General features: G+C 34.2%; 41 protein-coding genes, 2 tRNA genes and 1 pseudogene. 21 read left to right on the plus strand and 23 right to left on the minus strand.

Translation table 11 applies throughout. The annotated features are described in order from the left end of the window. A partial coding sequence (locus BOW55_RS11215; protein ID WP_164975026.1) for a hypothetical protein occupies nucleotides 1–345 on the plus strand: 345 nt, incomplete at its 5' end. Nucleotides 346–485: 140 nt separating this feature from the next. On the opposite strand, the gene BOW55_RS11220 is transcribed toward BOW55_RS11215, so the two are convergent. Next, on the minus strand, nucleotides 486–1,235 hold the full coding sequence (locus BOW55_RS11220) for a DeoR/GlpR family DNA-binding transcription regulator (RefSeq protein WP_129024185.1): 750 nt from the start codon (nucleotides 1,233–1,235) through the stop codon (nucleotides 486–488). Between the two features lie 220 nt (nucleotides 1,236–1,455). Here BOW55_RS11220 and BOW55_RS11225 point away from each other — a divergent pair, with 220 nt between their 5' ends. From BOW55_RS11225 to BOW55_RS11315, 19 genes are all read left to right on the plus strand, one after another. Next, nucleotides 1,456–4,518: a SusC/RagA family TonB-linked outer membrane protein gene (locus BOW55_RS11225; protein ID WP_129024186.1), complete on the plus strand. Its 3,063-nt coding sequence runs from the start codon at nucleotides 1,456–1,458 to the stop codon at nucleotides 4,516–4,518. 15 nt (nucleotides 4,519–4,533) lie between these two features. Then, nucleotides 4,534–5,811, plus strand: coding sequence for a RagB/SusD family nutrient uptake outer membrane protein (locus BOW55_RS11230; RefSeq protein WP_129024187.1), 1,278 nt, complete (start codon nucleotides 4,534–4,536; stop codon nucleotides 5,809–5,811). 248 nt (nucleotides 5,812–6,059) lie between these two features. Beyond that, complete coding sequence (locus tag BOW55_RS11235; RefSeq protein WP_129024188.1) at nucleotides 6,060–7,631, plus strand: glycoside hydrolase family 10 protein; 1,572 nt, start codon at nucleotides 6,060–6,062, stop codon at nucleotides 7,629–7,631. Further along, nucleotides 7,618–8,940 (plus strand): MFS transporter, encoded by a 1,323-nt coding sequence (locus BOW55_RS11240; RefSeq protein ID WP_129024189.1) that lies wholly within the window; start codon nucleotides 7,618–7,620, stop codon nucleotides 8,938–8,940. Before BOW55_RS11235 ends, BOW55_RS11240 begins: the two co-directional genes overlap by 14 nt. A gap of 21 nt (nucleotides 8,941–8,961) precedes the next feature. Beyond that, the gene (locus tag BOW55_RS11245; protein WP_129024190.1) at nucleotides 8,962–9,303 is read left to right on the plus strand and encodes a hypothetical protein; all 342 of its coding nucleotides are present in this window, start codon (nucleotides 8,962–8,964) and stop codon (nucleotides 9,301–9,303) included. Nucleotides 9,304–9,330: 27 nt separating this feature from the next. Then, nucleotides 9,331–9,780, plus strand: a complete 450-nt coding sequence (locus BOW55_RS11250) for a GNAT family N-acetyltransferase (RefSeq protein WP_129024191.1) — start codon at nucleotides 9,331–9,333, stop codon at nucleotides 9,778–9,780. Between the two features lie 2 nt (nucleotides 9,781–9,782). After that, nucleotides 9,783–11,396, plus strand: a complete 1,614-nt coding sequence (locus BOW55_RS11255; RefSeq protein WP_129024192.1) for a glycoside hydrolase family 3 protein — start codon at nucleotides 9,783–9,785, stop codon at nucleotides 11,394–11,396. A 123-nt stretch (nucleotides 11,397–11,519) separates the two neighbouring features. Continuing rightward, nucleotides 11,520–12,158 carry a peroxiredoxin gene (locus tag BOW55_RS11260; RefSeq protein WP_129024193.1) on the plus strand — a complete coding sequence of 213 codons (639 nt, stop codon included), beginning with the start codon at nucleotides 11,520–11,522 and terminating at the stop codon, nucleotides 12,156–12,158. 225 nt (nucleotides 12,159–12,383) lie between these two features. Then, entirely contained in the window at nucleotides 12,384–12,692 is a 309-nt protein-coding gene (locus BOW55_RS11265) for a co-chaperone YbbN (RefSeq protein ID WP_007805605.1), read from the plus strand. Between the two features lie 110 nt (nucleotides 12,693–12,802). Then, complete coding sequence (locus tag BOW55_RS11270; protein ID WP_129024194.1) at nucleotides 12,803–13,060, plus strand: hypothetical protein; 258 nt, start codon at nucleotides 12,803–12,805, stop codon at nucleotides 13,058–13,060. Between the two features lie 374 nt (nucleotides 13,061–13,434). Continuing rightward, complete coding sequence (gene tpx, locus BOW55_RS11275; RefSeq protein WP_089054576.1) at nucleotides 13,435–13,932, plus strand: thiol peroxidase; 498 nt, start codon at nucleotides 13,435–13,437, stop codon at nucleotides 13,930–13,932. Between the two features lie 13 nt (nucleotides 13,933–13,945). Next, nucleotides 13,946–14,320, plus strand: coding sequence for a diacylglycerol kinase (locus tag BOW55_RS11280; RefSeq protein WP_089054575.1), 375 nt, complete (start codon nucleotides 13,946–13,948; stop codon nucleotides 14,318–14,320). Nucleotides 14,321–14,335: 15 nt separating this feature from the next. Beyond that, nucleotides 14,336–16,786, plus strand: a complete 2,451-nt coding sequence (locus BOW55_RS11285; RefSeq protein ID WP_129024195.1) for a DNA translocase FtsK — start codon at nucleotides 14,336–14,338, stop codon at nucleotides 16,784–16,786. A 7-nt stretch (nucleotides 16,787–16,793) separates the two neighbouring features. Then, nucleotides 16,794–17,486 carry an outer membrane lipoprotein carrier protein LolA gene (locus BOW55_RS11290; RefSeq protein ID WP_129024196.1) on the plus strand — a complete coding sequence of 231 codons (693 nt, stop codon included), beginning with the start codon at nucleotides 16,794–16,796 and terminating at the stop codon, nucleotides 17,484–17,486. 8 nt (nucleotides 17,487–17,494) lie between these two features. After that, complete coding sequence (locus BOW55_RS11295; RefSeq protein WP_129024197.1) at nucleotides 17,495–18,955, plus strand: LptF/LptG family permease; 1,461 nt, start codon at nucleotides 17,495–17,497, stop codon at nucleotides 18,953–18,955. Nucleotides 18,956–18,957: 2 nt separating this feature from the next. Beyond that, nucleotides 18,958–20,088, plus strand: coding sequence for a 3,4-dihydroxy-2-butanone-4-phosphate synthase (gene ribB / locus BOW55_RS11300; protein WP_164975027.1), 1,131 nt, complete (start codon nucleotides 18,958–18,960; stop codon nucleotides 20,086–20,088). Between the two features lie 3 nt (nucleotides 20,089–20,091). Further along, nucleotides 20,092–20,490, plus strand: a complete 399-nt coding sequence (locus BOW55_RS11305) for an acyl-CoA thioesterase (protein WP_129024199.1) — start codon at nucleotides 20,092–20,094, stop codon at nucleotides 20,488–20,490. Between the two features lie 140 nt (nucleotides 20,491–20,630). Next, nucleotides 20,631–20,715 (plus strand) — tRNA-Ser (locus tag BOW55_RS11310). A 140-nt stretch (nucleotides 20,716–20,855) separates the two neighbouring features. Further along, nucleotides 20,856–20,940, plus strand: a tRNA-Ser gene (locus BOW55_RS11315). Between the two features lie 118 nt (nucleotides 20,941–21,058). Here the strand turns inward: BOW55_RS11315 and BOW55_RS11320 are convergent. From BOW55_RS11320 to BOW55_RS11425, 22 genes are all read right to left on the minus strand, one after another. Continuing rightward, nucleotides 21,059–22,972: a sialate O-acetylesterase gene (locus tag BOW55_RS11320; protein ID WP_129024200.1), complete on the minus strand. Its 1,914-nt coding sequence runs from the start codon at nucleotides 22,970–22,972 to the stop codon at nucleotides 21,059–21,061. Nucleotides 22,973–23,209: 237 nt separating this feature from the next. Beyond that, a complete protein-coding gene (locus BOW55_RS11325) occupies nucleotides 23,210–24,832 on the minus strand; it encodes a DUF5597 domain-containing protein (RefSeq protein ID WP_129024201.1) in 1,623 nt (540 codons plus the stop codon). Nucleotides 24,833–24,966: 134 nt separating this feature from the next. Beyond that, nucleotides 24,967–27,174, minus strand: a complete 2,208-nt coding sequence (locus BOW55_RS11330) for an endo-1,4-beta-xylanase (RefSeq protein ID WP_129024202.1) — start codon at nucleotides 27,172–27,174, stop codon at nucleotides 24,967–24,969. A 12-nt stretch (nucleotides 27,175–27,186) separates the two neighbouring features. Beyond that, nucleotides 27,187–28,557, minus strand: coding sequence for a glycan-binding surface protein (locus BOW55_RS11335; protein WP_129024203.1), 1,371 nt, complete (start codon nucleotides 28,555–28,557; stop codon nucleotides 27,187–27,189). Nucleotides 28,558–28,590: 33 nt separating this feature from the next. Then, complete coding sequence (locus BOW55_RS11340) at nucleotides 28,591–30,222, minus strand: RagB/SusD family nutrient uptake outer membrane protein (protein WP_129024204.1); 1,632 nt, start codon at nucleotides 30,220–30,222, stop codon at nucleotides 28,591–28,593. A gap of 10 nt (nucleotides 30,223–30,232) precedes the next feature. Beyond that, nucleotides 30,233–33,400: a TonB-dependent receptor gene (locus BOW55_RS11345; protein ID WP_129024205.1), complete on the minus strand. Its 3,168-nt coding sequence runs from the start codon at nucleotides 33,398–33,400 to the stop codon at nucleotides 30,233–30,235. A 577-nt stretch (nucleotides 33,401–33,977) separates the two neighbouring features. Then, nucleotides 33,978–34,634, minus strand: a complete 657-nt coding sequence (fsa, locus tag BOW55_RS11350) for a fructose-6-phosphate aldolase (RefSeq protein ID WP_129024206.1) — start codon at nucleotides 34,632–34,634, stop codon at nucleotides 33,978–33,980. A 412-nt stretch (nucleotides 34,635–35,046) separates the two neighbouring features. Then, nucleotides 35,047–36,372 carry a xylose isomerase gene (xylA, locus tag BOW55_RS11355; protein WP_129024207.1) on the minus strand — a complete coding sequence of 442 codons (1,326 nt, stop codon included), beginning with the start codon at nucleotides 36,370–36,372 and terminating at the stop codon, nucleotides 35,047–35,049. Between the two features lie 13 nt (nucleotides 36,373–36,385). Further along, nucleotides 36,386–37,867 (minus strand): xylulokinase, encoded by a 1,482-nt coding sequence (locus tag BOW55_RS11360; protein ID WP_129024208.1) that lies wholly within the window; start codon nucleotides 37,865–37,867, stop codon nucleotides 36,386–36,388. A 2-nt stretch (nucleotides 37,868–37,869) separates the two neighbouring features. Continuing rightward, entirely contained in the window at nucleotides 37,870–38,877 is a 1,008-nt protein-coding gene (locus BOW55_RS11365; protein ID WP_129024209.1) for a GntR family transcriptional regulator, read from the minus strand. A gap of 354 nt (nucleotides 38,878–39,231) precedes the next feature. Beyond that, a complete protein-coding gene (locus tag BOW55_RS11370; RefSeq protein ID WP_129024210.1) occupies nucleotides 39,232–40,968 on the minus strand; it encodes a glycoside hydrolase family 43 protein in 1,737 nt (578 codons plus the stop codon). Between the two features lie 25 nt (nucleotides 40,969–40,993). Further along, a complete protein-coding gene (locus BOW55_RS11375; protein WP_129024211.1) occupies nucleotides 40,994–42,028 on the minus strand; it encodes a glycoside hydrolase family 43 protein in 1,035 nt (344 codons plus the stop codon). Between the two features lie 21 nt (nucleotides 42,029–42,049). After that, nucleotides 42,050–43,483, minus strand: a complete 1,434-nt coding sequence (locus tag BOW55_RS11380; protein WP_129024221.1) for an MFS transporter — start codon at nucleotides 43,481–43,483, stop codon at nucleotides 42,050–42,052. Between the two features lie 271 nt (nucleotides 43,484–43,754). Then, entirely contained in the window at nucleotides 43,755–44,864 is a 1,110-nt protein-coding gene (locus BOW55_RS11385; protein WP_129024212.1) for an endo-1,4-beta-xylanase, read from the minus strand. A gap of 75 nt (nucleotides 44,865–44,939) precedes the next feature. After that, entirely contained in the window at nucleotides 44,940–47,546 is a 2,607-nt protein-coding gene (locus BOW55_RS11390) for a glycosyl hydrolase 115 family protein (protein WP_129024213.1), read from the minus strand. Nucleotides 47,547–47,685: 139 nt separating this feature from the next. Further along, complete coding sequence (gene uxuA, locus BOW55_RS11395; protein WP_129024222.1) at nucleotides 47,686–48,849, minus strand: mannonate dehydratase; 1,164 nt, start codon at nucleotides 48,847–48,849, stop codon at nucleotides 47,686–47,688. Between the two features lie 185 nt (nucleotides 48,850–49,034). Then, complete coding sequence (locus BOW55_RS11400; protein ID WP_129024214.1) at nucleotides 49,035–49,772, minus strand: SDR family NAD(P)-dependent oxidoreductase; 738 nt, start codon at nucleotides 49,770–49,772, stop codon at nucleotides 49,035–49,037. 156 nt (nucleotides 49,773–49,928) lie between these two features. Next, nucleotides 49,929–52,082 carry an alpha-glucuronidase family glycosyl hydrolase gene (locus tag BOW55_RS11405; RefSeq protein WP_129024215.1) on the minus strand — a complete coding sequence of 718 codons (2,154 nt, stop codon included), beginning with the start codon at nucleotides 52,080–52,082 and terminating at the stop codon, nucleotides 49,929–49,931. A 275-nt stretch (nucleotides 52,083–52,357) separates the two neighbouring features. Then, the gene (locus BOW55_RS11410; protein WP_129024216.1) at nucleotides 52,358–52,900 is read right to left on the minus strand and encodes a YbhB/YbcL family Raf kinase inhibitor-like protein; all 543 of its coding nucleotides are present in this window, start codon (nucleotides 52,898–52,900) and stop codon (nucleotides 52,358–52,360) included. 86 nt (nucleotides 52,901–52,986) lie between these two features. Continuing rightward, the gene (locus tag BOW55_RS11415; protein WP_129024217.1) at nucleotides 52,987–53,823 is read right to left on the minus strand and encodes an AraC family transcriptional regulator; all 837 of its coding nucleotides are present in this window, start codon (nucleotides 53,821–53,823) and stop codon (nucleotides 52,987–52,989) included. A 58-nt stretch (nucleotides 53,824–53,881) separates the two neighbouring features. Then, nucleotides 53,882–54,910, minus strand: a complete 1,029-nt coding sequence (locus tag BOW55_RS11420; RefSeq protein ID WP_129024218.1) for a LacI family DNA-binding transcriptional regulator — start codon at nucleotides 54,908–54,910, stop codon at nucleotides 53,882–53,884. A gap of 96 nt (nucleotides 54,911–55,006) precedes the next feature. After that, complete coding sequence (locus tag BOW55_RS11425) at nucleotides 55,007–55,450, minus strand: PepSY-like domain-containing protein (RefSeq protein WP_129024219.1); 444 nt, start codon at nucleotides 55,448–55,450, stop codon at nucleotides 55,007–55,009. A gap of 193 nt (nucleotides 55,451–55,643) precedes the next feature. Between BOW55_RS11425 and BOW55_RS11430 the strand changes: the two are divergent. Next, nucleotides 55,644–56,661: pseudogene (locus BOW55_RS11430) on the plus strand (proline-specific peptidase family protein). Nucleotides 56,662–56,876 lie beyond the last annotated feature (215 nt).

Here is a 56,876-nt window from a genome sequence, read left to right on the forward strand (position 1 = left end):
ACAAAAACTTGCGATGGTAAATATATTTTTCATAAAGAAATTTTTGAAATTATGAAGCAATCTGATGCAAAAGCGAAAGAAAAATATCTTGCTTTTTTGAGGGAACATTTTCCGAAAATTGATGAGAATAACTCTAATCAAGAAATTAGAATTCAGGCATTATATTGCTATTATTCAACTAAACTTTCTCAAAATTTCGATTCATCTGATCTTTTTGTTTTTTTCCCAAGACTAAATGAGGACAAATTTGAAGAAGAATTTAAGAAAAATAATTATTACAACATATCTGATTTTAAAGAATTATATAAAGATACTAGATATGGAGGTGTAGGAGCTGCAGAATAGTTATCAAAGATTATTTGTAATATAAAAGTAGATAACTAGTTCCCAGGCTCCTGCGCAAATTCTTTCATGTGGCGGTATAGAAAATCAATTTTTGTATAATCAACTGCAACGGTTTAAGATTTTAAAAAGTCAATTACTTCTCAAAACAAACGAGCGCCGGCATCGGCAAAATTTTTAATTTTAGAACTATTAGGACTTAATTCAGTTACAATAGCATCTATTTGATTTAGATCGCAGACTTTATGTGGCATTTTGCCGTTGATCTTGTCTGAAGTTGCCAAGACAATAACTTTGGCAGAAGCTTTAATCATTTCTTTTTTAATAATCGAAACTTCGTAGCCCATTTCGGTAAGTCCTTGATTTACGTCGAGACTGCTCACACCCAAAAAACAAACGTCGGCTTTAATTTTTGACAGTACTTGCACTACGTCTATTCCTACGGTTACCATTGCATTTTTTTGCAATTTCCCTCCAATAAAAATCAGTTCTATATTAGGATGCTGAGATAACTGCATGGCTATGGGCAGACTATACGTATATATAGTAGCTGATAAATCTTTTGGAATAAGTTTACAAAAAGCTAAGTTGGTAGTTCCTCCAGTCATTATAATTACTTGTCCGTCAACTAAAAACGACAGGGCTTTTTGACCTACTATGTTTTTTTTATCTTCATTAACAATAGCAATATCAAACACACTGCTTGGCTTATCTTTTACTAGAAAAGCGCCTCCGTAAACTTTATTAATCAAGCCTTTATTATGCAATTCATTAAAATCTCTGCGTATTGTATCTTCAGAGATATTTAATTCTAAAGCGAGATCAATAGTATTGATTTTTTCGACATTCTTAAATTTATCCATGATAAATTGATGTCTTTCTCTTTTAAGCATCTGATTTTTTTTACAAATATAAAATATATTGCATTATTATGCACGTTTTAAGAGTGATAATTTACCAAACACGCTTACAAATCAGAAATAACGATTAAACAAAAAAATAAAATGCATTATTATGCATTTTGTATATAATAAATTAAATAAGATGCAAAAAATCGCATTTATTAAAAAATTTTTCTAAATTTAGATTCTATAACTAATCAAATACTGTAATATGAAAAAACTATTATTTATTTTATTTGGAACCATTTTGTTTGCGCAGCCCATATTTGCTCAGACAAAAACCGTAAGTGGTACAATTAAAAGTGAATCTGACGGACTTTCGCTGCCTGGGGTTTCTGTCTTAATAGAAGGAACTTCCAAAAGCACCGTAACCGATTTAGACGGAAAATTCAGCATTTCTGCAAATGAAAACGAAACATTAATTTTTAGTTTTGTTGGCTTTGGTACTAAAAAGGTCAAAATTTCCAGCGGCACTAGTGTAATTAATCTAAGACTGGCGGAAGAAACCAACACTCTTTCTGAAGTTGTGGTACTTGGATCTACTGTACGCGCTACTCGTAAAGAGTTAGGAAACGCTGTTACCAGTTTAAAAGGCGAAGACTTGATAAAAGCACAGCCAGGCGGACTTTCGACTGCATTGCAAGGTAAAATTGCAGGGGCTCAGGTTTCTCAAAACTCAGGTGATCCTGCCGGAGGTTTTAGTATTAAACTTAGAGGAACATCGTCTATTTTAGGTTCTTCGGATCCTTTGTATGTTATTGACGGAGTTGTTTTAAACAATGCTACAACAAACGTAACGAACTTAAATGTAACAACTGGAAACTCTAATATGCAGATTGGTCAAAACAGATCGTCTGATATTAATCCTAACGACATTCAAAGTATCGAAGTATTGAACGGTGGCGCTGCCGCTGCAATTTACGGATCGAGAGCAGCTAATGGTGTGGTTTTAATTACAACCAAAAAAGGTGTTGCCGGCGAAACAAGATATACTTTTTCTACTAGTGTAACTTCTAATTCAATTCGAAAAAAACTTGATCTGAATACTTCAAACAAACAGTTTGTAAATGCTTCACCTGCGTTATTCCCTATTCAAGGAAATCCAAAAAGTCCAACTACTGTAAATGTATTAGGAAGAGATCTTGAAACTAGAACTATAGATGTACAACGTTACGATTATCAAGATGACATTTTTACAACTGGTGTTGGAACAGATACTTATTTCTCATTGCAAGGCGGAGATGAAAAAACAAAATACTTTGCATCGCTTGGTTATTTGGTAAATGAAGGAATTATAAAAAATACCGATTTTAAAAGAGCGGGCGCAAAAGTAAGATTAAAACACGACTTTAATTCAAAATTATCTGCGACTGTTGGTTTAAATTACATTAATTCTGCTTCAAATGAAAAACCAGATGGAAACGTTTTCTGGAGTCCAATTAATGCTATAAATATTACCAATAATACTTATGATATTAATAAAAGAGATGTTAATGGGAACTTATTAGCAGTTGATCCTAATAGAGTTAATCCGCTTTCTATTATAGAAACGTTCAAAATCAAACAAAATACAGATCGTATTATTTCGGACTTGCAATTAAATTATGTTCCTTTTAAAAATTTCAATGCCGATATGATTTTTGGTATTGACAATTATAACCAAAGAGGAAATGTATTTATTCCGAGATATCCATATGTGGTTAATCCTGCTTATTATAATGACGGTTATGTTTCTGAAGCAACGAACAGAGTGGTTCAATTTAATAATGACTTGAACTTAAGATATCTTTGGAATATAAACGACAAATGGAAAGCAACAACTTACGGAGGTTACAACGTACAAACGTATCGTGATAATTTTGCTGCTGTTGAAGGACGTAACTTAAAACCATTTATTGAAACTATTAATGCTTTCAATACCTTGATTCCGGGTTCACCAAGTTCAAGTCAGTCAAAATACAATTTATGGGGTTTTTATCTTCAGGAAACGATTGGTTATAAAGACAAATTATACATTACTTTGGCAGGAAGACAAGATGCTTCAACTATTTTTTCTAAAGACAATAGATCTCAGTTTTATCCAAAAGCAAGTTTAAGTTATGTCCTTTCTGACGAAAAATTCATGGACGGTATTCATGATGTTGTAAGTTCAGCGAGACTTAGAGGTTCATGGGGAAAATCAGGAAGTTTAACAGCTATTAAACCGTATGCTCGTTTTACAAATTACTCTACAGGAACACTTTTAGGAAATAGTACTTTTACTATTGAAGGTTTCAAACAAGGAAACCTTGATTTAAAACCAGAACAAAGTGTTACTTATGAAATAGGTGGTGATTTTGGTTTTATAAAAGATCGTTTAAATTTATCGTTCAGTTATTACAATGCTGATATTGATGATTTGTTACTGCCTGTTCAATTAGCAGCTTCTGAAGGTGCAACAAATACAATTAAGAACATTGGTCAAATGAACAATAAAGGTTTTGAAGTAAACCTTAAATATGATCTTATCAAAAAAGAAAACTTGCATCTTGATGTTTTTGTAAACTACAGCAGCAACCGAAATAAAGTAACCGGCTTACCACAGCAGCGTTTTAAACTAGACAGCAATTTAGCCGGAGCACCTGTTTTTGTTGAAATGAACCAGCCAATTGGTATTTTCTACGGTACATACTTTGCTAGAAATGCAGATGGAAGCTTATTACTTACACCAACTGGTTATCCTCAAACTGAAAAAGGAGACGTAAATACTGGAGCTCCGCAAAGAGATGCTTCTGGACAGCCTACAGGAACAATTTTGAACAAACAAATTGGAAACCCAAATCCAGATTATATTATTTCTTTCGGAACAAATATTAATTACAAAAAATTTGGTTTATCTGTATTATTTGATGGTGTACAAGGCGTAGATGTTTTTGATGCAGATTATAGAACAAGACAAGGTGTGGGTTCTGGAACATTAGTTGCTAAAGAACTTAATGGAGAATTGCCTCGTGGATACATTTGGTCTGTTTACAACATCGAAGAATTTAGAGTTGTAGACGGAAGCTACTTAAAATTAAGAGAGGTATCTTTAAATTATTCTTTTGGAAAATTAAATAGTTTCTTTGATGATTTAGTGATTACTGCAAGCGGAAGAAACCTAATTTCATGGGATAATTTTACGAGTTTCGATCCAGAAACAAATTCTGGCGGACAATCTTCGGTGGCGAAATACAATTTTGGAACAGTGCCAATTCCTAGTTCATACTCATTGGCAGTAAAAGTTCAATTTTAATCAAATAAAAATATTATGAAAAAAATATTCATCCCTATAGTAGCCTTTGCAACACTTTTAATAAGCTGCAACGAAGAGTATTTAGATCCAACCAAACCCTCTCAGGATTTAGTTTTTGGTTCTAGAGAAGGAATTATTGGTGCTGCAAACGGATTGCAGCAACTTTGGACTATTGACAGAACCAGCCCTGTTTACAACACAATTACTGGAAACGGATTTACAACAAAAGAACTCCGATTGCTAAATGCAGGAAATGTTGACGAAGGTGAACTTTCTGTGGGCGGCGAAGTACTTTCTACTAAAAATAATGTAGTAAATAATCTATGGTCGCAATGCCTTGTGATTAAGTCAGAATCGCAAAAAGTTATTGATCATATTGATGTTTTAACTGCCGAAACTGAAAAAGCGAGCGTTCTCGTTCACGCTACTATTTTCAAAGCAATGGCAATAACTACAATGGTTCAGTATTTTCAAAGTGTTCCTCTAAAAACAGGAAAAAATGCCACTTTTGACACTAGAGCCGATGTTTTAGCCGAAGCTATAAAAATTCTAAAAGCTACAGAACCTCTTTTAGACAAAGCAACTGGAGTTACTGGTTTAGTAAGCACTGTTAATTACAAAAACACAGTCTATGCACTTTTAGCAAGAACTTATTTAATGGCTGGAGATTATGACAATGCCATTGCATATGCTGCCAAAGTTGATCTTGCAGTAAAATCTGTATTTGCTTTCGATCAAATTAGCCCAAATCCAATTGCTTATATTTCTATAACTACAAACAATGTATTTCAGCCTGTTGATTTAACATTAGGTCTGCCTGCTGCTTTAGCTCCTTCTAGCTCTGACGGAAGGTTAAATTTCTACATTAAACCAGGTTCAAATCCTACAGTTGCAACTGGCTTTTTTGATACTAATCTTAAGCCGATTCCTGTTTATTTACCAGGTGAAATGACACTGATTACAGCAGAAGCTTATGCTAGAAAAGACAATCTGCCTCAAGCTGTTATAGAATTAAACAAAGTTTTGACTAAAACTGCTGCCGGTGATACTTACGGAATTGGAGCAAATCTGCCGCCATACACGGGAGCACTAACAAAACCAGCTATTCTAACTGAAATTTATAGAAATCGCTGTATTGAAATGTATATGTCGAGTTTAAAACTTGAAGACAGCAGAAGATTTGATCGTCCAGGTGCTGGAACTCCGGGTGCAGAAAGAAACCGTAATTGGTATCCGTATCCAGATTCTGAAAGAAACAACAATACTAATACACCTCCAGATCCTGCAATATAAGATCTATTAAAATCGAGGCGTTTAGTTACGCCTCGATTTTTATCTACTAAATACATTTAATTTATTATCACAAAAACTAGTAATATCAAACAGTAATTGCCAAAAACTGAAAATCGGTAAAAACTGTCGTAAAAAACAAAAACCAATTGTAAGAAATCCGCATAAATAACGTTCAAATTATAATTTCTGAATTATTTATTATAATCCATTAAAAAAACTATTTTTGGTTTCTGTTAAAAAAGATTGAAATGCATAAAAACCAGCACTTACTGTTCTCTGTACTATTTTTATTTTTCTTCGGATGGAAATCCTTTTCACAAGAAAAAGTAATGCATCCTAAAAATGAATTTAGAGGTGTTTGGATCGCCACCGTGGTAAACATCGACTGGCCAAAAACATCAATTGATAATGTTGAAAAAGAAAAAGCTGATTATTTAGAAATTTTAAATACCTATAAAAAACTAAATTATAATGCTGTAATTGTTCAAATTAGAAGTGTAGGTGATGCTATTTACCCAACAGAACTAGCACCTTGGTCAAGATTTTTGACAGGAAAAGAAGGTCAAGCACCAAATCCGTATTATGATACATTGGCATGGATGATTGAAGAAGCACACAACAGAGGCTTTGAATTTCACGCATGGCTGAATCCTTATCGTGCCACTTTCGATTTAAATAAGCAGCAATTAAGTCCAAATCATGATCTTTTCAAACATCCAGAATGGATGATTGAATATGGCGGAAAATGGTATTACGATCCTGCTTTACCTGAAGTTCAGGAACATTTAACTAAAGTAGTTAAAGAAGTAGTTGATAAATATGATATTGATGCCATTCATTTTGATGATTATTTTTACCCGTATACGATTCCTGGAAAAGTTTTTAATGATAATGCTTCCTTCAAAAAATATGGTTCAGGCTTAAGCCGTTCTGACTGGCGTCGCGCAAATGTGAGCAACTTTGTACACACCATTTCTACTACAATAAAAGAAAGCAAACCGTGGGTTCAATTCGGAATTAGTCCGTTTGGCGTTTGGCGAAATAAAACACAAGACCCTAAAGGTTCTGAAACACAATCGACTTCAAACTATGACGATTTATATGCTGATCCTCTGTTATGGATGGATCAAAAGTGGATCGATTATATTTTACCACAACTATACTGGAGCATGAACAACCCGAGAGCTTCGTACTCAAAATTGGTAAAATGGTGGTCAGAGAACTCCAACAATACCGCTATTTATATCGGACACGCTTCGTATAAAATTAGAGGCGACGGCGATAAAAGCTGGAATTTTGCCAATGAAATTCCAACGCAGGTGGACTTTGCAAGAAGTTTCAAAAATGTTTCGGGCAGCGCTTATTTCAGCTCGAAATGGTTTATGAATAAAAACTTTGATGTAGCTCGAATTTTAGAAGAAAATCAATATAAATATCCTGCAATTCCTGCAGCCGTTCCTAATTTAAAACACATTATTATTGATACGCCTGTCGTTACTGAATTTGTAAAAGACAGTACAAAATATTCATTCAGCTTAAAAAATCCGCTTAATACAAATGTGCGTTATATTGTAATTTATGGCGGTGATCATATTTCAAAAGTTGACATTAATGATGCAACAAAAATAATCGACAAAGTAAGAGTTATTGAAAAAGATGGCGTTATTTCATTTTCAATCCCTTCTGAAAAAATCAGACCATACAAAGCCTGCGCGGTTACCTTTATTGACTATTACGCCAATGAAAGCACTCCAACCGCTGTTGACTTAAAAAAGAATTTTAAAATCTATTTACCTGCCCAACCTAATGAAAACAGATAATCACTCTCCTTGGTTTTGGATCCCACTTCTTAACTTCGCCTCTGGATTGCCATACGCCGTAATTATCTCTGTTTCGGTAATTATGTACAAAAACTTAGGAATTTCAAATGAAGACATTGGTGTTTACACCAGTTTATTATATCTTCCGTGGGTAATCAAACCTTTATGGAGCCCTTTTATTGATTTGACCGGAACCAAAAGAAAATGGTTTTTATCGATGCAGTTATTAATTTCAATTGCATTTTTACTCGTAGGATTTACAATTCCGCTCAATGGTTTCTTTATAATGACACTGGCTATTTTTTGGGTCGCTGCTTTTGCATCGGCTTCAAATGATATTGCCAGCGATGGTTTTTATTTATTGGTTTTACCAAAAGAACAGCAATCTTTTTTCCTCGGAATCAGAAGTACATTTTACAGACTTTCGATGTTAGCAGGAAATGGATTAATTGTACTTTTTGCAGGTTATCTCGAACATAAATATGGTGATAATACCAAAGCTTGGTCCTATACCATGATTGCTGTTGGTTTATTAATGACATTTATAACTGCTTACAACTTTATCTTCACGCCAAAAAATGAAATAAACGCATCTGAAAATGATAAAAAAGCACAGCAGCACCAAAGCTTTGCAACGGTATTTATCAGCTTCTTTCAAAAAAAGCAAATTGGTTTAATTTTGGCTTTTATCCTTGTTTTCAGACTTGGAGAATCTCAGCTGCTAAAAATGTTAAGTCCTTTTTTACTTGACGGAAAAGAATTGGGCGGAATGGGATTAGATACGGAAGCAGTTGGAATAATCTATGGGACTTTGGGTATTTTTGCTTTAACCGTTGGAGGAATTTTAGGAGGAATTGCAATCTCTAAACATGGACTTACAAAATGGATGCTACCTATGTTTCTTGCTATGCATTTACCTATTATTGGTTTTATTGGATTAGCTCATTTTCAACCTGAAGAAATCTTTCATCTGCATTTAAATCTGTATTTTTTCGAAATTAACTCTCCTCTAAATCTCTATACCTGTATAACAGTTGTTCTTGAGCAGTTTGGATACGGTTTTGGTTTTACAGGTTTTATGATGTATTTAATACATGTTGCCGAAGGAGAATCGAAAACAGCACATTACGCTCTTGCAACAGGTTTTATGGCTTTAGGAATGATGCTTCCGGGAATGTTAAGTGGGTTTATACAAAAATATCTAGGCTACGAAAATTTCTTTATCTGGGTATTATTAGCTACAATTCCAGGTTTGATACTTTCTAGATTTTTAGATTTCCCGAAAGATTTCGGTAAAAAAATAGAATAACCGCTATACCTTATAACGCCCATGGAAATCAATGAAACTAAACAGGCCGAAAGAAACCTGAAAGCAATTGAATTTGAAAAAGCTGGAGAAATTGAAAAAGCAATTGCGTTATACGAAGAAAATATAAAAGAAGGTTTTAAAGGAAATCATTCTTATGATCGACTTGCCGTTATTTACAAAAATCAGCTCGATCTAGACAATGAAATTCGGGTTTTAGAAAAAGCGATTATTGTATATGAAGCGATTACAATCGAAGACAGAATTGAAGGTTTGCCAAAACTTTTCCGTTTTAAAAACCGACTGGAAAAAGCAATTGAAACCAAAAAACAATTGACAAAACAAAAGAAAGCAAAACTAAAATAAAAGCGATTTTACACTATTTCAGAAATCATGATTACCATAAAACGAACAAATTCTGACGATATCGATTTTAAAAATCTGGTTGTTTTATTAGATCAGGATTTGGCCATTAGAGACGGCGACGATCATGCATTTTACAATCAGTTTAATAAAGCCGATAAAATAAAACACGTCGTTGTTTTTTATGAAAATGATAAAGCTGTTGGATGCGGTGCTTTTAGAGAAAAAGAATCAGATACGGTCGAAATAAAACGAATGTATGTTCATCCTGACTATCAAAAAAAAGGAATAGCCTCAAAAATACTGGCCGAATTAGAAATTTGGGCAGCCGAAGTAAAATACAAACACACTATTCTGGAAACGGGCAAAAACCAGCCAGAAGCCATCAACTTATATCAAAAATTAAACTATACCATCATTCCAAATTATCCGCCTTACGAAAAGGTCGATAATAGTGTATGTATGAAAAAGACTTTATAAAAATGAAAATCACAACCGAAGCATTAAAACAAAAAATTGGACAGTTCTTTTTCCCTGCCGTTTTCATCAACGATACCGAAGAAAATATTCAGGAAACAGAACGCCTTATAAAAGAACATAATATTGGCGGACTAACTTTTTTTCATAGTCGTGCAAGTGCAGCAACGAACTACGAAAGCAAGAAGAAAGTTGTTTTTAACGATGACAGCTACGAAAAAATTAAAGTCCTGATTGCTCGTTATCAAAAAGCGGCTTCTACTCCCCTCTTAATCAGTATTGATGCTGAATGGGGATTAGCAATGCGTATCGAAAAAACACCACAATATCCGTACGCCATTACACTTGGTGCTTTGCCAGCAAACAAATCTAAGTTAGTTTACGAAGTTGGAAAACAAATTGGATTAGATTTAAAAGCCGCAGGAATTCAGTATAATTTATCGCCTTTGGCAGACATTAATAATAACCCAAATAATCCGGTTATTGGATATCGTTCTTTTGGTGAAAACAAAGAAAAAGTAGCCGATTTCTCGATTGAATATTTAAACGGAATGTCAGAAGTTGGTGTTCTTGGATGCCTGAAACACTTTCCTGGACACGGAAATACGAATGTTGATTCGCATTTAGGTTTGCCCGTTTTAAAGGAAACTCTTGAGGAATTAATGGAAAACGAATTGTATCCTTTCATCAAAGGAATCGAAAATAATGTCGATTCGATTATGATTGGTCATTTGGCTGTTCCGAGTTTGAATGACGGAAAAGACACATCGGCAACTTTATCAAAAGCGGTTATTCAAGATCTTTTGCGTGATAAACTAGGTTATGATGGTTTGGTTATTTCTGACGCTCTAAATATGCACAGCGTTTCCAAACTATATGAAACCAAAGGACATTTAGAATGGGAAGCATTTAACGCTGGAAACGATGTTTTATGTTTTGCAGAAAATGTTCCCGAAGGAATCGAAGAAATCTTAAAAAATGCCTCACCAGAACGTATCGAAGAAAGTTTTAATAGAATTATGAAAGCTAAAGAAAAAGCTGGAATTTTATCTGGAAACACAGCTGTTTCAGGCGAATTAGATTTTGAAAGAACATCAGAATTAAATTTGCAGATTGCTCAAAATGTGATTACAAAACTTATTGATAATTCAAGTACAGAATTAGCTTTTGAAGCTCAAAAAAACAATAAACTTGCGAAACTAAGTTTATATAAAAATATCGAAAACAGCTTCTTCAAAACTTTAAATACAAAATTACCTTCACCAGAATTTGCTTTTGAAAATCTAGAGGTTTCAGATATCACAACGATTAAAAATCAATTAGAAAATTTTGAAACCATTATTATTTCATTATTTGTTCCAAAAGCAAAACCAATGAATAATTTCGAAATCGATACTGAAATTCTAGAATTGCTTTCTGATTTACTTCAAACCAAAAAATGTATTGTTTATGTTTTTGGAAACCCATACGTTTTACCAATAATTCCGAATCTTAAAAAGGCTTCAGGATTATTTCAGACGTATCAAGATTTTGAAGAATTTCAAAAAACAGCAGGAATTCAATTTTTAGAAAATTTTATCACCAGCGGGACTCTTCCTGTAAATATTGATATTCAATAATTTACAAACAGACATAATCAAAATTTATTAACTTATAAATTTTTATAATCACATCTTATTGTAAGAACCTGTAGTTATGCCCTACTTTTGCATCAAATAAATTTTTAACGTAAAACGAATATTATGTCTTTAGTAGGAAAAAAATTCCCAAGTATTGCAGTAGATGCTATCTCAGAAATGGGTGACAATTTAAAAATCAACATTTTTGAAGAAGCAGTAAACAACAATAAAAAAGTACTTTTATTTTGGTACCCAAAAGATTTTACTTTTGTATGTCCAACTGAATTACACGCCTTTCAAGCTGCATTACCAGAATTCGAAAAAAGAAATACTATCGTAATTGGTGCTTCTTGCGATACTAACGAAGTTCACTTTGCTTGGTTAAATACTCCAAAAAACAATGGTGGAATCGAAGGTGTTACTTACCCAATCTTAGCAGATACAAACCGTAACTTAGCTAACATTTTAGGTATTCTTGATATCGAATCTACAAGCTACAGCGAAGATACTGATTCAGTTATCATCGAAGGTTCAAACGTAACTTACAGAGCTACTTACTTAATTGACGAAACTGGAAAAATCTTCCACGAAAGTGTAAACGATATGCCATTAGGACGTCACGTAAACGAATACTTAAGAATGGTTGACGCTTATACTCACATCCAAACTAAAGGAGAAGTTTGTCCTGCAAACTGGGAAGCTGGTAAAGAAGCAATGTCTGCTGACAGACTAAGTACTGCTGAATACTTAAGCGCTAATTAAGCTGCTAAGATACTAAGGTTCTAAGATGCTAAGTTTTTTTAACTTAACTTTTGAATCTTAAACACATTCTACAATAAAAGTCAAGAGATTCTAAGATCACACTTAGATCTTAGAATCTTAATGACTTAAAAAAAAAATCAAATAAATCCACACAAAGTTATTCGGTTCAAGAGCAAACTTAGCATCTTAGAACCTTAGCAACTTAGTGTCTTAAAAATAAAACTTATGTTAATCGACTTAAACGAAGATACGTTAGCAGATTTAGTTGCTAAAAACGAAAAAGTAGTAGTACAATATTCAGCATCATGGTGTGGAAACTGCCGTATTATGAAACCAAAATTCAAAAAATTAGCCACAGAAAATGAAGCTATCACTTTTGTTTTGGTTGATGCAGAAAATTCTCCTGAATCAAGAAAGCTTGCTAACGTTAGTAACTTGCCAACATTTGCAACTTTTGTAAACGGACAATTAGTTGGAGAAACTCAAACCAACAAACAAGAAGTTTTAATCGATCTTGTAAACGCTATTGCTTAAATTTAGATTAATTAGACTGGCTTAGATTTTTAGACTTCTTAAATGTTGTCTACAATTTAAAAAAGGTCTAAGAAGTCTAAGAATGTCTAAAAATCTAAGAAGTCTAAATTATGAAATTACCAGTAATAAAGCACTTAACACAATTTATCGAAGAAAACGATCAGGATTATATCATTGAAACTATCGAAGTTCTAGAAGCTATGACCGAAATTCATTCTTTAAAAGATGAAGAATTAGATGTAATTGGCGAATTGATTTCAAATATGTATGGTGCTCTTGAAGTGCACAAAATGGTTTCGCAGGGAACTGATAAAAAAGAAGCTTTAAATGCATTCATGAAACGCGTTTTGGGCTCGATTGATAAATAATATCGACCTCTTTTTCAGAGAAAAAACAAAAAAACATGACCGAGAAAGCGTTTCTGAATAAGAGACGCTTTTTTTTAGTTTACAGTATTTAGTGTTCAGTCACAGTTTTCGCAAAACCTTTGTCAGGCTGAGCGGAGTCGAAACCTACACAAAGCAAATCGAAAAAGATGAGCAATTTAAATTGTGGAGCTACTTACGCGGGCTTCGACTCCGCTCAGCCTGACAAGCGTAATAAACCTAAAATTATGAGACAAATTCGTGAATTCGTGGCTATCCAAAAATCAACCTTAATCTCTCCTTAAACCCAAAACAAATACTTTTACATTCAAATATTAATCCTTACTTTTGAACCTCATTAATTTTAAACAAAAATCATGGCTTCAATAACATTAGGAGGTAATCCAGTTCATACATCAGGAGAGTTACCAGCAGTTGGTTCTAAACTTGCTGACTTCAAATTAGTTCAAAACGATTTATCAGTTGCTTCATTAAGTGATTTCGCAGGTAAGAAATTAGTTTTAAACATTTTTCCAAGTGTTGACACAGGAACTTGCGCAGCATCTGTTAGAAAATTTAATCAAAGTGCAAGCGATTTAGAAAACACAAAAGTTTTATGTATTTCTAGAGATTTACCTTTCGCTCAAAAACGTTTTTGTGGTGCAGAAGGTTTAGAAAATGTAGTTAATTTATCTGATTTTAAAGAAGGAAGTTTTGGTAAAGCAAACGGTTTAGAAATCGTTGACGGACCTTTGGCTGGTTTACATTCAAGAGCAATTATTGTTGTGGATGCTGACGGTACAATTACACATACAGAGCAAGTTGCAGAAATTGCAGATGAACCAAATTACGAAGCAGCTCTTGCTGCACTATAATATTTTCCTATAAATGGAGTTTCAAAAAGATAATACCTTTGTTACCGGCCGATTAAAAAGTATGACATATGCTTTTAATGGAGCTGTAAAACTTATAAAAACAGAGCACAGCATTATGGTTCAATTCTCATTGGGAATTATTATGACTATTGCTGGTTTCTATTTTCATATTTCACAAACCGAATGGCTTTGTCAAACCTTAGCCATTGGTTTAGTTTTAAGTGTTGAAGGATTGAATACGGCTGTTGAAAAAATTGCCGATTTTATTCATCCTGATTACAGCAAACGAATCGGTTTTATTAAAGATATTGCTGCTGGAGCGGTGTTTTTTGCCGCAATGACTGCAATAGCAATAGGCTTAATTATTTATATTCCAAAATTTACATAGGCAAGGAAAGCAAGAATGGCAAAAACAACCAAAAAGGAAACTGCAGACAAAAAAAACGAATCAAAAACAGAGACAATTAGGTCATGGAAATTTTCCAAACAACAAAAATTTGTTGTGGGCTGTCTTTTGGTGCTCTTTTCAATTGCACTATTAGTTGCATTTATTTCTTTTTATGTTAACGGACAATGGCAAGCAGACCAAAGTGCGGTCAGCCAGCTTGGAGATCGCAGCGAAGTTGTAGAAAACTGGCTCGGGAAATTTGGAGCATTTCTTGCTGACTTAATTGTTTATAAAGGTTTCGGAATTGCCTCTTTTATATTTGTACGTTTATTTTTTCTGACCGGTTTATTTTTAGCATTAGAACTTTCTACCAAAAAACTAAAAAATACTTGGTTTTGGGATTTATTTGCGGTTATAATCATTTCAATTCTATTTGGATTTTTCGCAACTTCGGCACCAGAACTTGGTGGAACAATTGGTTATGAATTAAATCTTTTCCTTCAAGACTATATTGGCAAAACTGGAACTTTATTAACATTACTTTTTGGATTGATTGTTTATTTAATTTTTAAAATTAAACTTTCCCCAGAAAAAATTCAATCTTACTTTGACTCTACTAAAAAAGAGTTTAAATCTGAATTGAATGCTATAAAACCGGCATCACAACCAGAGAGCGCTTACAATCTGGAAGAATTTGCAATCGAAGAAGATCCTGAATTAGATAATATTCATCTAAAAACAGACGATTCTAAATTCGAAATCAACAAAGAAGCCTTAAAACCAACTATTTCACATTCGTCAGAAATTGATTTAAATCCAGTTGTAAAACCAGTTCAGATGGATATTAATCCAGTAACTGTAACTGCTCCTGTTCATACTGAAGAATTTGTCATTGAAAAAGCCGAAGAAGAAGATATTATTGAAGAAAATCTAGCTTCAAGATTAGTTGCTGATTTTGGGTTATTTGACCCAACTTTAGATTTATCAAATTATAAATTCCCAACCATCGATTTATTAAAAGAATATTCGACTGGCGGAATCACTATTAATCAAGAAGAATTAGAAGAAAATAAAAATAAGATTGTAGACACACTTCGTAACTACAAAATTGAAATTGCGCAGATTAAAGCAACTGTTGGTCCATCTGTAACTTTATATGAAATTGTTCCGGAAGCCGGAATCAGAATTTCAAAAATTAAGAGTTTAGAAGACGATATTGCTTTATCATTATCTGCATTAGGAATTCGTATTATTGCTCCAATTCCAGGTAAAGGAACTATTGGTATCGAAGTTCCAAACAAGAATCCAACAATGGTTTCTATGAAGAGCGTAATTGGTTCAGCCAAATTTCAAGAAGCTGAAATGGAGCTTCCGATTGCTTTAGGAAAAACCATTTCGAATGAAACTTTCGTTGTCGATTTAGCCAAAATGCCTCACTTATTAATGGCAGGTGCTACTGGACAAGGAAAATCTGTTGGATTAAATGCTGTTTTAACCTCACTTTTATACAAAAAACATCCAGCCGAAGTAAAATTTGTGTTGGTTGACCCGAAAAAAGTAGAGCTTACACTTTTCAATAAAATTGAAAGACATTATCTAGCCAAACTTCCAGATACTGAAGATGCTATTATTACAGATAATGCAAAAGTTGTAAATACTTTAAATTCTCTTTGTGTTGAAATGGACAATCGTTATTCTTTACTAAAGGATGCAATGGTTCGTAACATCAAAGAATACAACGAAAAATTCAAATCAAGAAAATTAAATCCAGAAGCTGGACATCGTTTTTTACCTTACATTGTATTGGTTGTCGATGAGTTCGCCGATTTAATTATGACTGCAGGAAAAGAAGTCGAAATTCCAATTGCTCGTCTTGCTCAATTAGCACGTGCCATTGGTATTCACCTAATTATCGCAACACAAAGACCGTCTGTAAACGTAATTACTGGTTTAATTAAAGCCAATTTCCCTGCGAGAATTGCTTTTAGAGTAACATCAAAAATTGACTCTAGAACTATTTTAGATACGCAAGGTGCTGATCAATTAATTGGACGTGGAGATTTATTATACTCAAACGGAAATGACGTAATTCGTGTTCAATGTGCGTTTATTGACACTCCAGAAGTTGAAAAAATAACTGATTTTATTGGTTCACAAAAAGCATATTCAACAGCTTATTTACTTCCAGAGTTTGTTGGGGAGGAAACTGGCATTAATCTTGATATGGATATTTCCGAAAGAGACACCTTATTTAGAGAAGCCGCAGAGATTATTGTCAATGCGCAGCAAGGTTCTGCTTCATTACTGCAGCGAAAATTAAAATTAGGATACAACAGAGCCGGTCGTTTGATCGATCAGCTGGAAGCAGCTGGAATTGTTGGTCCTTTTGAAGGCAGTAAAGCGAGAAGCGTGAACATCTCTGATCTAAGTGCTCTTGATCAATTTTTTAACAATGAACAAAATTAATCCAATCATGAGAACAAAAATTCAGGAAATCAAGAACAATTCTATCACTAACGCGACTAAAAAGTGTTTTCAAATGGCGATCTTATTGCTTTTGAGCTTCACTTCTATTCAAGCTCAGGATAAAAAAGCCAAAGATTTATTGAACGAAGTGACTTCTAAAATAAAAAGCTACAACAATATTGTAATCGATTTTAAATATTCTTTGAATAATGCCAAAGAAAACATTAATCAAGACAGTAAAGGAAATGTAACCATGAAAGGAAATCAATATGTATTGAATTTTATGGGCGTAACTAAAATATTTGACGGACAAAAAACATACACAATTAACCCTGAAGACGAAGAAGTTACTATATCTAAAGTAAACGAAAAAGACGACAACGCCATTACACCTTCAAAAATGTTGACTTTTTTCAATTCTGGTTACAAATACAATATGGATATTGTGCAAAATGTTAAAGGAAGAAAAATCCAATACATTAAATTAGCCCCTACAAATGCAAAAGACCAAAGAAAAGAGATTCTTTTAGGCATTGATGTTCAAACAAAACATATATACAACTTAATTGAAACTGGAAAAAACGGAACAAAAACTACTTTAACCGTTAATTCTTTTAAAACCAATCAGCCTTTATCAAAAAATCAATTTACCTTTGTAGCGAGTAAATACCCGAAATACTACATCAATAAATTAGATTAATTACAAGGTTGAAAATTTTAGACAAATACTTACTAAAAACATTTCTGATTACGTTTACTACGGTATTCGTAATCCTTTTTTTTATATTCATATTACAAACTGTATGGCTTTTTATTGCAGAACTTGCAGGTAAAGATCTTGACTTCATATTAGTTATCAAATTCCTGCTTTTCTCAATGCCGCGTATTATTCCACTGGTTTTACCTTTATCAGTTTTATTAGCTTCGATTATGAGTTTCGGAAATTTAGCCGAAAACTATGAATTTGCAGCAATGAAATCATCTGGAATATCGCTTCAAAGAGCCATGAGAGTTCTGATCGTTTTTATATTCGTTTTGAGTATTGTAGCCTTTTGGTTTGCCAACAACGTTATTCCTTATGCTGAGTATAAATTTGTTAATTTCCGAAAAAATATTGCTCAGGCAAAACCTGCCATGGCAATTGCCGAAGGACAATTTAACGATGTTGGAACTTACAATATTAAAGTAAATAAAAAATCCGGCGAAAACGGAAACACACTAACCGGCGTTACTATTCATGAAAAATCGAATAATATTGGAGAAAACAAAACTGTTATCAAAGCCAAAGACGGAGAATTAATCAGTAATGAAAATTCTAGTATTTTAAAACTGGTTTTAAACAATGGTTATTACTATCAAGATGTTACTCCAAAAAAATACGAGGATCGCGCCAAGCTTCCATTTATAAAAGCGGCTTTTAAAAAGCACATTATCAACATTGATTTATCCGAATTAAACAAAGTTGATGACAGTAAAGAAAGTATTGCTGGAACAAATGCAATGCTTAACGTAAATGAACTGCGGTATACTTTAGACTCATTAAGCAAAAATCTAGATAACGAAATTATTTCATTTTCTGAAAACATCAATCAACGTGTTGGAATTAGAAAATCGATAGCTCCAATCAATGTAGACAAGGCTAAAAAGAAAAAAGCTTTACCAAACGACCTTTTGTCTTTATACACAAACAAACAAAAGTCTGACATTTTAAAAATGGCCAGCAGCAATGTTTCCAGTAACATTTACTCAATTGAATCGACTCAAAAAGATTTAAAAGATAAACAGCGCGAAATCAACAAACACTTAACAGCATTGTACGAAAAATTTGTAATTGCTTTTGCTTGTTTTTTAATGTTTTTTATTGGTGCCCCATTAGGAGCTATTATCCGAAAAGGAGGACTTGGATTACCAATTGTTTTTGCAGTTTTAATTTTCATTTCTTTTCATTTCATCAATACTTTTGGAAAAAGATTATCGCAAGAAGGCGGAATGTCTCCTTTTATGGGATCATGGATGTCTTCGTTTATATTACTGCCATTAGCTGTATTACTTACTTATCGTGCTACAAATGACAACGGATTAATTAATTTTGATGCGATAACTACTCCTATTTCACAACTATTTCAAAAAATTGCTGAGCGGTTTTCACCAGCTCAAAATAAACAATAATTATGTCAACAAAAATTCAACTAAATACTATTGAAGAAGCCATAGAAGATATTCGTCAAGGTAAAATAATCATTGTAGTCGATGATGAAGATCGCGAAAACGAAGGCGATTTTTTGGCTGCTGCTGATAAAGTAACGCCTGAAATGATCAATTTCATGGCTACTCACGGACGCGGATTAATCTGTACACCTCTTACAGAAAGCCGTTGTAAGGAACTTGATTTACGTGCAATGGTTACAAACAATACAGATCATATGGAAACTGCTTTTACTGTTTCTATTGATCTGAAAGGCAATGGAGTAACAACAGGTATTTCGGCAGCAGATAGATCTAAAACCGTTCAAGCATTAGTTGATCCAAATACAAAACCTCATGATTTTGCGCGTCCTGGCCACATTTTTCCTTTAATAGCTAAACAAGGCGGTGTTTTAAGAAGAACTGGCCATACAGAAGCCGCTATTGATTTTGCAAGACTAGCAGGTTTTAAACCTGCTGGTGTAATCTGTGAAATTTTAAACGAAGACGGAACAATGTCTCGCTTACCAGAACTTTATAAAGTTGCTAAAAAATTCAATTTGAAATTAGTTTCGATAGAAGATTTAGTTGCCTATAGAATGCAGCACGACAGCTTAATCATAAAAAAAGAAGATTTTGATATCGAAACTCGTTTTGGAACTTTCCGCTTAAGAGCATACGAGCAAACAACAAATAAACAAATTCATATTGCGTTAACTAAAGGAACATGGAATCTTGGTGAACCAATCTTAACAAGAATTCACTCCTCACAAGTAAATAATGACTTGTTAGGCACATTAACTAATAATGCTGAACAGCAGTTAGACGATATGTTTAAAGTCATAAATGAAAATGGAAAAGGTGCTGTTATTTTTATTAACCAAGATATGACTGCTGTAAATTTACTAAACAGAATTTCTGAACTTAAAGTATTACAAGCACAAGGAACTTTGAAAGCTCCGAAAGTAATTATTGATAGTAAAGACTATGGAATTGGTGCTCAAATACTCCATGATATTGATATTTCAAAAATCAGATTAGTTTCTAACACAGAACAAACAAAACGCGTTGGAATGATTGGATATGGTCTTGAAATTACTGAATACGTAACGTATTAATTTATGGGAACATTAGAAGAAAGAATTTCAAAATCAGAAACTCATATTTTTAAAGCTGTTTTTCCAATTACAACGAATCATTACGACACTTTGTTTGGCGGTACAGCACTTCATCTTATGGACGAAGTTGCTTTTATTTGTGCTACGCGATTCAGCCGAAAGAAAGTTGTAACGATTTCAACTGGTCAAATTGATTTTAAAAAAGCGATTCCAGCTGGTACTTTAATTGAATTAGTAGCAAATGTTGTCAGCGTTGGAAGAACAAGCTGTAAAATTCACGTTGATATTTTTATGGAGCAAATGTATTCAGAACTTCGCGAAACGGTAGTTTCAGGAACTTTTTCGTTTGTTGCAGTGGATGAAAACAAAAAACCAGTGCCAATTTTAGACGTCTTAGAGTAATTTTTTCAAAAACCTCACTTTCGGGAATACTGATAATTAGACACTTGAAAAATAACTTAAAAAAACCGCTAAAAAAGTTTTTATAATCGGAAAAGCGTACTATATTTGCACTCGCAATCAGATAATGAGAGCGACATACTGGAGAAATGGCAGAGCGGTCGAATGCGGCAGTCTTGAAAACTGTTGACTGTAACAGGTCCGGGGGTTCGAATCCCTCTTTCTCCGCAGAAATTCAAAACCCTTAACTATGTTAAGGGTTTTTCTTTTTTAAGTATATTTTTTTAGAAATAGTTCCAAAAAAATTTTCACAATTCAAAAAACAACTTATCTTTGCACTCGCAATCAGAAAACGAGAGCAACATACTGGAGAAATGGCAGAGCGGTCGAATGCGGCAGTCTTGAAAACTGTTGACTGTAACAGGTCCGGGGGTTCGAATCCCTCTTTCTCCGCAAAAGAAAACCGATTAGGAAACTAATCGGTTTTTTCTTTTTATATTCTTAATTATTTTAGATAGTACAAGAAGACTATCTAATCTTTTTTATCTACTCCACTCTAAACTAAACAAATTCATTCAACATCCAAGCTCGCTTCAAAAGGCGAAGCCGGCAATCCTTCGTTATTATACAAATTAGCTTCTATAGGATTATCTGCCCAAGCATATCTTACTTTGACTGGATCTGCGACAGAATCATTACTAACTATAATTTTATCTCCTTTAATTACAGCTTTTGCCCAAATAAACTTTCCATCAGTTCCTGCTATCGCAAATTCTTTTAATTCATTTCCATTTTTGATTACCAATCCAGTTCCAACATTTGAAAAACTTAGAATTAATTTATTTCCTTCTTTTTTTATCGATTTGTAAAGCGGTCCTGAAGCTGCTAAGTTTTTTTCACCATAAACCAATTTTCTAGCCTGAAGTGACAATCTTTTTCCAACATCGTACTTATTTAAAGGATGAATATCATTCCATTCGCCTAAATCTATTGCTACTGCCAATCCTGTATTCGGAACTTTCAAGGTATTCAACTGCTGTTGTCTCAAAGCTGCCCAATTACTTTCTGCAGGTTCTGGTTTTGGTTCCATAAAGTTTGGAAGCTGAACCAATAAAAAAGGCAGTTTTTCTTGTCTAAAAAGTGTTCTCCAATTGGTTATCAAGGTTTCCATTAGTACAAAATATTCTGATGGCTTTTTAGTGTTTGCTTCGCCCTGATACCATAAAACGCCTTTTATCGGATAATTTTTCAATGGAGCAATCATAGCATTGTAAAGTCCGACTGGTTTCCATCTCACAAAAGTTTGTCCTGGCAGCGGAAGCATTTTTGAACCTAACTTATAGCTCCAATTCCCTTTTAAATCAATTGTTTTGTCACCTATACTTAACTCGTATGGTTTATCGGTTACGAAACCTCCTCTTCCAGAATTACTGATAACTCGAATGGTAATTTCATTTTTTCCTTCCTTTAAAACATTAGCATTAAAAGAATAAATTCTCGGTGGATATTGATACGATGTTGTTCCAACAAAATTTCCATTTACAAAAACAGAATCAGCATCTACAATTCGTCCTAAAATTAATTTAGCCTGACTTTCTTTTATTTTCTCTAAAGTAAATTCTCTTTTAAACCAAACAGAACCATTTGTATTTCCTAGTTCTCCATCTGCCCAATAACCTGGAATATTCATTGTTTTCCAATCGGAAATATCGACTGAATTTACCCATTTATTCTTTAAACCAGTATCGGTCTGATTTAATAATTTATACCAATCTGAACTTACTTTTCGGTCATTTTCATCAATTTGTTTTTCTAGTTTTCCGTCTTTAAATTTTAAATATTCTGCATAATAATCCGGAAACTTTTTTATCCCTTCTTCACTGATCCAAGATTCTGCAGGCGAACCCCCCAAAGAACTGTTGATTAAGCCAATCGGGATTTTGTATTTTTCATAGATTTCACTGGCAAAAAAATAGCCGACTCCTGTAAATTGTAAAACACTTGTTGGATTTGCTTCAATCCATGACCCAGAAGAAAAATCGGTTCTTTCTTTTTCGAAATAATATTCATCCGGAACTAAAAATTGTCTGATGTTTGAATTACTAGCTTTTGCAACAATATCCTTGTATTTATCTTTAATTCTTTCCATCGGAAGTTCCATGTTCGATTGTCCCGAACAAAGCCAGACGTCACCAAAGAGAATGTTTTTTAATACAATTGTATTAGAACCTTTTAAAGTCATTTCAAAAGGTCCGCCTGCTTTTTGTGACGGAAGCTCGATCGCCCATTTTCCATCTTCGGAAGTTATGGTTTTATACTTTCTCCCTTTAAAATCCAATTCTATATTTTCATTTACCGATGCCCAGCCCCAAATATTGACTTTTGTATCGCGTTGTAAAATCATTCCATCGCTTATTAATCGGGGTAGTTTTATCTGCGCATTGATGCTGAAGGTTATTAAAAATGCTAATATAATTTTTCTCATACGGTTTGTTTGTTTTTTTTGCCGCTCCCGATAGCTATCGGGATAAAAAGATTTACACATATTATTAAAAAATCCTTTAATCTATGGCTAAATTTTTTTCTGCCACTAATTACACGAATTGACACTAATTTTTATAGTTGTCTTCAATTTCACAAATCAAAAAAATCGTGCGATTGTATATTTATAGACAAAGTATAGATTAGTGTAAATTCGTGTAATTCGTGGCCAATAAAAAAACTATTCATAAGTATATAATTTTATTTTTTGTATTTCATAATCGCCAACTGAAATTCTAAGATGTCTGCCTTGATGGGTTTGATCTCCATTAAAATGTCTTATCGTTTTCCATTTTTCATCTTCAAATTTACCTTGATCTGTTTTTAAAATTCCTGCATTTAAATTTTCTTTTAAAGGTTTAAAAGTTACAACAATTCCTGAACCCGCAATGTAAAATTCGTTCTTAGTAATTTCTATAATAATAGCACTTGACATTGGCCAAACTTCAGCCTTTGCGCCGTCAGACCAATTTAGGGTGTAATCGTGTTTGAATGTAAATTCATAATCTCCCAATTTAATAATCTGTGTATTATTTTCTTTGTCTAACAAAACACCTTCGATTTTTCCCAGACCTTTATTAACTTCAATAATTGGAGTTAACTGATGTATCAAATCATAAATTTTCCCAAGAGGTTCCTTTTTGGCATCGGCAACCGATTCTATAGAAAATGGCGAAAAACCAATTGCTTCATAATGTCCAATTGCGTACAAACCTTTAAAAGGCGCGGTTTCATCAAAACGATGTTCGGGAATAAATAACGGATCGCCTTGTCGTGTAAACAAATCATTCCATTGTTTGAAAGATGGATTATAAAAATCGGGCGCTAAAAAGTCAATCGAATTTCCCGCAGCTTTCCAAACATCCATAAGATGCGGAAGCGGTCCAGCACTCGGATATTGACCTGGCTTTTTTTCGGGTGCATTTAAAGCTGCATTGACAAACATCGGAATTGGATAAATATCTTTGCCTGCTTTTGCAATTTGATTGGTAAATTTTGAAAAATACCAAGCCATAAAAATTTCATCGGTATGCAATCCTTTTCCAAAAACTTCTTCCCAATTCCCTGAAGTTTTGAATCCGTTTTTTTTCCAAATTTCTAAAAATTCAGGAACGAGTTTTTCTTTATTTTTTTGAAGACACTGCACCAATTCTTTTGGAACTTCTTTTTTAAAAGCTTCATTTGCTAACGGATGATAATCGCGGGCAGTTGGCAGCATTCCGATTTCATTTTCGACTTGAATCATAATTACAGTCTGCTCTTTTTGATCCAATTCTTTAATATGTCTCATCAATTTTTTGAACGCATTTAAATCGGCTTGCAAATTATTTTCGCTGAAAGGCGTTAAAATTTCATGACTTTTATCTTTGTCATCTTTAACTCTCGGATATTTTTTCTGATTTAATTTTACCCAAACCGGCGCGTGACTCGACATACTATTTTTCCAAGATCCAAACCAAAGAAAAACGAGTTTTAAATTTTCTTTTCTTGCTCTAAGGATTAAATCATCAATTAATGAAAAATCAAATTTACCTTCTTCTGGTTCGATAAGTTCCCAATAAACAGGTGTTAGAACTGTATTGAGATTCATGTCAACCAATTTCGACCAAATAGTTTCCATGCTTTCCATACTTGTTGCGGAAGAATTTCCTAATTCACCTCCACGTATTAAGAATGGTTTTTGGTTTACAATTAATTGTGTTTTGTTTCCTTTTTTCTGAAGGCTGGGTATATTTTGGCAAAATCCAAAATGCACCAATAATAATGCAATTAAAAGGATTCTGTTTTTTAAGAAAAATGCCATTCGATTTAATTTAAGATTGAAAGCTGTTTAATTCTGTTTTTTTTAAATACTAAGCTGTAAAGTCAAAAAATAAATAATCCATAATATAAACCTTTTTACAGCTTTATACTATGGATTATAACCAACTCAAATATTTAAGGTTTTACTAACTCCCCTGAGAATCCTAAACTTACATCTTTTCCTGCCAGACCATCTGCAGTGCCTTTGTATGCATGTTTACGAACATAATTAGCATCCCAAAGGTTTGGAGATTCATTTGGAAGCCAATATTCATGTTCTTTTGAATTATCAGAAACTCCCCAAATTGTGATTCCATATTGCTGTGCTGCTGGAATGTGTTTTTTGTACATATCGATAACATATTGATACATTTCAGCTTGTGAAGCTTGTTGAACAACGGTTGGTGTAGCAGTTCCTAATCTAATATCTAACTCTGATATTTTAATCAATTTTCCTGAAGCAGCTAGTTTTTGAAACATCTGAACAATTTTATCTTTATCTGTCGTTAAACCAATGTGCATCTGCGTTCCGATTCCGTCAACAGTTGCTCCTTTGCTTTCAATATATTTTACATATTCGATTAATCCGTCACATTTATCTAATCTCGATTCTAAATTGTAATCGTTTATGAAAAGTTTATCGGTTGCATTTCCATATTGACGTGCTAATTTGAATGCTGAAACGGCATAATCTTTTCCTAGATATTTTACCCAAGAGAAATAATCTGTCGCTGTATCGCCTTCGGTTCCATTTCTTAAAGTTCCGTCTTCTTTCATTGGTTCATTTACTACATCCCAAGAAAAAACTCCTGTTTTATAATGTGTCATCATTTTAGAAATCCAATTGGTCATGGCATCACCAATAATTTTAGTTTTCTCAGCATCTGTTTTTTCGATTGTTATTGGAGCTGTTGGACCAGTTCCCGAAGACGATCCATCAGTTACTAAAACATTATCGATATAATAAGTTCCTGCAGCTCTTCCTAAATCAAAACCAAAGCCAGTCTCACCTCCTTTTGCAGTAAATTTCCATTCTAATTGTTTCCAAGTAGTGCTAGTTAACTCATCTGTCTGATAATTTGCTAATGATGATGGTGTCGTTGAACATCTTACAGAACCCGCTGCTTCAGAACGAATCATATAAGAAATTGTATAATTTTTTCCAGCTACTAATGCAGAAGTAAAAGTAGTTTGAATCTGGGTTTTCCATTGGTTTGCAGCATCCGATGTCGCGTTTACTACTTTCATTGACCCGCTTCCTTCGTAAACATTTGATGCTCCTGTTCCTGCACTTAAAGCATCTGCAGCTCCATTGGCTCTACTCCATCCTGTTATTCCTGAATTGAAATTTCCATTAGCCACCAAATTAACCGGTCCTGTTGCAGCATCTAAATCTACAACTGCTAAAGTATTAGCATCAATTAAATAAGTTACGTTTGGAAGATATCCTAAATCTAAATTAAATTGAAATGTTGTACTTCCTGCTTTAAAATCTCCTGGAGCCAATTTAATTTTAACTTGCTGCCAAGAAGATGTTGTTGCAAACGCTTCTGTCCCTGTTCCAGTATTCATCCAATCTTTGTATGGATATTGAGCGTTTAAAGAAGCATTAAATGAAATACGTCCTTTACCTGCAATATCTGATTTGATATAGAATGAAATCTCATAATTATGTCCTGTAACAATTGGTACATTTGGAGATGTCAATTGAAGATTATAAGCCAAAGAAGAAGTGGCACTAGAAGCTAGCTGAATTGCCGCAGAAGAACTTGTTAATCCTGAATTGGCAACAGTTGTGATTCCTTTTCCTGGATTATTTCTTGCCCATCCTGTAAAGGTTCCATTTTTGATCGGAGCTAAATCCAAAACATTTGTTCCGCTTGAACCCGGAATTACTGTTGGAGCAATAATACCGTTTAAATAACTTGCATTTTGATTGGAATGCCAAACTAAAGTATGTCCAAAAACTTTTAGTCCAGCACTTTTTGTTGCCGCGATAAAAGCATCTACATTGGTAAAATTAATTTCACCTTTTGCATTTACCATTGCACCATGTTTCATTTCGTAACCCGGTGTTACCTCATCAAAATTTTCATTTACAATCTTTCTATAATTGGCATCACTCATGTATAAACTTATTCCGATTCCGTTTCCTAATGAAAAATCTGAATAGTTTTTTAAAGGTTCGTAACGGCTGATTTTTTCTACTAAAGCTAACGGAAGCTCAGCTCCTGTTACTTCTCCATGTTCTGGGTCTTTTCCCCACTCCATCAAATTATCATCGCATGATGACAAAATCATTAATGATGAAGCAATTATTGGTAGGATATATTTATATTTCATTTTGCAGTTTTGTTAGTTAAAATCATTGTAAACTGGTGTGTCTAATGGTACAATTCTCCAATTATCAGTATATACTTTTACCGAAGTTGCTTTTGAAGGAAATTCTACTTCGCTGGTATTTCCTAAAACATCTTTCATTTTTACATCTGCATTTTCGAACCAAATTCCGAAGTTTTGATACGTTGCAGCTTCTCTATAAGCTAAAACAGCTTCGAAAGTAAAAGGTTCTTTAGACCATTGATAAAATTTATTTAATGGAATGGTAATCGTTGTCCATCCTGCAGTTTGGAAAGCAACTGATTTTCCATCAATAAGCCAAGGAATATAATTGTAAACTCCGCCAGACCATGTTCCTGCATTAAAATTATTAATTGTACATATTTTTAAGTAACCTGAATCTTTCCATGCGTCTGGTACATAAATATCAAATTGAAATGCAACTTTATCAAGCGATGTACTTGCAGGAATAAAAGGAGTTAATTGTGCTCTCCAATTATCAACACCAGTTCCTGCTGTCCATGTTTCTGTTGCTCTACCTGTTGCTGGAGCAATAGAAGCAAGACGAGCTGGGCGATGCGGTACGTATTTTCCTTGCGAAAGATTTCCTTTGCCTATAGAGGCTGATTCTATATCAGTGCCTAAAATCATACCTGTAGCAGGAGGAGTACCCCAAAAACTATGCTGTCCTCTTCCATCAAAATCTAAAATAACACCTCTTTTACAGTTAAAATATGCTGGAGAATATACGCCTCCATTTGAAGTTTGAACAAATAGTGATCCTCCTAAATCTGAGATTCCGCTTGGAACTTTAACTGTAAATAATTCGCCATCTTCTGTTGATGTAATTCCTGTTGTTACCTCAACATTTCCAGGAAAAACTACTTTACTTACTTCAGTTAAACCGGTTCCTATAACTGTTATGGTTTCACCTGCATTTGGCATTGTGTTAGAAATATTAGTTATTGCAGGTTTTCCGGAACGAATTTCAAATTTAAAAGTGGTTTCGTTAGAATCATTTGCAAAACGAATTGTATTTCTCACGGATGGATCTGCTTCTAAAATTGGTGTATCTGCCGAAACGCTCACAAGCATCGAATTGTTAGATACAAAAACTACATTAAAATAGGTAGAATATCCGTTGATGTATACTTTCTTAAGCCCCTCAAACCCCGAACCTTCAATGCGCAGCAACTGTCCTAAACGAGCAAAACTAACTTCTCTATCTGGCACTGTTGAATTGACATCTTCTAAAAATACTCTTGAAATTGTGATCGCACCGCCTTGTGAATCGTTGTTATCACAAGAGGTAAACAGCATGCCGAAAACCATCATTGCAAGAAGTGCGATGGGCGCCCAATACTTTTTATTTAAAATATATTTCATATTACTATTTCTTTAATTTTTTATTTCTGAATACTAGAATAAGTCTTTAATTTTCTCTTCTGTAAACTGATACGGAACAGGGTTTTCTCTCAATAACGGATTCTGAACTAACTCAGATTCTGGATAAGGAAGTGTAAAAATTGTTGCATCAATTACACCAATAGCTCTTGGACTAGTACTTTTTGAAGCGTCAACTGTAACTTTATTAGTAGCTGTGTCATACAAAATTGGAGTAATTACACCTCTATTTTGTGCTGTAACATAATTGATTACTTCTTGTTGTTTGTAGTAAGCTCTACGAACTAAATCGTACCAATATTGTCCTTCCATACACAATTCTACTCTTCTTTCATGAATAATATCTGCATAAGTCAATGTCGTTTTTGGATCTAAACCAGCACGTGTACGTAATTTGTTTACTTCCATAAGAGCCGTTGCATCTGTCGTTGTTGCATTATTTCCTAATGCAGCTTCGGCATAGTTTAAACAAACTTCTGCCAAACGCAGCATATACGTATTTAAGGCCGAATTCATACGGGTAATTTTAGAATTGTCTTTTGTAGAACCTACAACTCCTTTTTTAATTGTAAGGAAATCATTTCCGTGATCAACGGTGTAACCTCCATTTGCTTTGTTGATTTCGGCATAATGATCTTTATTTCCCATAAAAGTTGCTTTACGGCGAAGATCTTTTGATTCATATTCTTGTAATACATTGTAGGAAGCTCTTGTCCAGTATCCCCAAGCAGCATCGTCACCAGTAATATCAGAACCTAATGCAAAATAAGCCTGTTGTGTATTGTTTACTCCATAATCACCGTTTGGCACCCATTGTAAAGCAAACATAGATTCTGTATTGTTGTTATTGTCAATCATGAATAAATCTTCATAATTTGTCATCAAACTATAAGGGCCAGAACTAATCACTTTTTCAGCTGCTTTTTTTGCTAAATCAAGATACGTTTGATTGCGGGTTCCGCTGTTTGGATTATCACTAACTCCCGAAAATGATAAGTAAACACGAGACAGCATCCCGAATGCGCTGTATTTTGTTAAACGTCCTGCCTGACCTGCAGTTTCTGGAAGATATTTAGCCGCAAATTCTAAATCACGCATAGAAAACTCGTAAACATCTTTCATTGGATTTTTGTTTACAATTGGATTTTTTACCAATTCTCGCGGATCTGTTGAAATAATAACATCTCCCCATAACGAAGCTAAATACCAATATGCTGTTCCTCTCATAAAACGAGCTTCGGCAATATATTTATTCTTAACAGCATCGCTAAGCGGGCTTCCAGAGATTCCGATAATCACATTATTAGATTGCTGAACTACATTGTACAATGATGCCCACGCTGAAACTAATGGCCCTGTTAATCCAGTTTCTGTTAAATCTGTAAATGGATAAACGTAATCTGAAAAAGGAGCATACATATTTGCAGCACGTCCATCACCTAAACCATAATAAAACTTGTCATTAAAATCGAACCATACTTTGTTGTATAAAGGTCCTGTTGCGGCCTGAAAATCAGATTCCGTTTTATAAAAATTTTCTTTTGTAATTACATCATTTGGTTCAACGTCCAAAATGTCGCTGCAACTCGTCCAAACAAATGGCAATGCAATAATTAAAGCCGTGTAAAATATTTTCTTTGTTTTCATTGTGCGTTTTTTAGAAATTAACAGTTAATCCAAGTGTAGTTACCATAGGCGAAGGATAACGTCCGTTATCGATACCATTTAAAAGCTGGTTTTGATACATTGCACCTACTTCAGGATCATATCCTTTATATTTAGTAAAGGTTAAAACATTCTGCATGTTTGAGTACACTTTAATATTTGAAATTCCGTATTTAGAATACAAATCTTTAGGAAGATTATACCCAATCGAAATATTCTTAAGCCTTACATAAGATCCGTCTTCAACAAATCTGTTGCTTAAACGATAATTTGAAGCCGAAGCTGCAGATGACGCCGCAATTCTTGGCATATAAGGATCTCCACCAACAATCTGCACGTTACGATAATCGTTTGGTCCATTCGGATCGATTAATTCTAATTGTGCGTAACCTAAAGCTGTTTTCAATAAGTTGGTATTCTCACGCGGATTTTCTAACCATCTTCTTTGGTAGTTTAAAACATCGTTTCCGTAAGAACCTGTAAACAAAATGCTCACATCAAATCCTTTGAATGAGAAACTATTATTGAAACCGAAGGTAAAATCTGGATTAGGATTTCCAATATAACCCGCATCTTTTTCGTTGATTACTCCATCTTTATTTACATCTTCAAACATGTAATCTCCAATCCAAACTCCGTTTTCACCAATTACCATTCCTTCAGGTAATGCTGTTGGTTTTACAGTTCCTGCAGCATCTTTATAATAAAAATCTGTTGCTTTTTCAAAACGTCCAATTACTTTATAGCCATAAAATTGTCCTAAAGGCTGACCTACAGCAGTACGAGTAACTACTGTTACATCTGAACCTTGCTGTAAAGTCTGATCATAAACTCCAGATTCTGAATTCAATTTCAACACCTTAAATCTGTTCATAGAGATATTGAAATTTGATTTCCAAAGAAAATCTTTTCTCTGCATGTTTATGGTATTTATCGTAAACTCGAAACCTTTATTTTCAAGAGATCCAATATTAGCAAAAGGCGGAGATGTTGCTCCCTGACCTGTTGTTCCTACGTAAGCAGGAAGCGATAATCTTAGTAATAAATCATCTGTTCTTTTGTAATAAACATCTGTTGTAATTTCAATTCTATTGTCTAGAAGTCCGATGTCTAAACCAATATTAGTCTGGTTTGATTTTTCCCATTTAAGGTCTGGATTTGCTGTATTGGTTGCAATTTGTCCGCTTCCCCAATTGGTTGCCGATGTTCCATAAACAGAAGTATATGCATTATTTGGTACGCTTGAGTTACCTGTAACTCCCCATCCTGCACGTAATTTCAGATTACTTATAGTTTGATTGTCTTTTAAAAATGATTCATTTGAAACTTTCCAAGCTAAAGAAGCAGAAGGGAACCAATCCCATTTATTATCTTCAGCAAATTGCGAAGATCCATCTCTTCTGATTGTTCCTGTTAGGATATATCTGTCATCAAATGTATACGTTGCTCTTGCAAAATAAGAACTAAGCGATTTTGTAGAACTTGCATTTGAGTTTCTAGCCGTTGTTGGGTCTCCAGCGTTTAAATCTGTAGCTCCGTTTGTTAAATAACCTGAACGGTAACCATAAAGATTTTCCCAGTTTTGCTCTTGAAGCTCTTGAGCTACCAGTGCATTAACATTATGTTTTCCAAATGCTTTATTATAAGTCAAAGTGTTAGTCCAAATCCAGTTTTCGCTGGTAGATTTTGTTCTTGATCCTTCTCTAACGTCATTCGATAATGCTCCAAAAGTATAGGATGGATTGAAAGTATATCGGTTTCCAAAACCATAATCTATAGAATATTGCGTTTTAAGTTTTAAATCTTTTGTAAAACCAATTTCTGCATACACATTTCCTCTTATTCCGTAGTCTTTTCCATGATTATCTTTCAGCATTGCAATTCCTAGCGGATTGGTTTGAACAAATTCTGTTGTATCTGGTCCGTCAAAAGTTCCATCAGCATTTCGAGCTGCTACGTTTGGAGTCTGTTTTAAAGCAGTTAAAATTACCGAATCATCATTAACTGTAGTTACCTGATTGGTTTTGTAAGCATTTAAGTTTACTCCAACTTTCATCCATTTTTTTACTTGCGAATCAACAACTGCACGAATTGTCATACGGTCAAAAGATGACCCAATGATAGTTCCTTCCTGATCAAAGTAAGACATTCCTAATGCATAAGTAGTAGTATCTGAACCGCCAGAAGCAGATAGATTATAGTTCTGAATTAAACCTGTTTGAAATAATTCGTCTTGCCAGTTTGTTCCTTCTCCTAATAAATCAGGACGAATAAAATAAGGGTCTCTTTGAACGATTCCTAAATCTGAACGAGTATTTTTCAGAGTTCCATATTCTCTTAAATTAAGCACCTGCAATTCTTTTGGCATTTGCTGCCATCCTACATAACTGTCAAAATTTAAAGTCAAATCTCCTTTTCTACCTGTTTTAGTAGTCACCATAATTACTCCATTTGCCGCTCTAGAACCATAAATAGCAGTTGCAGAAGCATCTTTTAAAATGTCTATAGAAGCAATATCGTTAGGGTTAATACCTGAAAGCGGATTTGTATTTAAAGAACCTGAATTACCATCTATAATAACGCCATCAATTACATAAATAGGTTCATTTGAGCCTGTAATAGAACTTATACCACGAATTCGTACCGAAGAACTTCCGCCAGGCGTACCGCTGTTTTGCTGTATCTGCACCCCAGCCGCACGACCTTGCAATACTTGATCTATAGTTGTAGAAACAGATTGTGTTACCGCAGAACTAGAAATAGAAGAAATCGCTCCTGTTAAATCTGCCCTTTTTGCAGTTCCGTATCCAATAACAACAACTTCTTTTAAGTCATTTAAGTTCTCTTCTAGCAGAGCATCAATTTTAGTTTTATTGTTTACAGCAACTTCATGCGGTTTATATCCAATAAAGCTAAAAACCAAAATACTATTAGTAGGGATAGCTTGAAGCGTGTAAGTTCCGTCAAAATTTGACACAGTACTTGTTTTGGTTCCTTTTACGATAATATTCACACCAGGTATTGGTCCGCTACCATCAGATACAATACCCGAAACAGTAATTTGCGCATTTACTGCAGCAGAAAATACCAGCATCAGGAATAAGAACCCCAAATTCTTAAAGTATTTAGATCTGCTTTTAGTAATTAAAAAGTTAGTCATAAATAATTGGTTTAATGAGTTAATAGTATGGTTTAGTTAGTTTTTCTTTTTTTATTGACTTACTATCATTTTCTCTTTTTAAAAATCAGACAAATAATAGCTTATAGTCAAAAACAAATATATGCAAAAAACAACAACACACAATCGGTTGCGTTAATTTTTTTCTCAATTTCAAAAAAATACCATTAAAAAAAAACGTTTTAAACACAAATAATCAAAAAAAACTAAATAATTAACAAAAACAGACTTAATCTCAACGAAAACGTTAGAGATAATAAATTGTTTAGCTCAAAATCTTAAAAAAAGTATAAAATGTTAAATTTATATATTTCTTTTAAACCGACTAAAACTTCGCAATATTCTTTTGAAAATCAAACTAAACTAAATCCTTAATAATCCCTTATAAAACAAGACTTATAAGATATTACAAACTGCTCATCAAATAATTAACCTCTAAACAATACATTTCTTACAAAAGATAAAACAGTAACAATCGGTTGCTTTTATTCTACAAAAAACTCCCCTCAGAATAACTGGAGGGGAGTCTAAAAAAAAGTGAAAAATGGATTTTGTTACATTACAGATTCATCTTTTTAGCATCTTCAACAAATTGTTTCAAACCAATATCTGTAAGTGGATGTTTCAGTAATCCTTTTATTGCCGAAAGAGGTCCAGTCATAACATCTGATCCTACTTTGGCACAATTTACTATATGCATCGTATGTCGTACTGAAGCTGAAAGAATCTGCGTTTGATAATTGTAATTATCGTAGATTTCTCTAATTTCTTCAATAAGATGCATTCCGTCTGTCGAAACATCATCTAAACGTCCTAAAAATGGAGAAACGTAAGTCGCTCCAGCTTTAGCAGCAAGCAAAGCCTGACCAGCAGAAAATACAAGAGTTACATTGGTTTTGATTCCTTTTAAAGAAAAGTATTTACAGGCTTTTATACCATCGCCAATCATAGGCAGTTTCACTACGATCTGAGGATGCAAAGCGGCCAATTCTTCTCCTTCTTTGATCATTCCATCAAATTCAGTCGAAATTACCTCAGCCGAAACATCGCCGTCAACGATATTACAAATGTCTAAATAATGTTTCAGGATATTTTCTTTTCCTGTAATTCCTTCTTTTGCCATTAAAGACGGATTGGTGGTTACGCCATCTAAAACGCCTAAAGCCTGCGCTTCTTCAATATCTTGAAGATTGGCAGTGTCAATAAAAAATTTCATAAGTTTTTTGGTTTAAGTTAAAAGTGGTTTTGCGTAAAAAAACTTTGTCAAAGTTTAAAACTTTGACAAAGTTCTCAGCATCTTGTAGTGAGTGAAAAATGTGCATTTCGATTGATTCTGCTCTTCAAAAAACCTTCAATAAAAAAAACTCACTTATTATTTTATCAAACTGACTTTTATTCGTTTCGATTTTCAAAAAATAGTAACTAAACCTTCAATCTATTTTTCTTAAATCTCAATGTAAAAAAGCCATAATCTTAATACACATTTTCGAAGTTTTTATCTAAAAAAATACTTTTAAATATTTTTAACTTTTTACAGCTATCACATTTAAAAATTTAGTTTTTAGTTTTTTTTAGAAACCTAACAGGTTTTGAAAACCTGTTAGGTTTGATATGAAAATCTAAATCAATTAAATATATTGATTGATGATGTTTTCAAACAATTCTTGTTTACCACTTTGAAGATTTAATTCTCCATTTTCGTGAGCGATAGTATAAAGATCTTTAAGGTTTAATTTTCCATCAGCAAAATCTTTTCCTTTTCCAGAATCGAAAGAACTGTATCTTTCTGTTCTTAATTTTTCGTAAGGAGAAGAAGTGATGATTTTATCTGCAGTCAATAAAGCTCTTGCAAAAGTATCAGCTCCACCAATGTGTGCCAAGAAAACGTCTTCTAAATCTGTAGAATTTCTTCTGATTTTAGCATCGAAGTTAACTCCTCCGCCTTGTAATCCGCCAGCTTTTAAGAAGACCAACATCGCTTCAGTAGTTTCTTGGATATTATTTGGGAACTGATCTGTATCCCATCCGTTTTGATAATCTCCTCTGTTAGCATCGATGCTTCCTAACATTCCCGCTTTTGCGGCAACTTCTAATTCGTGTTGGAAAGTGTGCTGTGCTAATGTAGCGTGGTTTACTTCGATATTGATTTTGAAATCTTTGTCTAAACCATAATTTTTCAAGAATCCGATTGCTGTAGCCGAGTCAAAATCGTATTGGTGTTTTGATGGCTCCATTGGTTTTGGCTCGATAAAGAAAGTTCCTTTAAAACCTTGTGCTCTTGCATAGTCTCTAGACATTGCCAAGAATTGCGCCATGTGGTCTAATTCTCTTCCCATATCTGTGTTTAGCAAAGACATATAACCTTCTCTACCGCCCCAGAATACATAGTTTTCTCCGCCTAAAGCAATTGTTGCGTCCAAAGCTAATTTCACTTGACCTCCCGCTCTTGCAACTACATTAAAATCAGGATTTGTAGCGGCTCCGTTCATGAATCTTGGGTTTGAGAAACAGTTTGAAGTTCCCCAAAGCAATTTAATTCCAGAGTCTGCTTTTTTCTGTTTCAAGTAATCAGTAATGAATGCCAAACGCTTTTCTGATTCTGCGAAAGTTGCACCTTCAGCAATCAAATCGTAATCATGGAAACAGAAATAATCGAATCCCATTTTGCTGATAAATTCAAAAGCAGCATCTGCCTTATCTTTTGCAGCCTGATACGGATCTGATGAAGCATCCCAAGCAAATTGCTGCGTTCCTGGTCCGAATGGATCGCTACCTTGTCCGCAGAATGTATGCCAGTAAGCGATAGCAAATTTAAAGTGCTCACGCATTGTTTTTCCAGCCACAACTTGGTCTGGATTGTAATATTTAAATGCCAAAGGATTGTCAGATTCTTTTCCTTCAAATTTAATTTGGCCAATACCTTTGTAGTATTCTTTATCTCCTAAAACTATCATTTTATTTATTTTTTTATTTGTTTGTTAATATTAATTCTAATTCTTGTTTCCATTTTTTATAAGCCGTTTCATATTCCTCTTTGTTTTTAAGAGGCAAAAAGGTCATGACGTGATCGTTTGTTGTTATTCCTGAACCAAACTTTTCAAAGTCACCATCTGTCAAGCCTACTGCTCTTGCCGCTCCTACTGCTCCGGTTGTATTGTAAATTTCGATTTCGTGACCAATTAATGTCGCCACAGTATTAGAGAAAATCTCAGAACGGAAAAGATTATCATTTCCAGCTCTAATGACATTAATCGTTGCATGATCATCTTTCAAGCATTCCATTCCGTACACAAAAGAAAATGCAATGGCTTCCAAAGATGCTCTGAATAAATGCGCGTTGGTATGAATATTAAAATTCAGGTTTAAAATATGAGATCCAATATTTTTATTATTGAACATTCTTTCAGCGCCATTTCCAAACGGAATGACAACCAATCCTTGTGAGCCAACATTTATCTGAGATGCTTTTTCATTCATTTCTTCATAGGATTCATTTCCGATATTGTTTCGCATCCATCGGTATTGGATTCCTGCTCCGTTTATATTCAGCAATTTCCCAACTCTCGGATTTGATTCCGCATAATTCACATGAACGAAGTTGTTTACACGAGTACTTTTTCCTGAATTTGTTTCTGTAACAGCATAGAAAACGCCCGACGTACCACCTGTTGCTGCAACTTCTCCCGGACGAAGCACATTTAATGACAAAGCATTATTCGGCTGATCTCCCGCTCTATACGCAATCGGAATTCCAGCAGGAAGACCTGATTCTGAAGCAGCTTTTTCTGTAACAACACCTTGATTTGTGAAATTCTCAACAATTTTTGGAGTTAATGCTGTATCAATTCCATAATATTCTAAAAGCCAGTCGGCTACTTTATTTTCTTTATAATCCCAAAGCATTCCTTCAGACAAACCATTTTTGGTAGTCGTTACTTCGCCTGTCAATTTCAAAGCGATATAATCTCCCGGAAGCATGTATTTCGCAATTTTATTGTAAACTGCTGGTTCGTTTTCTTTTACCCATTTCAGTTTTGAAGCCGTGAAATTCCCTGGAGAATTCAATAAATGCTCCATACATTTTTGTTCTCCAATTTCGGCGAAAGCCTTGTTCCCAATTTCAACCGCACGGCTGTCGCACCAGATAATTGAATTTCGTAACGGAGCGTTATCTTTGTCAACAATTACTAATCCGTGCATTTGGTACGAAATACCAATTCCCTGAATTTTAGAGGCATCAATATTAGCTTCTTTAATCGCTCTTTTAGTCGCTGTACAAATGTGCTGCCACCAAATTTCAGGATCCTGTTCTGCCCAGTCTGGGTGAATCGAAAGGATTTCCATTTCGTTTTGCGGTTCATTCAAAACGATAACTTTTTTACCCGTTTCTGCTTCTACCAAGGCTGCCTTGACAGAAGAACTTCCAATATCATATCCGATATAATACATACTTACAATGATTCTCTTATTATTAATTTTGTCGGCACATAACACTGAGTATCTTCGTCATGCGTAATAAATGCCGCTGCTTTGGTTCCTATTTCTTTAAAATCAGTTGATACAACCGAAATTCCTTTATATATAAATTTCTTCATTGGGGTTTCGTTGTACGATAAAAATCCAACGTCTTTCCCAGGTTCAAAATCTTTCTCTTTGCATTGTTCCAAAAAGTGTCCTAAAATCCTGTCGCTTACACTGATATAAGCAATTCCTTTTTCGATATTGAACTTTTTAGGATCGGTAATAACTTCATATTCAAAACCAAAATCAGCACAGAATTTCTTGAAAAACTCCACTGTTTCCCACGGATGATTCGTAAAATCCGGATAGACAAATTGTATCTTTTTATACTTTTTAAACAAATCAACTGCCTCTGTCAAAGACTCATAAAATGCTTTTCCAAAATCCTGAAAAACATAGTTATTCGTTTTTTTCGCCTGAATATTCCAGTCAATCAAAAGCAATTTATCACTCGAAATTGCCGATAATGCCGGAGCAATGTCTTTATGATCAAAATTCATCACCACGTATTTATAATACTTCCCAATTCCGTTATTAATGATCGTTTTAAAAACATCAATATTATAATGGTGAAACTGCACGTCAATTATCACATTATCGGGCAGATTATTCACAACCGAATGGTACAAAACCTCTTTATAAGCCTTAAACGTATCTAAAACTAAAAGTACTTTTCTGGTTTCGCCCGCCACATAATACCCTTTGTTAGGTACAGAATCAATTACTTTCTGCTCTTTTAAAATCGAATACGCCTTAAAAACTGTATCTCTCGAAAGCTGATACGTCTTACAGATCACATTCACAGACGGAAGCAAATCTCCCTTTTGCAAAATATTCTCCGCAATCGAATTTGTGATTCCGTCAACCAACTGTTGGTACTTCGGAATATCACTTTCGTGATTCATTATAAACTCAAATTTTTCTTCTTCTTTTAGCATACCGTTCTGTTCCGTTCTGTTATGCTAAAGTAGCTAAAAAACTTTTATAAAAAATTATTTTTTACATGAATTATGTTATTTTTTTAAAGCACTTTTTATTCTAATAACTTGGGCGTGTCCCTCCGGGTCGGGCTATCCGTTGCAAGTCCTCGCCTGTTCGTTCCTCACGGCTGCGGGCTTTCCACTTCTATCCCTCACGCAAAACGGTTTCGCAAGAATCTCTTCATATAGTTTTGTCATTCCGAGGAACGAGGAATCACACTAGAAACTCCGCACAGAATGTCGCCAATCTTTGTCGAATCCCGAGTGTGATTCCTCGTTCCTCGGAATGACACAACGTTGCGAAAACCACTCTCAAAAATGCTCACTCGACGCATACATCCCCAAATACGTTCCCACAAAACCACCTGCTTCCTTTGTACTCAAAATCGAGCCATCAACATCTTTTATCAATAAAATCCAATCTTGTTTTTCTGTCAATTTATAATAAAAACTATACAATCTTCCGTTTCCTTCAATCTTCACAAACAATGACTTATCAGAATCCAAAAGTTCTTTCTTTTCAATAATTTCCGATTTCCCGTTATTAATTTTATCTGCAGTTCTTTCAACAAAAACTTCCAATTTATGATCGGCGTTCAGGCGTTTTCCAATTAAAAAATAATGCTTTTCGTTTTGAAAAGCCGTTAAACCTGCCGCCTGTAAATTATCTTTCGGACTAAATTCAAACTTTATCGAAGCTTCAAATTTTAAATGCTGTTGTCTTCTTCCAATAAAAGAAAAATTAGTTTCGGTATGAATCGATTCTGGCCTTGGTTTAATTAGCAATTTTCCGTTAATCAATTCGTACCATTTTTCTTTTGGCGTTCTGATAAAACTCCATTTAAAATCTAATTTATTCGAATCAAAATCATCTTTTGAAACAAAATTTCCATTCAAAGGCTCTATTTTTTCTTTTGAAAGAGGAAGATTTGGTCGTTTATGAATCATCGGAATCGGCTCATTTCCTCCTATAATTTCTGGCCAATCGTTTTTCCATTCAACAGGCATCATGAAGGTTTCTCTTCCCATATTATAAAAATCTCCTTCGTATGGTCGGCAACCTAAAAACACAGACCACCAATCGCCGTTTGGCAATTCAACAAAATCGGCATGGCCTGTTGTCGAAACCAAATTTTTACGATTCGAATCCAAAGGCGTCTGCGTTAAAATGGGATTTTCAGCATAACTTTCATAAGGCCCATAAATGTTTTTACTTCTAAAAACTACTTCTGAATGATTGAAACCTGTTCCTCCTTGAGCGCAAATCAGATAATAAAATCCGTTCTTTTTAATCACATGTGGCCCTTCTATCCAAACAGGTTTTTTAGACATATCGGTTCCGCCGTTAATAACCAATTTGGGACTTGTCGTGGTTTTTTGTTTTTCCAAATCATATTCCAGCATATAAATGGCGCGATGGCCATCATGAAGCGAAACATTATTAGGCGGAGGCCCGTTATGTGTGATGTACACTTTTCCGTCTTCGTCAAAAAAGAGATCTGGATCGATTCCGTTTACATCAGGAAGCGCAATAGGATTTGACCAAGGCCCAACTGGATTTTTAGCCGTGACAATAAAATTACCGACTCCGCTTACATTGGTACAAATCAAATAAAATGTTCCTTTGTTATAGCGAATCGTCGGTGCATACATGCCACCAGACAAACGAGAATTTCCAAAATCGGCTTGTTTAGGACGATCTATGATATTACCGATTTGTTTCCAATGTACCAGATCAGTACTTTCAAAAATCGGCAATCCTGGAAAATAACAAAAAGAAGAATTGACGAGGTAAAACTTATCTTCAACCCTGCAAATAGTAGGATCAGGATAAAAACCAGCCAAAACAGGATTTAAATAATCGCCATCAGATTTTGTTAGATTTTGATACGCATCGTCATTCCCTCGGTAATCAAACCAGTCAAAAGAAGCATAATCGGAATACACAACCGATTGTGATTTTTGCGAAATTTTTTTACACGAAGAAAATGCACTCATCAAAATGACTGCGCTTACTAATTTTATATCTAATCTTTTTGCTTTAAACATTTCTTTTAATGGATAACTTAAAATTTTAATCCAATAATCTTCTTATTCCGTAAGGATCGATTGTGATAATTGAACCATCTTCGAGATAATCGATTTTAGTTACTTTCATACTTCGAAGATGTGTTACTCCTTTTGACAAACTCGAATCGTGATAAAACAAATACCACTCGCCTTCTACTTCACAAATCGAATGATGCGATGTCCAGCCTACAACAGGATTTAGAATTCTTCCCTGATACGTAAACGGCCCATATGGATTGTTGCCAATCGCATAACAGATAAAATGCGTGTCGCCTGTTGAATACGAGAAATAATACTTTCCGTTGTATTTGTGAACCCATGAAGCTTCAAAAAAACGACGGTCGTTATCGCCTGCCAAAATCTCATTTCCGTTTTCATCCAGTATTTTAATTTCTTTTGGATCTTCTGCAAATTCGAGCATGTCGTCTCTTAACAAAGATACAATTGGCCCTAAAGCTTTTTCTTTGGCTAGAGGTTCTTCGTTGTTATCATCATATATATTGTTGCGGTATTTCTGAAGCTGACCGCCCCAGATGCCTCCAAAATAAATATAATGTTTACCATCTTGGTCTTCAAAAACAGCGGGATCGATACTGTAACTTCCTTTTATGGCATCTTTTTCAGGAACAAAAGGGCCAATTGGCGAATCTGCTATGGCAACACCAATCTGGAAAATTCCGCTAGCACGTTTGGCAGGGAAATACAAGTAATACTTTCCATTTTTATGCGCTGCATCGGGTGCCCACATTTGCTTTTCGGCCCAGGCCACATCATCTACATGCAATGCAACGCCATTATCAACAACTTCTGATGAAATGTCTTCCATCGAAAAAACATGATAATCTTCCATTCCGAAATGATCACCATTGTCGTTAAACGGAATTCCGGCATCAATATCGTGAGATGGGTAAATGTAAATTTTTCCGTTGAATACATGCGCCGAAGGATCGGCCGTGTACATATGGGATACTAAAGGCTTTGAAATTGCCAGGTCATTAATTTCCTCAAAATTAATGTGTTCAATGCTATCTTCAGGCATAGTACTATTTTGTTTAAATAATTAAGTTCTTCTTTCTTTTAATTCTGTTTCGATCTGCACTTCCATTTCTTTATTGATTTTATAGAAAAACAATAATCCAGCTCCTATTAAAAATGGAATTGCAGGAAAAATACTGACCAATAATTTGATTCCGTTTATGGCTGTTTGAGACTGTTCCGGCGCATTTGGTGCGTAATGGAAATAACCTAAAAATAAAGTGGTTAAAGCGCCTCCAACGCTCAATCCTGTTTTTAGTCCAACCATCATTGCCGAAAATATAATTGCTGTTGCACGACGGTTATTCAACCATTCGGAATAATCGGCAACATCGGCAATCATCGCCCATAGGATCGGGATTGTGATTCCGTAGAAAAATCCGTGTAAAATTTGGGAGAAAAACATCAATCCGATTGACGCTGGCGGAAAAAAGTAAAAAGCGATAATGAACAAAGTCGAAATGAATAAAAACACCCCAAAAACATTTCTTTTTCCGTATTTGTCTGCCAGATTTTTAGAGAGTGTAATGCCAACAATCATAAAGATGATTCCGCCTGCGTTGAATAAACCGAAACCTGCAGAAACGGGATCATTTCCAAAATGATTCAATCCGATGTTGGATAAAGTATCTAGAATAGGCTGAATAAAAACGGCTAATTGTTCTTTATCAACATAATTCTCAAAATAATACACATAAGAACCACCTTTCATTGCTAAAGTCACAAAAACCAAAGTCGTTAGCGAAAGCATAATTAACCAAGGTCTATTTTTGATTAAATCGCTTAAATCTTCTTTTACACTTGACTTTTGTTCTGGTTTCGGAATGATTCTTTCTTTCGTCGTTAAAAACGTAATTAAAAGCATGATTGTTCCAATAATCGCCAAAGCGGTCATTACTTTTTCGATTCCGATGGCTTTATCTCCGTTTCCAGCACTTTTGATAATGCCAAGCATAAAAACCTGAACAAAAAACTGGGCAAACATCACCGCTACAAAACGATAGGACGACATGCTGTTTCGTTCTTTCATATCGCCTGTAATAACGCCACTTAAAGCAGAATATGGCAGATTGTTTCCTGCATAAAAAAGCAGTAATAAACTATAGGTGACAACGGCATAAATTACTTTTCCTTTGTATGAAAAATCAGGAGTTGAAAATGCTAATAAAGCCACCACTCCAAGCGGAATCGCCGTTAGCAAAATCCACGGTCTAAATTTTCCCCATTTGGTACTCGTTCTGTCTGCCAAAACCCCAATGATCGGATTAAAAATAAAAGCGGCAATTAATCCAACAATCAGCATGATGATCGAAGAATCGGTTGGCGATAATCCGTAAATATCGGTGTAAAAATACGCCAGATAGGTCATCAAAGTCTGAAAAACAAGATTTGCAGCAAGATCTCCTAAACTGTATCCAATTTTTTCTTTGATGGATAGTTTTTGTGAAATGTTAGTCATTCGTGGGTTTGTGGTCATTTTTTTGATTAGTTAGTTCTATTCCTACAAGGTTTTTCAAACCTTGTAGGTTTCAATTGTTTTTTACAGCTCCTAAAATCAGACCTACAAGGTTTTGGAAACCTTGCAGGAAAGCAAATTACAATTAAAACAATCGGTTGTGTAAAATTAGACAAAAAAACATATTATGCAAATTTAGTTTACTTTATTTAAGTTATTTTTCATTTCACAACCGATTGTTGATTATTTCTCAAAACATACTCTTTTTCGATGCTTATTCTTTAGTTTTTTTCAGCTTTAAAATACTTTCGTAAGCTTTTTTATGTCTTAAAGTGGCATCAAATGGCAAAGGATAATTCGTTCTTCCTTTTATCGGCCAGTCGTTCAGCCAAGATTGCCCATCATGAACACCCCAAAAAGTCACTCGGCTGATTTTATCTTTATGCTTTAAAAATAGTTTAAAAATCGATTCGTAACGTTCTGCGAGTTTGTTTTGGATAGAATCTGGCAATGCTTTTGGATATGGATTCATTTTCTCGCTTCCTTCAAATTTCTGACTGATTTCTGCTCCTTTTAAATCCCACGGATTTGGTAAAACGGTAATATCCAATTCTGTAAAAGCGACTTTAATTCCTAATGCCGAATACTCTAAAATACTTTTTTCAATTTCTTCTAATGACGGACTATTTAATCTCCAATGCCCTTGAATTCCTACTCCGTCCACTTTTCCGCCTTCTACTTTTATTTTTTTGATTAAGGCAATTGCTCCGGCTCTTTTTGCTGATTCTTCGATATTATAATCGTTGTAATATAACTCGGCTTTTGGATCGGCTTTTTCGGCCAGTTTGAAAGCGTCAACCAGATATTTTTCGCCTAGTGTTTTCAAAAAGACAGATTGTCTTAAAGTTCCATCTTCGTTCAACGCTTCATTTACAACGTCCCAGGAATTAATTCTGCCTTTGTATTTGGAAACGATTGTGGTAATATGATCTTTCATAAAAGTTTTCATTTCTGTACTGTCGGCAATCTTTTCCATCCAAGGTGCTAATTGGCTGTGCCAAATTAAAGTATGACCGTGAATAAACATTTTGTTTTTCTCTCCATACGCTACAAATTTATCAGACATTACAAAATCATATTTATCCTTCTGCGGATGCGTGTACATCGATTTCATAATATTTTCTGCTGTAATCGCATTAAATTCTTTTCGAATCAGAGAATCTTCTTTAGCGTTTTTGACTTCAATTTGATCCGCACTTAAAGCGGTTCCGATGTAGAAATCATTTTTATAAGCGTCTTTTAATGAAGTGGTTTCTTTCTGTGACGTACAGCTTACAGCCAACAAAGTCGTGACGACAACTAAATAAGGTTTAATAAATTTCATATCTTTTGGTTTAAATAGTTAATTGTTTTTTATTCGTTTCGTTTTGTCATTCCGAGGAATGACAAACTTTGCGTATTATTCCTTCCTAAAACTCTCCGGAGGTCCCAAATATGACTCCAAAACTTTTCCCTCCTCAGTTTCAATCACAATTTTCTGAAGCACCAAAGCCGTATCAATCGCATAAATTTTCAAAACATGATTTCCTGTTTTTTCAATTTCATGCGTTGAGATAATAATTTTAATATTGTTCGCAACAGATTCTGCCCAGGCTTTTTCCGAAGAATCTGCATTAAGGTTCATTATTTGCGGTTTTTCATCATCAAAACCAATTCCGTATTTTAAGCCGTCACCAATTTTAAAATTGATTGTTGGCGAAAAATAGGCATTTACTTTTATCTTTCCTTTGCTGAAAAAATGAACATTGTATTCTAATCTTGGAGATCTTTCTGAAATTTCAATTGATTTGATATTAGAAGGTTTTATTGTTATTCCTGAATCTGTTTTACTAAGATTTGGAATTATGGTCCATTTTACGGCATCTGAATTTATTGCTTTAGAATAATTTTTACTTTCTATCGAAATATATCCATTGTCCTCAACAAAGCCTATAACATGATCTAAATCCCTATTTTTATTAATCGAAGTTCTAGCCTTTGATGAATCTTCTATAGAAACTCCCACTTGAACTTTGTTTGAAATTTCAATTGTTTTTGTTTTGGGCATCACATTTTTTTCAGGCTGTTGCCAATTATCATAACCAATATGTGTTTGTGACATCATATGATTCCACTTACCATTTGCTAATTGAGTGTGATAGTAATTTGTAAGCTCAGCATCTTTTTTAAATAACTCTTTTACTTTTTCAACATAAGTATTTGCAATGACATTTCCTTGTTCTGCATACAAATGATTTTTAGCCGTTGCGACATACATTTCATTTAAATTGGCACTTGCCAAAACCGGAAACAAAATGAGCTGATAAAAAGCATCTTTGTATTCTGGTTTCAATTTTTCGTTTATCGAATTGGCTTTTTCAACCAATTTTTGATAATCTGCTACAACTCGATCTGCTTCGTTAAAATTTACAATGCTGTACGTTTTAGCATCCAATAATTCAGGTTTTCTTCGTGAATTGTATTTTGTATATAATTTTAAAATCTCAGCAATTTCTTCTGTAAATTGATTGTCAAAATTTTCTTTTGCCCAATTAAAATAATATTGCTCTAAATTTCCAGCATTAAACTTTTCAGGATTCCATGCCATTTCTAAAAAAAATTCCATCGGAAACTCCATTGGTTTGATATCGCCTACATTTACAATCCAGATTTTATCGACTCCATATTGATATGCCAAATCCATTTGTTCCCAAACACGTTCAATTTGATTAGTATTAATCCATTTGTAATTTCGTGGGCCACCAACATAATCGTAATGATAATAAATGCCATAACCGCCTTTTCTTGGTTTGGCATCGAGTTCAGGGAGTTTTCGGATATTTCCCCAGTTATCATCACACAATAAAAGTGTTACGTCATCGGAAACGGTCATTCCTTTGTCGTAATAATCCTGAACTTCTTTGTAAAGTGCCCACATTTGTGGAGTTTCTTGCGCAGGTTTTTTCGTAACTTCTGCAATTATATTTCTTTGGGTTTTTACAATATTTTCTAGTAGTTCAATCGCAGTTCCTTCTGTCATAGGTTCATCCCCATCGCCACGCATTCCGATTGTAACGATAGTTTCTTTATTTCCCATTCTTTTAATTCCTTCTTTCCAGAAATTAATCAAAGCTTCAGAATTGGTGTTAAAATCCCATTTCCCGTTTGCTTTTCCCCATTCGGCGTGTGCTCTCGTTAACGGTTCATGATGCGAAGTTCCCATGACAATTCCGTATTCATCGGCCAAAACAGCATTCTCCGGATCTTCAACATAAAACATTCTGCCCCACATCGCCGGCCATAAATAATTGCCTTTTATCCGCAGAATCAATTCAAAAACTTTATCGTAGAATTTCGAATTGAATCCGCCAAATTTCTCAAATGCCCAACCAGACAAAGCTGGAGCTTCATCGTTTATAAAAATTCCTCTATATTTTACTTTTGGTTCTCCCTGCGAGTGAATTCCGGGTAAAACATGTAATTCTGATTGCTTTTTCACGGGAACATCTGCCCAATAATACCAAGGAGAAACGCCAATTTGATTCGATAAATCGTAGATTCCGTAAATCGTTCCTCGTTTATCTGAACCTGCAATTACCAATGCTTTTTTAATTCCTTTAAACGGATTTTCGACAATTTGTGTGGTAAATTTTTCCCATTTTCCTTGAAGTGCTTTGGCATCAATTTTTCCTTGTTTGGCTAATTCATTTATGATTTTACTTTTTCCGAGTGTTCCTATAATTACAACAAATTCTTCTGCTTCTGAAATCTTTTTTATTCTTTTCGGATGCAAATCTGAAACTTTAAAAAGATCGTTTTCAAAATGTCCTGTTACTTTTAAAACTCCTCCATAATCTTTATCGTCTAAAAAAATCGAAGCTATTTTTCCTTTTGAAACCAAAGGGAAGTTTTCATTAGAAGCCTGATTGACTACATATTTTTCTGGATTTATGGCATACGAATTTGTGCTTAATCCGATTAGAAAAAGTAGTAGAATTAGATATGAAGTTTTAATTTTTGAACACATAAAGTCACAAACTTTTTTATTTAATCTCGCAAAGTCGCTGAGTCGCAAAGCAATTCTTTTTAAGCTTTTTTAAATAAAAACTTTGCAACTCTGCGACTTTGCGAGCAATTCTCAGCGTATTAGATTTAGAAAACTTTAATTATAAATTCAATTTATACCCAATACCCATTTCCAAACCTCTTAATTCAGCCAAACCTTTTAATCTTCCTGTCAAAGAATAACCTGGATAAGTTTCTGTTTCTTCATCCACTTGATGAAGGAAACCGTGATCGGGACGCATTGGAAGGCTTACTTTGGTTTTATTCATTAATAACAATAATTTCTCAATGATAACTTCCATTTTAACATCGCCATTTAAATGTTCTGATTCCCTGAAAATGGTTTCGCTTTCGCGGATGGTATTTCGAAGATGTAAAAAATGAATTCGGTCTCCGTAATCGTCTATTATTTTTTCGAGATTGTTATTGGGATCAGCGCTTAAAGAACCTGTGCAATAACACAATCCGTTTGCTTTTGATGGAACGGCTTTGAAAATAGCTTTTAAATCGGCTTCAGTTGAAACAATCCTTGGAAGCCCTAAGACAGAAAACGGCGGATCATCAGGATGAATTGCTAATTTTTGCCCGTTTTTCTCCGCAATCGGAGTTACTTCTGATAAAAAGTAAATCAGATTTTCTCTTAGTTTTTGATTGTCAATTTCAGCGTAATTTTCTAAAAGCGACAAAATCTGTTCTGCCGTAAAATGAACTGTACTTCCTGGAAGTCCTAGTAAAACATTTTTAAACAACAATGCTTTTTCTTTCTCAGATAATTGATTTCCAAACTGCCAAGCTCTTTCTTTTTCGATCTCAGAATAATCATTTTCAGAATTTGGTCTTTTTAAAAGATAAACATCAAAATAAGTAAAAGCGTCCTGATTGTATAAAAGAGCTTTACTCCCGTCTTCGTTTATAAAATTATGATTCGTTCGCACCCAATCCAGAATCGGCATGAAATTATAGGTTATAATTTTGATGCCACACTCCGCAAGATTTTGCACACTAATTTTATAATTTTCAATGAATTGCAAGTAATTTCCTGAAGCTCGTTTGATTTCTTCATGAACAGGAAGACTTTCAACCACAGTCCACTCTAAACCATAATTACGAATGATTTCCTGTCTTTCTTTTATCGCTTCAATAGTCCAGATATCTCCAACCGGAATTTGATGCAATGCGGTTACAATTCCTGTTGCGCCAGCTTGTCGAATATCAATCAACCTGACGTTATCATTTGGCCCGAACCATCGCATGGTTTGTTGCATTTTAATCATACTTCCCTTCTGTAAAAATTAATTAAACACATAGAAACATAGATTTATATTTAACTCAAAAAAAGATTAGAGAAAGAAACTAGTTTCTCACACATAGCTATGTGCATTAATGCAAGTGAAACGCCTTTGTAGACAAAGAAAAAACTATGTTTCTATGTGTTTAAAATATTTAAAAATTAAAACCCTACACTATTCCCTCCATCAACTGGCAACACTGTACCAGTAGTATATTTTGATTCGCTTAGAGCGAAATAATAAACGGCGTCTGCAATGTCTGAGGGTTCGCCCAAATAGCCCATTGGCGTTCTTCCCAATACTTTATTTTTTCTTTCTGGATCGTTATCCAAAGCTGTCGATGACATTTTTGTTTTAATAAATCCTGGTGCAATACAGTTCGCACGAATACCAAACTGAGCCAATTCAACCGCCATAGCACGAGTCATGGCTTCAATTGCGCCTTTACTTGATGAATACGCAATTACTTTTGGAATTCCGTATTGGGATGCCATCGAACTAATATTGATTATACTTCCACCTCCATTTTCTTTCATGTTTTTTACCACTTCTCGGCTTACAGCAAAAACACTCAAAAGATTCGTGTGAATTATTGATAAAAATTCTTCATCGGTCACATCTGCAAATTCCTTTTTCATATTGATTCCGGCGTTGTTTACCAAAATATCAATTGAGCCATTTTTTGTAATGCTTTCAATCATCGCAGGAATTCCTTTCAAATCATTTAAATCGAAGATTACCGGAATGGCATTTTCTCCAATTTCTTTGCAGGCCTCTTCTGTTTTTTCTTTTGATCTGCCAATGATGTAAGTTGTGATTCCGTTGTCACATAATTTCTTTGCTGTTGCAAATCCTAAACCCGAATTTCCTCCGGTTACAATTGCCGTTTTCTTGCTCATAATTTTTTATACTATATTTTTTTAGACGCTGATGAGACGGATTCGCTATCGCGAAAACGCTGATTTATACAGATTTTTCATTCTAATTTTTATTGAAAAAAATCCGTTTTTTTTGTCTTCGTGATAACGAATCCGTTTTATCCGTGTTACAACTATTTATCCATTTCCCGGTGCAAATGGGAATTTTAATGATTTAAAATACTCTAAAGTTTGTGTTGGTTTTTCAACTCCATTTGGAAGTTCTTTACCAGAAAACTGTTGAAAATATAGCAGGCAAGTATCACGCCACCATTTTGCTTCTTTGTACTGAATTTTCAATAGCATTTTTACTTCGTTGAAACGTTCATTATCAACATATTTTTCTGCTTGATCCCAGACGTTCTGCATTTCTTTTACTTGATCTACACCTTCCTGATATTTAAGCAAAAGTCCGTTCCAAAGAGTTTGTCCGTTTTTTAGTTTATAATCCCACGAAACATGATGAAACCATAACAGATCTTTTTCAGGACAAGTTTCTAAATTATCAAAAATATTGGCGACTTCTGGTGCGTATTGCGAAACAGCATTCGTTCCCGATTTTGATCTGTCAAAACCAATTCCGTTTTTATCTGCTTTATGATAATAAGTCGGATTCCATTCCGGTCTTGACAAATTCGAAACCCAAGGTCCTGGTCCGTAATGATGTCCTGTATCCATAATATGATGCAAGCCAAGCGGTGTCATATAATTAACAACGGCTTCACGAGATTCTATCATCATATTTTTTACTGGTTTAATGAAATTTTCATCATTTGAAAAAGTGCTTCTTAACCATTCATCAGCAATAGTTTCTGAATCTAAATAAGGATTCCATGCGAGTCTTCCGAAACCATACCAATTAGCCTGCGCAAAAGGATGTCCTGTCCAGTTTAAATCGTTTCCAATATTGGCAACACCAGCAATTCCTGTTAATTTATTTTGATATAAAGTGCCATCGATAACTTTGGCAACTGTTGAACCTTTTCCTTTTTGATACGTATCAGATTCTAAAACTTCCTGAAATAATTTAGGCAGAAAAACCAAATGCGTGCTGAATCCTAAATATTCCTGTGTGATTTGAAATTCCATCATTAAAGGCGTTTTCGGCATCGCTCCAAATATCGGATGAAATGGCTCTCTCGGCTGAAAATCGATCGCACCGTTTTTGACCTGAACGATTACATTTTCTTTGAATTTTCCATCATAGGGCTGAAATTCAGCGTAAGCTTGTTTAGCACGATCATTCGCATCATGTTCTGAATATACAAAAGCTCTCCACATAATTACGCCTCCAAAAGGAGCAACGGCATCTGCCAACATATTCGCGCCATCGACATGGTCTCTTCCATAATTTTGCGGACCAGGCTGACCTTCTGAATTAGCTTTTACCAAAAATCCACCAAAATCTGGGATTCGTTTATAAATTTCAGCTGATTTCTTTTTCCACCAATTAATCACTTCTGGATCTTTCGGATCGGCAGTTTTTAAGTTTCCAATTTCAATTGGTGCCGAAAATCTTGCTGTTAAATATACTTTTATTCCGTAAGGTCTAAAAACATTCGCTAGTGCTTCAACTTTTTCTAAATATTGCGGAGTCAGAATTAAAGCGTTTGCATTTACGTTGGTCAAAACTGTTCCGTTAATTCCGATTGAAGCATTCGCTCTGGCATAATCAATGTAACGCTGATCAATAAAATCAGGCAATTTCTGCCAGTTCCAAAGTGAAAATCCCGCGTAACCACGTTCTACAGTTCGATCAAGATTATCCCAATGGTTTAGGATTCTGATATTAGTTTTCGGAGAATCAGAAATACTTAAATTTTTAACCGATTTATTAGTCTGCAGTATTCTCAGAAAACTAAAAACTCCGTATAAAACAGCCACATCATTTTTTCCTATAATAACAATTTGTTTTTTGTTTTTAATGGAGATGGATTTAATGATAAACCCTTCGTTATTTATTTTGTCAAAGTCAGATTTCAATTCGTTTTTGATTTCAGCATTCAAATTCGATTGTGAACCAATTATTAAATTGTTCTCTCCTTTTATATCAGATTTGATTTCTGGAATATTTCCCAACATATCCGAAAATCCTGTTTTAAGTTCTTTCTCAGCGATTTTAAGAGTTTCAGAATTTCCTAAAACAACAATTCCTTTAAGATTGTTTTTGTATTCTGAAGCAATTGCTGAATTACTGACAACATCATACTGAAGCCACAATTTATAATCCCTTTGTGCCGAAGCCGAAAAAGAAATCAGAAGAAACAGGAAAATAAATCTAAATGAAGTCATGGTTATAATTTATTCTTTACAATCTCATTTTTTACAGCATCACTATTTTATTTACTTTTAAAAGTATTTCATAAAATTTTAATTTAAAAAATACATTATCCTAAATAAAACAACAATTGCAATCGGTTGCGTAAAAATATAGGATTGTTGTTTAAGAAAAAAATTTTAGCTCTCTTTTTTTCGAAAAAATAATTTCTATAACAAATAAAAGCAGGATAATTATAAAAACTATCCTGCTATAACGGGGTTGGATTTAGAGTTTAAATCCTTAATTATTATCGCTTGTAATACGCTACAATACTGGCTTTCGCTAAAGCCTGGTTCCAAAGATTAAATCCCACTACAGCCGGATTTGTATTATCGTCTGTTCCCAGTTTATCGATTTTTAAAGCATAAACGGTAATAATGTATTGATGAAATCCGTGACCAACTGGCGGACATGGACCTCCAAATCCTTTGATTCCGTAATCGGTTACACTTTGGATAGCGCCTTTTGGAACAAGATTTTTAGTTCCGGCATTGGTTACTAATTCGCTTACATTTGCCGGAATATCAACAACAACCCAGTGCCAGAATCCGCTTCCTGTTGGTGCGTCCGGATCGTACATGGTTACAGCAAAACTTTTGGTTCCTTCTGGAGCGTTTTTCCAGGATAACTGTGGAGATTGATTCTCTCCAGAACAGCCTAATCCGTTGAATTCCTGAATTTTAGTTGTTTCTCCTCCTAAATCTTTACTGCTTAAGGTAAATGTTTTCTGCGCAAAAGTCGATGTCGAAAAAATGGCTGACATCGCCAAAATTAAACTAAGCTTTTTCATTTTATCTGTTTTAAAATTTTAAGCAAAGTTAGATTTGGAACAGCTAAATAATTTTAGCTAAAAAGCCAAAAACTGTTGCTAAAAGCTCAAATTGTTTTGTGGTATTTGGGCGTAACGCCGTATTTGGTTTTATACGCCTGGCTAAAACTGGAAAGGTTTTCATAACCAGCTTCAAAATAAACTTCGGAAGGACTTTTTTCCTGACTCAGCAAGTAATGTGCATGTTCGAGTCTTTTGTTTTGAAACCATTTTATTGGTGATTCTGAATAGTGTTTTTCGAATTCTCTTTTGAAAGTCGAAACACTCATATTGCACAAAAATGCCAGTTCTTTTAAAGTCAGTTTACTCAAATGACTGTTTTCGATTGTTCGAATGAATTTTTGAGAAGTATCGTTGCTGTTTGTCGTTAGCGAATACAGAAAATCGGTTCCGCATTGAGCCGTTAAATAAAGCATTATTTCTTCAAACTTTACTTCGAGCAGTTTGATCTGAACGGCTTTTGAAAGTTTAGAAATATCAGCTAAACTTTCTACAAAACGTTTCAAGAAATCATCATAATCAAAAGCATAAACTGATTTTACTTCAATTAATTCTGATTTCTCAGATTCCATTTTTCTAATAAAATTATGAATCATTTCATTAGAAAAAAACAACAGAATGCTTTTATAACCGGAAGTCATTGAGATTCTTTTTTCTGTCATCAAACAATTTCCGGAACGCATTATCAGAAATTTAGAAGGCGTTATAGACAATTCTGTAGTATCAAAAATAACTTCTTTCGTTCCTTCAATCAAAAAACTAATTACATTGTGATTTAGAATAATTTGCTGTTTCGAAACGTCTTTAGAACTGCTGTAATCGACAACATGTACGTGTTGCGATTTTTCTAAATTCATTTCGTCCGGAAGTGTAATTGTTTTCATAAAAGTTGATGGTTTATCAAATAAATGACAAACCTTACTATTTAGAGTATTTTTGATTTTATTTCTGAGTAGATTCTCTGGCGAGCACTTCTGTATTTAAAAAAGTGATTTCTTTAGCATCATCATTTTTAGAAGATTTTAAATTTTTGATGATAATTTCAGCAGCCGCTTTTCCCATTTTTTCAGCTGGATGCGTAATAGTCGATAAATTCGGATCTATAATTTGCGAAATCGGGTCATTATTAAAACCAATTACTTTAAACTCTTCTGGTACTTTAATGCCTCGTTTTTTAGCAGTCTGCACTGCACTTACGGCCAGAATATCTCCAGGCGCAAACAATCCATCAGGAATTGGATTTAAATCAAATAAAGCGTTGCTGGCTTTTACACCATCTTCATAAGTAACGGAATTAAGATTAATAATCAATTCTTCTTCTACTTCAATATTATGATCCTTTAAAGCTTCAATATAACCTCTTTTTCTTTCGTTATACAAATTACCTAATTCTGAACCAGCTGTTAAATGTGCAATACGAATACAGCCTTGTTCAATAAGATGTTTGGTTGCTTTATAACCTGCTGTATAGTTATCAATAACGACTCTAAAAGTATTATAATCTTTCGGAACCCTGTCAACAAAAACCAGCGGAATATTATTGTTCGAAAACTGATGAAAATGCGCCGTATCTCTAGTTTCCATTGCCAACGAACAAATTACACCACTCACACGATTGCTGTATAAAGATTTTGCCATATTTACTTCTTCTTCATAAGAATCATGCGATTGCATAATGATTACGGTATAATCCGATTTTTGAGCAGTAATTTCAATCCCGCTGATAAGCGAAGATAGAAAGGGCTGTGTAACGGTGGGAATCAAAACCCCTATGGTTCTGGTTTTATTACCTCGCAGACCTGCAGCCAAAGTATTGGGAACAAATCCCATTTCTTCTGCAGTTTTTTTCACTTTCTTAATCGTCTTGTCACTTATAGTATGATGGTCCTTTAAAGCTCGTGAAATAGTCGACGTCGCTAAATTTAGACGCTCAGCAATATCGTAAATCGTTACATGTTTATTCTCTTCCATGAAATAAAAAATAGAAATGTAAATATAAACTATTTTCGCTCAAAATGTTCTTTCGCAAAATTAGCTTTGGATATATCCATATCGCAAATTCGTCTGTTATTTGACATTATTCTTCTTGTCTTTTAGAATTTTACCGTCTTTGGTAAATTCTAAATCAATTTTATTGGTCAAATCGACATCTAAATCTTTGTGTCCATAGTCAATGTGCGTTATTTTTTCGTTTGGATGATTTTTGGTTACATATCCTAAAATATTATCTGGAATAAAACCAGTCGGAATCGGATTGTCTCCTCCATCAACTTCACGGTACGATCCGTCTTTCCAGAATTCCACTTCTGTTCCCTCTTTAAGTTTGACTTCATACCCCTTTTCACCATGCTCGGGATCTTTTTGAGCTGTCACTACTAAAGTATGATTAAAATGCTTTTTTAAAAATTCCTGTGCTGGTTTTGGTAATTCTGTCACTTCAATTCTCTTTTGTGCACTAACCGAGACTGTTACGATTAACAATGCTATGGCTAAAAATATCTTCGTTTTCATAATTTGAATATTTTAAGTATAGTATTACTAATTTACCACTTCAAAAAATACTTTCAAATTATTTTAAGAAAGTTTTAATGTTTCTAAATATCGTAACATCATTATTTACAAATACTTAAATCAAATTTTAAAGTAGCACTCTACATATAACTATAATTTGTAAATTAGTAAACACCATTAAAAATTAAAATCTATGCGTAGTATTATTACTCTTTTAGCTTTCTTTCTCTTGACATCTTGTAAAAAAAGAAAACAGCACTAATATCTTATCAAACTATTTTACATATGGCAAAGAAAAAGTAGAAGCTGCCGGAGTAAAAATGATTCCAATAAATACACCCGTTGGCAAATTTAAAGTCTGGACTAAGCGTTTTGGAAATAATCCAAAAATAAAAATTCTATTATTACATGGAGGTCCAGCAATGACTCATGAATACATGGAATGTTTTGAAACATTTTTTCAGCGTGAGGGATTTGAATTTTATGAATACGATCAATTAGGATCCTATTACAGCGATCAGCCAAAAGACAGCAGTTTATGGACTATTGATCGCTTTGTAGATGAAGTAGAACAAGTGCGCAAAGCGATAAATGCTGATAAAGATAATTTTTATGTTTTAGGAAATTCTTGGGGCGGAATACTAGCTATGGAATACGCTTTAAAATATCAGCAAAACATGAAAGGTCTTTTAGTTTCAAACATGATGGCAAGTGCTCCCGAATACGGAAAATATGCCGAAGAAGTTCTATCAAAGCAAATGAAACCTGAAATTCTAGCCGAAATAAGGGCTTTAGAAGCTAAAAAAGATTTCAACAATCCAAGATATATGGAATTGCTGATTCCAAATTTTTACAAAGAGCATTTATGCAGATTAAAAGAATGGCCAGACGGATTAAATCGCGCCAGCAAACATGTAAATGGAGAAATTTATACTTTAATGCAAGGTCCGAGTGAATTCGGTATCAGCGGAAGATTAGCCAAATGGGATATTAAAAACAAACTCCAAGAAATTACAATCCCTACACTCATGATTGGTGCTAAATATGACACAATGGATCCAAAAGCAATGGAAGAACAAAGCAAATTAGTCAAAAAAGGACGTTATTTATACTGTCCAAACGGGAGTCATTTAGCCATGTGGGATGATCAGAAGACTTATATGAATGGAGTAATTCAATTTATAAATGATGTCGACAATCAAAAAATATAAATACGTAAACAACTAACAATCAAAACAGTAAACATAACAGCGTCTCCCTACGGACCGGGCTGTGCGCTGTATCTTTTGTTCTTTAAAGGAAAAAACAAAAGGATGCCGCTTCCATCCCTGACGCATCGGGGTTTAAAGAACTTTTCGGGCTTAAAGAAAAATTAATAGATCCATATCCAATTGGTATTCAGCGCTGAACCAAAACCGCTATAAAT

Source organism: Flavobacterium sp. YO12 (genome assembly GCF_004119495.1).
Taxonomy (GTDB): Bacteria; Bacteroidota; Bacteroidia; order Flavobacteriales; family Flavobacteriaceae; genus Flavobacterium.

Bases quoted from the DNA above. Each gene is read 5' to 3' on its own strand.
- BOW55_RS11220 (WP_129024185.1), bottom strand. From the start codon at position 1,235: ATGCTTAAAAGAGAAAGACATCAATTTATCATGGATAAATTTAAGAAT.
- BOW55_RS11225 (WP_129024186.1), top strand. From the start codon at position 1,456: ATGAAAAAACTATTATTTATTTTATTTGGAACCATTTTGTTTGCGCAG.
- BOW55_RS11230 (WP_129024187.1), top strand. From the start codon at position 4,534: ATGAAAAAAATATTCATCCCTATAGTAGCCTTTGCAACACTTTTAATA.
- BOW55_RS11235 (WP_129024188.1), top strand. From the start codon at position 6,060: ATGCATAAAAACCAGCACTTACTGTTCTCTGTACTATTTTTATTTTTC.
- BOW55_RS11240 (WP_129024189.1), top strand. From the start codon at position 7,618: ATGAAAACAGATAATCACTCTCCTTGGTTTTGGATCCCACTTCTTAAC.
- BOW55_RS11245 (WP_129024190.1), top strand. From the start codon at position 8,962: ATGGAAATCAATGAAACTAAACAGGCCGAAAGAAACCTGAAAGCAATT.
- BOW55_RS11250 (WP_129024191.1), top strand. From the start codon at position 9,331: ATGATTACCATAAAACGAACAAATTCTGACGATATCGATTTTAAAAAT.
- BOW55_RS11255 (WP_129024192.1), top strand. From the start codon at position 9,783: ATGAAAATCACAACCGAAGCATTAAAACAAAAAATTGGACAGTTCTTT.
- BOW55_RS11260 (WP_129024193.1), top strand. From the start codon at position 11,520: ATGTCTTTAGTAGGAAAAAAATTCCCAAGTATTGCAGTAGATGCTATC.
- BOW55_RS11265 (WP_007805605.1), top strand. From the start codon at position 12,384: ATGTTAATCGACTTAAACGAAGATACGTTAGCAGATTTAGTTGCTAAA.
- BOW55_RS11270 (WP_129024194.1), top strand. From the start codon at position 12,803: ATGAAATTACCAGTAATAAAGCACTTAACACAATTTATCGAAGAAAAC.
- tpx (WP_089054576.1), top strand. From the start codon at position 13,435: ATGGCTTCAATAACATTAGGAGGTAATCCAGTTCATACATCAGGAGAG.
- BOW55_RS11280 (WP_089054575.1), top strand. From the start codon at position 13,946: ATGGAGTTTCAAAAAGATAATACCTTTGTTACCGGCCGATTAAAAAGT.
- BOW55_RS11285 (WP_129024195.1), top strand. From the start codon at position 14,336: ATGGCAAAAACAACCAAAAAGGAAACTGCAGACAAAAAAAACGAATCA.
- BOW55_RS11290 (WP_129024196.1), top strand. From the start codon at position 16,794: ATGAGAACAAAAATTCAGGAAATCAAGAACAATTCTATCACTAACGCG.
- ribB (WP_164975027.1), top strand. From the start codon at position 18,958: ATGTCAACAAAAATTCAACTAAATACTATTGAAGAAGCCATAGAAGAT.
- BOW55_RS11305 (WP_129024199.1), top strand. From the start codon at position 20,092: ATGGGAACATTAGAAGAAAGAATTTCAAAATCAGAAACTCATATTTTT.
- BOW55_RS11320 (WP_129024200.1), bottom strand. From the start codon at position 22,972: ATGAGAAAAATTATATTAGCATTTTTAATAACCTTCAGCATCAATGCG.
- BOW55_RS11325 (WP_129024201.1), bottom strand. From the start codon at position 24,832: ATGGCATTTTTCTTAAAAAACAGAATCCTTTTAATTGCATTATTATTG.
- BOW55_RS11330 (WP_129024202.1), bottom strand. From the start codon at position 27,174: ATGAAATATAAATATATCCTACCAATAATTGCTTCATCATTAATGATT.
- BOW55_RS11335 (WP_129024203.1), bottom strand. From the start codon at position 28,557: ATGAAATATATTTTAAATAAAAAGTATTGGGCGCCCATCGCACTTCTT.
- BOW55_RS11340 (WP_129024204.1), bottom strand. From the start codon at position 30,222: ATGAAAACAAAGAAAATATTTTACACGGCTTTAATTATTGCATTGCCA.
- BOW55_RS11345 (WP_129024205.1), bottom strand. From the start codon at position 33,400: ATGACTAACTTTTTAATTACTAAAAGCAGATCTAAATACTTTAAGAAT.
- fsa (WP_129024206.1), bottom strand. From the start codon at position 34,634: ATGAAATTTTTTATTGACACTGCCAATCTTCAAGATATTGAAGAAGCG.
- xylA (WP_129024207.1), bottom strand. From the start codon at position 36,372: ATGATAGTTTTAGGAGATAAAGAATACTACAAAGGTATTGGCCAAATT.
- BOW55_RS11360 (WP_129024208.1), bottom strand. From the start codon at position 37,867: ATGTATTATATCGGATATGATATTGGAAGTTCTTCTGTCAAGGCAGCC.
- BOW55_RS11365 (WP_129024209.1), bottom strand. From the start codon at position 38,877: ATGCTAAAAGAAGAAGAAAAATTTGAGTTTATAATGAATCACGAAAGT.
- BOW55_RS11370 (WP_129024210.1), bottom strand. From the start codon at position 40,968: ATGTTTAAAGCAAAAAGATTAGATATAAAATTAGTAAGCGCAGTCATT.
- BOW55_RS11375 (WP_129024211.1), bottom strand. From the start codon at position 42,028: ATGCCTGAAGATAGCATTGAACACATTAATTTTGAGGAAATTAATGAC.
- BOW55_RS11380 (WP_129024221.1), bottom strand. From the start codon at position 43,483: ATGACTAACATTTCACAAAAACTATCCATCAAAGAAAAAATTGGATAC.
- BOW55_RS11385 (WP_129024212.1), bottom strand. From the start codon at position 44,864: ATGAAATTTATTAAACCTTATTTAGTTGTCGTCACGACTTTGTTGGCT.
- BOW55_RS11390 (WP_129024213.1), bottom strand. From the start codon at position 47,546: ATGTGTTCAAAAATTAAAACTTCATATCTAATTCTACTACTTTTTCTA.
- uxuA (WP_129024222.1), bottom strand. From the start codon at position 48,849: ATGCAACAAACCATGCGATGGTTCGGGCCAAATGATAACGTCAGGTTG.
- BOW55_RS11400 (WP_129024214.1), bottom strand. From the start codon at position 49,772: ATGAGCAAGAAAACGGCAATTGTAACCGGAGGAAATTCGGGTTTAGGA.
- BOW55_RS11405 (WP_129024215.1), bottom strand. From the start codon at position 52,082: ATGACTTCATTTAGATTTATTTTCCTGTTTCTTCTGATTTCTTTTTCG.
- BOW55_RS11410 (WP_129024216.1), bottom strand. From the start codon at position 52,900: ATGAAAAAGCTTAGTTTAATTTTGGCGATGTCAGCCATTTTTTCGACA.
- BOW55_RS11415 (WP_129024217.1), bottom strand. From the start codon at position 53,823: ATGAAAACAATTACACTTCCGGACGAAATGAATTTAGAAAAATCGCAA.
- BOW55_RS11420 (WP_129024218.1), bottom strand. From the start codon at position 54,910: ATGGAAGAGAATAAACATGTAACGATTTACGATATTGCTGAGCGTCTA.
- BOW55_RS11425 (WP_129024219.1), bottom strand. From the start codon at position 55,450: ATGAAAACGAAGATATTTTTAGCCATAGCATTGTTAATCGTAACAGTC.